Genomic DNA, 57671 nt, shown 5'->3' on the forward strand with positions numbered 1-57671 from the left:
TTCAAAATAATCAGGGCCGTTGTCGTAAATAAAGGGACGCAGAACTGCTTCGCCCCTTTCATTCACATAAACCCAGCCTTGTTCATCCTGTATCAGGCTTTGCCCTTGAGCGACGGGGACAAATACAGGCAGTAGCGCCAACATCAAAGCGAACAGGGTTGAAACAACCCGACGCCCGGATCCCAGTCCAGCAGCTTGCAACCCTGCAATTACCGTTGCTGTTGCTGTTGCTGTTGCTGTTGCTGTTGCTGTTGCTGTTGCTGTTGCTGTTGCTGTTGCCGCACCAGTATCCATGTACGAACCCATGCCATTGCTCATATCGCGTACAGTTTCCACCTTGGCCACCACACTAATACGATTACTGGCACCAAGCCCAGTCCCAGTCCCAGTCCCAGTCCCAGTCTTACAGCTTGCGCGCTTCAAACGAAATAATTCCGTCCGTGTCCTGCGGTGTCTTGCCGTACTGATACCCGCCGGAGATAACAATCTCGCCAAAACCCACTTGCTCCAGCGCCATGCGCAGTTCCTGAACACCCCACCAACGCAGCGAGAACTGTTCCAGCTGGGTTTCCAGCAAGACACCATGCTCCCACAACTCGTAGCGATGCATTTCACGGCTTACCTGAGCGCAATAGTCCTTGTCCAAGGCGGTAGCATTGAGAGTAATAAGCCCATGCGGAGCGGCCGACCAAGTCCGCATGCCTGGATGCACACTCAAAATCGCCGCCACCGGGTCCAGATCCAGCAACAGTCGCCCACCTGACTTCAGGCTGGCATGAAAACGGCTTAGCGTGGCCATGCCTTGCTCAAACGAATCCAGAAGCTGAAAAGAACCAGCTGGCACCACAATCGCCTCCAAAGGACGATGTGCCGTAAAGTCCGTAAAGCCCGCCAATTGAAGCTTCGTATTCAAAGACCGCAGTTCCAATTCACGGTGGCAATAATCCAGCATTTCCTGCGACAGATCGAAGCCGCTGATATCCAGCCCCGCCTGCAACAAGGGAATCAGAATGCGCCCTGTGCCTACTGCGGGTTCCAGAATGGGTCCGCTTGTGCCTTGCAAGCGCTCCAGGTAGTACTCCACATCCCCGAAAGAGCGTCCTACCGGCTTGTCCAGGTGATATACCAAAGAAGCCAGCTTGCCGTAGCGATTGTTCATCATTGTTCTACATCCTGCTATTTGTCTTACTCAACAGCCTGAACACGCATTTCGGCGCCTTCCACCGCCAAGACCACAACCGCAGCGCCCTGCTCCAGGTTTTGGGTCGCTGTGGCACTGTAATAACTATCGTTGAGCCGAATACGTCCACGGCCGTTCACAAAGCTTTCGCTGACCTGCGCGCGAGCCCCCACATAGGCGCTCAAGCCGGTATTCAAAATATCAGGCTGATTGGCCCGGCTGCGTCGTTGCCAACGTACACCAACGACCACCCACCCCAACATGGCCACGGCCAGAATCAGCCATTGCAACCAGGAGGGAGCATCCGGCCAGGCGGCGGCAAACAAGCCCACCGTCAAAGCCCCCAAACCCAGCCACAGCAGATAGACGCCAGAGATGACGACCTCGGCAGCGATCAGCACGACGCCAGACACCAGCCAGTACCAAAAGGAATCAAAAATGAATGACAAGATCAGCACCTCCAGCTATCCGCTTAGCCTTGTCCCAACTTGCTGCCGGTGGTCTTGAGCAGCTCAGTCACACCTGCCACCGCACCGGTAATGCCGCTGGCCTCCAAAGGCATCAGCACCAGCTTGCTATTGGGGCCCGTGCCCACCTCACGCAAGGCTTCCACATACTTCAGGCCCACAAAGTATTGCAGGGCTTGTACATCACCGCTCTTAATGGCTTCGGACACTTCGCGGGTTGCACGGGCTTCAGCCTCGGCTTCACGCTCACGCGCTTCGGCACGCAAGATAGCGGATTGCTTTTCACCCTCCGCACGCAACACAGCCGCTTGCTTCTCCCCTTCGGCTTGCAGCACTTCGGCTTCTTTCTGGCCGCTGGCCTTGGTCACGGCAGCACGACGATGACGCTCAGCCGTCATCTGCAGATTCATGGCTTCCTGCAACTCGGGAGCCATATTCAAATCACGGATTTCCACACGGGTAACTTTCACCCCCCAAGGTGTCGTCGCTGCATCCACCGCTGCCAGCAGGCGATCGTTAATCACTTCGCGATTGGACAGCATGTGATCCAGTTCCATCGAACCCAGGACCGAACGCAGGTTGGTGGTGGTCAGGTTCACAATCGCCATTTCCAGGTGATCAATCTCATAGGCAGCCTGGGCAGCATTGTCGATGCGATAAAACACGACACCGTCAGCCGTCACGGCCACGTTGTCGCGGGAAATCACATTTTGCGAGGGAACATCCAGCACGGATTCCATCATTTTGAGCTTGCGGCCCACGCGGTCCATAAAAGGGACCAGCAAGGACAAGCCGGGCGTCAGGGTGCGGGTGTAGCGACCAAAGCGCTCGACCGTCCATTGCTGGCCCTGAGGCACAACTTTGACCCCAGCCATCACCACGACCACAGCCAAGAACGCCAACATCACCACAAAAGTAAAGGAGCCACTCATGTCGTCACCATCTCCAAGAACACAACTAAAAAAGCGATTCTAGCCCAGCCTTAATGACAGATCTGCTAAAGCGGATGTTTGACCGCCCCATAGCCTATCCATGTCCCATTTGACCGGGCAGGAGCTAAAGAGAAATGCGGACAAGCTAGACGAAAGGGACGCAGCCAGAGAAAACCGTTGCGCCTTTAAGGACAGATAGAACCCGAAAAAACGAGCGGCTGACTCAATTCAAAATATCGTACAAACGGAAAATCCACAGCCCTTTATAGACTATCGTCAGCACCACCAAGGCCGCCTGATAGCGCTTGCTGGGCACCACCATAGCGATCAGGCCCATGACAATGAACACGGCTTGCTGCAAGGGGTATTCCATACCCAGCGACAAGAAATACTCTTTTCCTTTAATGGCTGTATCGACCAGGTCCATAAGCTGAATCAGCACGAAAAAGCCGTAAAGCGAGCGCCGCCGGGTCTGGAAATAATCCTCGAAACCGCGGTATTCCTCCATATTGGACGGAAACAGCAAGGACGCCATGATGGCAAACACACAGGTATACAAAATCAGGAAAAAATACAGCTGAAAGGACCAGACCTGCACTTTCACCAGACTGAACTCATACCACCAAAAATGGATAATCGTCAGGAACAGATACAGCACCCACCCCAAGTGAATGGGATAGACACGCTTGGCTTTGGGGTGTTGGATGAATTCAGAGACGCCTACGATCAGTCTGGAAATGCTGATACCCAGCACCATGCCAATGATGATGCGTACGTGGACAAAATGCTCTGGATGGATCAACTCTGGCGGCACGCGCTGTCCTTGCAAAGTGGCTAATCCTGGCACACCTTAACAGAGTCATTGCAGGGCTCCAAGCGCGTAATTTCCCGCTAAGAGCCCTGATATTTGCGTGATTATCTTGCGTCCCTTCGTCAAAATCCATCTACTCTTTTGCCAAAGAGAGCGGTCAAGCCTTAATAACGCGGCGCAGGCGCGTATTGCCCATTGCCTTTGTCAGCAGGAAAAGGATTGGGCGACGGCACGGCAGCTTGAGCCGGAGTCACCGGGCGCACTTCGTAAAGCACCGTACCGATCACACCGATATTGCGTTTGTCACCCGCCAGAGTGTTCGCCGCGTAAGCCCGGTCCTTGCCCGAGAAACGGAAAGCGGCCACTTCATCAGCACTTTTACGAAAGCCCTCGATACGCAAGACGGCCCCGGCCTGCAAGAGATAGCCGTTATAGCTGCGGCTGCCCGGCTTGCCCGACAAGACATCCAGACCATCTACCGTGGTGATGATTTCATAAGGCGTAGCGCTGCGATTGGTATAGACCAGGACGTAACGTTCCCCTGCTTTACCCGCCAGCTGATAGTTTTTCTGCCCGATGCTGCTGAAAATTGTCAAAGGTGCGTCGCGCCCATCATGCACAGACAATTCCACCTTGCCTTGATCCAGCAAAATGCTGCGCTGGGCATCCAGATTTTGGCCCAAAGCCTGGCGAATACTGCGTTCATCGGAATAGGCTAATTGCAGCTCATCACGCAGAGGCTCGACGCGCTGAGCCTGAACCGAATAGGCCCGTGACTCACGCCCTTCTCCCCATTGCGTACCCAAAGTCGAGGCCGTTTGTGGGGCTGCCGCTGAGACCGCCTCACGCTGTGCCGATTGTTGAGGCACACTGCTGCAAGCTGATAGCAACAAGGCAGCGGCCAGCACGCTCCACCGTCCACGGTGCCGTGCGAATAATGTTGATTGAGACAGACTCATGCGCTTCCCCTTTTTGTCAGTACAAGTGCCATGACAAGCCCCTGTTGAGCGCGAGTATTCCTGATCTCTCTGCGTTTGTGACGTCAGCAAATTTCTAAATTGAAATTGCCTGTATCAGGAAAAATCAGTAAGGCAACAAACCAAGCCTCACAAAGAGGCCTACTATAAACGTCATTCCTCCTCACGAGCCGCAAGCATGGATATTCAGAACCTACCCTTTTGCACCGTTAACTGGTCCGACATTACTCCTACAGAACACAAAGGCGAAACAGGCATGGCCCTGTGGCGCACCCAGCAATTTGGCCCCATTCGCGTACGCATGGTGGAATACAGCCCCGGTTATCTAGCCGACCACTGGTGTGTAAAAGGCCATATGTTGCTGTGTCTGGAAGGCCGGCTGGACACCGAACTGGAAGACGGACGCCGCTTCACCCTGGAGCCGGGACAGTCTTACCATGTGGCTGACAATGCCGAGCCGCACCGTTCCTCCACCCAGACGGGCGCCAAACTCTACATCGTGGATTAAAGCCTGTTACGTAAAAACACCCTTTAGATGGTCGGAACTGGCTATCTAAAGGGTAAACAATCCCTCTGTGCTGACGTTCATTTTTGTCGTCTACGCCGCATAATTTGCCCCTCCCGCCTTTTATACCAGCGACAGCCTTGCTCCCCGTGACGGTGGCCCTCGCCATGCTGCTTCCTGCATTTGCGTAAGATCGCCAGGCAGGCTGCCGGTTGCCCCGATCTGCCTCTGCCTCTGCCTCTGCCTCTGCCTCTGCCTCCAACAGGCTAGTTCAGCCTGCAGAAATAATCCTTATTTGATTTGCGCATCGACTTTTCAGCCAAGCATAAATACACTACCAAAACGTTTTGGTTGAGCATAAAATCAAAACCAAATCGTTTTACTCATAAATTCGATAAAAACCTAAAGGACTGCAGCAGGCTCTTTAGCACCTGACAATGCAGCACAGGAGACACTGATGAAAGACACCCCCACTGCGCAAGTGGATGAGCTGTATTCCCCTCAGCGCATGATTGCCTTCGGGCTGCAACACGTACTGGTCATGGCCGCCTCCCCTATCGCCGCCGTGTTCTTAATGAGCAAGGCCCTGGGCTTTGATGCTGCCCTGACCACTCAGCTGCTGAGCGCCACCTTTCTGGTCTGTGGCATAGGCACCTTGATCCAATCCTTCGGCCCAGCCGGTATAGGCGCCAAACTACCTTTTGTGATGCTGCCCGGTGGTGCGCCCATCATCCTGTTCATTCTGATCGCGCAACAAACCGATCTGCCCACCGCCTCCGGGGCGGTGATTCTGTCCGCCCTGCTGTACTTTCTGATCGTCCCCATCTTCAAACGCTTTTTGCGTTACTTCCCTTCGCTGGTCATCGGCATCATGCTCTTGCTGGTTGCCATCAACCTGGCGCAGATATCCGGCAAATTAATTGCCGGCACACCCGGCTCGGCCAATTTCGGTAACACCGACAATTTGCTGCTGGCCCTGATCACCATTGCATCTACGGTGCTGTTTGCCCGTTTGCTCAAAGGCATGTGCCGCCAGTTGGCTATCTTGCTGGGCTTGATTGTGGGTGCCTTGTCCGCTGCCTTGATGGGCGACATCAGCTTGAGCGGCGTGGGCAGTGGCCCACTGCTGGCCCTGCCATCGCCTTTCCCCTTTGGCCCGCCCAACTTTGATCTGATTGCCGCTTTGCCGCTGCTGCTGTTCACCTTGATTTCCATGGTGGAAGCCACTGGCCAGACCATTGCCTTGAATGAGGTCCTGGGCAAGGAAAACGAGGCCGAACAACAGGCACAAGTGCCCAATACGATCCGTGGCGACGGGCTGGCTTCTTTGCTGGGTGGTATTTTCGGGACCTCGCTGATCATTACCAGTGGTGAAAACATCGGCATCATTCGCGCGACCCAAGTGCGCTCCCGCTATGTCACGGCCGTCGGTGGACTGTTCCTGATTCTGTTTGGCGTGTTCTCGCCGCTCTCCGCGCTGATCAGCGTCATTCCTGCCTCTGTCATTGGCGCAACTGGGCTGGTGGTCTTTGCCATCGTCGGCACCATGGGCATAGACATGTTGCGCAAGGTAGACCTGCGCGGCCATGCCGCCATGTATGTGGTTGCCACGGCTCTGGCGGTCGGTTTGCTGCCCATCGTCGTTCCCGGCATTTACGACCAACTTCCCTCCCAAGTGCGATTGCTCTTGTCCAACGGCGTTGCTATGGGTGCGCTGACGGCGGCTGTTTTGAACTACCTGTTCATTCACCTCGGCCAGCGCTCGCCCAAAACCGCCCCCCTTCTACATTCTTGATGAGCTGTGCCATGAATCACGCTTCTTTATTCCAATCCCACGACCTGGCTCAGGCCCGCATTCTGGAACCCGAACACCTCTTGCTGCCCCAAGGACCTGTCAGCGGACACGCTGTCCTGATTGAAGAAGGTCGCTTCAGCGATATTGGCACGGTAGAAGAGATAGCCGCCCGTCACCCTGGACTGCCACGTCTGAGCTTGCCCGGCCATTTGCTGATGCCCGGTTTTGTCGATGCACATCATCACGTCACCCAGTCATATGGAAAGTCGTTGGTATATGGCGAACCTTCGGAAATTTTCCGCCGGGTCTGGGTGCCGCTGGAAAGCACCTTGAATGCACGCCATCTGTATGCCTCCAGCAAGCTTTCTGCACTGGAAGCCTTGCGGGGCGGTTTCACGACGGTTTGCGACGCTGGCACGCGATCGTCCGAGGATCTGGACGCGATTGTGCAGGCCACCACAGACGTAGGTATACGCTGTGTTTTGGGGCTGATCTGCAACGACAAGCACAGCGCGGTACTATTGGATGCAGAGCCTATTGTGGCTCGCGCCCAGGCCCACCTTCAGCAATGGGAGCACCATGCTTTGATCAGCCCTTCACTGGCTATCTCTATTCCCGAAGCCGCCAGTGATGCGATGTTGCATCGTATCTATTCCATGAGCGAAGAAGCTGGCCGTGTATTCCAGACCCATGCCAACGAGCATTTGGTAGCGGTAGAGCGCTCCTTGAATGCCCATGGCCGCCGCCCAATCGAGCACCTGGCTCATATTGGTGCGCTGGGTTCGGCCTCCTTGCTGGCCCATGCCACCTTGGTTACCCCCAGCGAAATCCGGCTGCTGGCTGATTTGAACGCTGCCGTTTCCTACAACCCGGTTGCCAGCGCCTGGAAAGGCAATGCCGTCGCTCCTGCCGAAGCCATGCGCGTTCAAGGCATACGTTTGGGCATGGGGACGGACGGCACTCGCAGCGATGCCTTTCGCATGATGGATTATGGCGAGGCGGCGCAACGCTTTGCCTTCGGCATGATAGTGGGCGACTCCTCTTGCGGTGCGGGTTGGACCTGGCTGGATATGGCGACCCGAGGGGGGGCCGAAGTCATAGGCCTGGGAGCTCAAACCGGGCAGATTCGGGTGGGCGCCCAAGCCGACTTCCTCGTGGTCGATCTGCAAGTGCCCGAGATGACACCCTCCTGGGATCTGCCCTGGGAACTGGTTCGGATTGCTGCTCGCGATCAGATTCGGGCTGTCGTTGTCCAAGGCAAGCTGCGTCTGTGGGAAGGCCAGCCTGTGGATTGGGATCCCCTGCCCTTGCTGGAAGAGGTCCGTGAGCTGGCTCGCCATGCGGTCGCGCAATCGGATATCCGCAAGCTGCACGCCCCATCCACCGAACACCTGGCGCGTCACGCCGAGCAGGAAAAGGCCTTGGCATGACAGTAGGTTTGCTGATTGCTTTTGCCGCCGTGCTGGCGGGTGCCTTTATTCAGGGTGCCAGCGGGATGGGTTTTGCCCTGATCGTAGTCCCGGTACTGGCTTTGGTTCATCCCGAGGCCATACCAGGAGCGCTCCTGTTTCTGATGCTGCCGCTGAACGCCTATGTTGCCTGGCGTGAACGTGGGGCGATCGACCGCAGCGGCGCGGGCTGGATCACCGTCGGACGTTTTGCAGGGACTTTTGCCGGTTTGGGGATTTTGCTGGTGCTGTCGACTTACTGGTTAAACCAGTTTGTCGGTATCAGTACCTTGCTGGCTGTACTGGCGTCGGTGCTGGCTCCCAGCTTCACGCCCGGCAAGAAGGCCTTTATTGCCACAGGTCTGGTCACCGGCATCACTGAAACCGCCACCGGCATTGGTGGCCCGCCTTTGGCTCTGGTGTACCAGCACGCCCCTGTCGCTACCCTGCGCTCGACAGTTGCCTTGTGCTTTCTGGTGGGGGAAGTGATTTCACTCGCCGTGCTGGGTATCTCCGGCGCGCTACAGTGGTCCCACCTGAGCTACGCCGTGTTGTGCCTGCCTGCATTGCTGCTGGGGATGGGCTTGAGCAGCCTGGTACATCACAAGCTGGATCAACGCCGTTTGCGCATTGGAGTTCTGGTGTTTGCGACCGTCTCCGGTCTGGCCGTCATGCTGACTTAATCGTCCAGCTGTGTAGAGGCACGGGCCCGAAGTTCCGGCTTTGGGCCCAAAGCCGACAGGCGGCTCTTATCACCCGACAGATGTTCGAACAGCAGTTCTACCGCCAGGGTGGCCACTTGTTCCAGATGAAGATCCACAGCTGTCAACGCCGGTTCTGCGGTACGGGCACGCAAGCCATCGTAACGGGTGGCGATCATTACATCCTGCGGGACACGCAAACCGGCCTGCTGCACAGCCGCCAAGGCGCCCACTGCAAAGGCATCCACAGGCACACATAAGGCATCCGTATCGGGATACTGTGTTAAAAGCCGGGCGCAGGCATCAAATCCACCGGCTTCACCCAAGCTTTCCTCTACCTGCATATAGCGCACTGGCATGGCGTGCGCTGCAGCGAAATTCTCGTAGGCTTTTTTATGGCTGGCGTAAGAGTCACGTGCCGCACTGCTTTGCACCAGGGCGATACGTCGCCGTCCTTGCTCCCACAAGTGATTCAATAACAAATGCGCGGTTGCGGTCGATTGCAGATCAATAAAGGGAATGCTATCTACGCTACCGCCTTGACGCCCAATCGACACCAAGGCCACGCCACGCTCTTGCAACAAGCGCACATTGGGATCATCCGTCATGGGCTCCAACAAAATCGCCCCATCAATATCCAGACCTTCCAGAAAGGCCTGGGCATTTTCCAAAGGCGGCACGAACACCAGAGCCAGGCCGCGCCGCATGGCCGCCTCGGCCGCAATGCCCGCCACTTCCATCATGAAGCCCAGACGCGAAACGCCACCCGACACGGCAAAAGGCATGGACGATACCAGGGCAATGCTGTTGGCCGCCCCCGAGCGCAAGCGCTGCGCTCGTACATTGGGCCTATAGCCCATATCAGCCGCGATCTGTTTGACCTTGGCACGCGTTAACGGGTCCACCACCCCTCTGTCATTCAAGGCGTGTGAAACCGTAGTCAAAGACACCCCTGCCGCCTTGGCGACATCGCGGATGGTGATACGACGAGGGGGGGTAGCAGAGGAACGTGGCAAGGCTGGATCAATCAGAAAAGGGAGAGAGAGGAAAATAGCATAGCGCTGGGAGCTTGTTTACGTAGAGCAAAACAGTGAATCAGCCAAGATCAGCCAAATTTAAAAACAAAGAATCTTAGCTAGAGTGTTTGGCCAAGCTCGTTCAGGAGCCATATTACAAGTTAATACCTACTCAAGGGGACACTAACATTTCGACGCCCCCTCCAGCAGACTGTTAATTGTCAGTGGCGTCTCGCCATAGACACTGCCATTGCAAACGGCAGTGGCTCCTTCGGGATCGCCAGGATAAGTGACGGCGATACAGGAACAAGCAGCAGGAAGCAGGGAAAAACACAAAGCAAACAAGGCCTTGATGTCATTCATTCTTTTCCTGCTCCGTATTTTTCCAAACCGCTCCATGCATTAAAATGCAATAAAACCTAATTTAAGGTAGCCCAGTGAAACTTTCCAATCCTGAGCAATTCAGAATTTGAATCTTATCAATAAACAGGCAGCTCAATCTCAAGACATATCGATCTAAAAATCATAACATTAAGGCGCCAATGAAAAAGCCGCCCATAGGGCGGCCTGGCTAGTTAACGGTCTCCGTTTTTTTTGAGGTTTTATATTGAATCGTGTTTGCTCGGAAAATCACTGGGCCAGTTCATGGGCGTGTCATTCATATCCAAACCTCCTGCTGTTTATTTAATCGAGAAAGCCTAGAACGAATTTTTATCCTAACAAAAAATTTACAAACTTCAAGCACTAAATAGCATATTCAGTGTTTACCCTGTACAAATAGAAACATCAAAAAGGCTCTCGCAAGGAGAGCCTTTTATTTTCCGACTTGTGCCCCCAGATCGGGGCTTACATCAGGAGCGTCGAGCCATGGCCAGGATCACGCCAAAACCTATCATCATGCTGCCGCTAATGCGGTTCACCCAACGCAGACCACGCGCATTTTGCATCACTCCGGACAAACGAGTGCCTACATAGGCATACGCCGCAATCGCGATCACTTCCAGCAGCAGGAAAATCACACCCTGTGTCATGAAGCTAACCCAATAGTTGTTCATATCTACAAACTGCGGGAAGAAGGCGGTGAAGATCAGAATGGCTTTAGGATTGCCGATAGCCACAAAGAACTCTTGGCGCACCAGGCCCCAGATATCTTTTTTGCTCACCTCGGTTTGCTCTGCTGATGTTTTGCTACTGGCACGCAGCACCTTGATACCCAGCCAGATCAGATACGCCGCTCCCGCAAGCTTAACCACGGTAAAGGCCGTCTCCGAAACCATCAACAAGGTTCCCATTCCCAAGGCCGCCACCACAATCATGATGGCAAAGGCGACCAGACGCCCCATGGCCGCTACCATGGCAGTCGACACCCCTTGCTTGGCCCCTACCGTCATGGACAGCAGATTATTAGGTCCGAAGGCCATATTCAGGGCAAAACAGGCGGGCAGAAACAGCAAAAGACTACTAGCGGTCATGATTCCGGCAGGCTCCATAGATAATGCCAGCCATTCAATTTGAAAGGCTGGCATTCGTCGATTGAAAACAGTGTGTATGAACTTTACTCCAGTCAGCTTTAAAATTCAGCCCTCTCAACCGGCCACGGCATTCAGCGCCACTTTGGGCGATGAACGCAAGGACACCATAAACATCAGGAAAGCCAGCATTGCCACGACACCCGGCACGGCAAAGGCCATGAAGTTCATCTGCAAGGGCAACTTGGCCGCCATCAGCGTGCCGCCCAGGAAAGGCCCGGCAATCGCACCGATCCGCCCCACTCCCGACGCCCAGCCCAAGCCCGAGGAACGCATGGACAAGGGATAGAACTGCGCCGTATTGGCGTACAGCAGGATCTGCGTGCCAATGGTGGTGGCACCGGCAATCACGATCAACACATACAGCACCAGAGTCGGGCTCTTGAAACCTAGCAAGGTAATGGACACCGCCGACACCAGAAAGAACCAGGCCACCACTTTAGGCAAGCTGAAACGATCCCCCAGCCAACCACCCAGAATCGCACCAAACATGCCGCCCAGGTTCAAGGCCACCAGGAAGGACAGGCTGGAACCCAGGCTATAGCCCGCGTTGGCCATCAATTTTGGCAACCAGGAACCCAGTGCATAGACCATCAAGAGGCAGCAGAAAAACGCCACCCAAATCATCAAGGTGCCAAGCAAGCGCCCTTCCTTGACCAGATCCAGCATGGGCACACCCGTCTTTTTCTGCTCATGCAAGGTCAAGACGGTATCTTGGGACACACCCATTTCAGGGGCCAAGGTGTGCACAATGCGGCGTGCTTTTTCCTCTTGCCCCTGGCGCATCAGAAACGCCAGTGACTCCGGCAGTTTCCAGACAATAAAAGGCAGCAGCAACAACGGAATGGCTGCACAGAAAAACATGGACTGCCAGCCAAAACGAGGCAGCATGTAGATGCCAATCGCTGCCGACAACAAGCCACCCAATGAATAGCCGCTGAACATGATGGCGACCAAGGTGCTACGCGAGCGCTTGGGCGAATACTCGTTCATCAAAGCCACAGCGTTGGGCATCAAGCCGCCACAGCCCAAGCCGGCCAGAAAGCGGTAGACACCAAACTCGGTCGGTGAGCTCGCAAAGCCATTCAGGAAGGTCGCCAGACTGAACAAGGCAAAGCAGATCGTCACGCCCTTTTTACGGCCAATCTTGTCTGCCAGCGGCCCAAATACAAACGCGCCAAACATCATGCCAAACAAGGCGTAGCTACCCAAGGCCCCCGCTTGCACCGGCGTCAAATTCCACTCGTCCATCAGCACCGGCAAAACCACACCATAAATAAACAAGTCATAGCCATCGAATATCAACAACAAGGCGCACAGGCTCATCACCATCCAGTGAAAGCGCCCGAAGCGCGCCTGCTCAATCACTTCATTAACGTCTAATGTTTTCATGATTTGTCTCCCCCAAATGGAGTTTTTTGTCTTGATGCCCTTCGCTCTACCAGCCGCGCGCATCGTTTGATCAGCCCTGGTCGCCGCCTCCTACTGGCAAGACAGTGCCGGTGATATACGAAGCCTCGTCGGAGGCCAAAAACAAAATGCTGGCGGCCTGTTCATCCAGACTGCCGTAACGCTTCATCAAACTACTAGCCACGGTCTGATCCACAATCTGCTGATACCAGATCGCTTCCTGGGGATCGTCCTGGTTCTGGGTATTGCGGGGAATACGCCGTGGCGGAGCCTCGGTCCCGCCAGGCGAGACAGCATTGACCCGAATGCCGCGCTGGGCATTCTCAAAAGCCAATGAGGCGGTCAAGGCATTGACGCCCCCTTTAGCCGCTGCATACGGCACGCGGTTAATGCTGCGAGTGGCAATCGAGGACACGTTCACAATGGCACCACTACCCTGCTCCTGCATGCTGGGTAAAACGGCATGACAGGACCACAGGGTTGGAAACAGGGAACGGCGTATCTCGGCCTCGATCTGTGCCGGTGTGTAGTGCTCGTAAGGGCGCGTCCAGATCGTTCCCCCGACGTTATTGATCAAAATATCAATACGTCCCCATTTATCCAGCGCCGCCTGGGCCGCAGCCTGAGCACCTTCAACGGTTTCCAGATCCACTTCCAGTGTCAGGACCGCCTCGCTGGCCAGTTCCCGCACCAGCTCGGATCGGTCTACGGCCAGTACCCAGGCTCCTTCAGCCTGCAAGCGCTCGGCAACACGACGGCCAATGCCTTGGGCCGCGCCCGTCACAATGGCCACTTTTTGATGAAAACGCACAGGCGCAGTCATGATCTTTCCTTGTAGGAGTCATCCAACACAGGGCGCCCCGCAAAGGGGCGCTGTCTGAATACATTTATTGGCTGGTAATGAATTTTTCGTAGTAGAAATTCGCAGGAGCATGGGCTTGCGCATCAATGAACTGGCTGACGGCATCCACCATGGGTGGCGGCCCGCACAGGTACACATCCACCTGCCCTTCATGCCAATGCGCCGGATCCAGATGCTGGGTGACGTAGCCTTTGCGCTCGTGGCTGGATTGCGGGTCCACCACGCAGGTGGTGTAGCTAAAGCCGGGCAAACGCTGGGTAAAGGACTCCAACTCTGCCAGCATCACCAGATCCTGATCACGGGTGACGCCATAGACCAGATGCACAGGCTGCTTACAGCCTTGCTTGACCAGGACTTCCAGCATGGACAAGAACGGAGCCAGACCTGTACCACCGGCCAGGAACAGCAAGGGGCGCGTCACCTGCCGCAGATAAAAGCTCCCCAAAGGCCCCGTCATTTCCACCTGCTGGCCTAGCGGCTGCGCTGCCAGCCAGGAGCTCATCAGACCGCCCGGAACCTGCTTGATCAAGAAGCTCAAGCGCGACTCGCCCGGCGCAGAGCTGAAGGAATAGGAGCGATGCGCCTGTCCGCCGGGCACCGTAATATTCACGTACTGCCCAGGCAGAAAAGGCAAAGCTTCATCGGCCGCATCAATCTTCAGCTCGTACGCCGCATCCTCATACTGACGGCATTCCGACACTTGCCCCTGCCACTTGGCCACGGCGGTCTTGCACACGCCCGATGAAATCGGCACAGCAATCACGCAGTCAGACTTGGGAATCATCTGGCAGGTCAGAACCAAACCCTTGTCCGCTTCCTCTTGCGTCAGGGCATCCTCGATGTAGTCATCGCCCTGCTCATACTGACCACTTTCAGCCTGACATTTACAGGTGCCGCACACCCCGTCCGAGCAATCCATAGGCAGATTGATCTGATGGCGATACGCGGCATCCAGCACTTTTTCGTGTTCCCCACAGTCCACGAAACGGGTGACACCGTCCTCAAAATTCAGCGCAATACGATAGCTGTTCACGACTAACCCCGGCTTTAAATGTGATACACATCAATCACTTGACGGATGTAGTCATTCTTGAGCACTACCTTTTTTTGCTCGATCAACCAGCCCTGCTCCTGAGGCGACAAGGTCAGGTAAATCGTGCCGAAGAACTGGTCCGTCACCCGGTAGCGATGGTTAAGCGTCAAAAAGTTGTAGCGGACGTCCACCTGCCCATCGCGCTCGGCCAGAATCTCGATATTGCTGAGCATGTGAGCGGTACGTGGCTCGGGTGTGGAGGCACCGGAGCGCTCGGTCTTGATGCGGAACACCCGATCCTCCAGACCGTTACGGTTGGGATAGAAGATCAAGGAAATCTCGCTATGCGGATCTTCGGTCAACTGATCATCATCATCCCAGCAAGGCATCCAGTACTGGGCGTTGGGGCTATAGCATTCCAGCCATTCATCCCACTGACGGTCATCCAGCAAGCGGGCTTCGCGATACAGGAAAGCGCAAATAGAGTGATACGTTGCGTTCATGGCTTAGGCCTCCCCGTTTTCTGCTTTTAACGCCTGGCTCATGGTCTTGGCCCAGTACTCGTGCTGGCAGACAAACAAGCCTTCATCTTCACTACGCCCGCCACTGATCAAGGGCTTCATGCCCATGGCTTTGGCATTCTCGTCCGGCCCCTGCACCCACAAAGGCGCACCTCGGCTCAAATCATTCCAGGGCGCCGCAATACCCGCATAGCCTTCCTGACAGGCACGGAACTCCTCCAGATCGTCTGCCGTTCCCATGCCGGACACATTGAAAAAGTCTTCGTATTGACGGATACGGATGGCACGTTGCTCGGCGCTTTCCCCTTTGGGACCAAAGCAGTAGATCGTGACTTCCGTCTTGTCCACACTGATAGGACGCGTTACCCGAATCTGGGTAGAGAACTGATCCATCAGATACACATTCGGGTACAGGCACAGATTGCGAGTCTGATTCACGATGAACTCGGCACGGTCCTCGCCCAAACGCTGCTTCAGCTCCTCGCGATGCTCGTAGACCGGACGCACGGTTGGATTCATGGTTTTGGTCCACAGCAAGATATGACCGTAATCAAAGCCATACACGCCACCCAGGCTCTTGCTCCAGCCGTTCGCATCCACCGCTTGCGTGCCGCCCTCTTTTCGGCGACCCATGGTGGCGGAGTAATTCCAGTGCACGCTGCTGACGTGGTAGCCATCCGCGCCGTTTTCCATCTGCAGTTTCCAGTTGCCATCGTAGATATAGGAAGAATTGCCACGCAGCACTTCCAGACCTTCAGGGGCTTGATCCACGATCTGATCGATGATGACTTTGGTTTCACCCAGATACTCGTCCAGAGACACCACATCCGGGTTCAGGCTGCCAAACAGGAAGCCGCGATAGTTCTCAAAGCGCGCGACACGCTTCAAGTCGTGCGAGCCTTCGGTATTGAACTGCTCGGGATACTGGGTGTTTTTCTCGTCCTTGACCTTGAGCAGCTTGCCCGCGTTATTGAAGGTCCAGCCATGGAAAGGACAGGTAAAGCTGCCTTTATTGCCATGCTTGCGGCGGCACAACATGGCGCCGCGGTGAGCACAGGCATTGATAAAGGCATTCAAGCCACCGTCTTTACCACGCGTCAAAAACACGGGTTGACGACCAATATAGGTAGTGAAGTAATCATTCACATTGGGCAGCTGGCTTTCATGCGCCAGGTAGACCCAATTGCCTTCAAAAATATGCTTCATCTCCAGCTCGAACAGATCCGGATTCGTGAAGATGTCACGACGGCAGCGATACACGCCTGTTTCTTGGTTTTCTTCCAGGGCGGTATCAAGCAAGTGCCTGATATCTTTGGTTTTATCCATAAGGACTGACATAATGTGGCCTTTATGAGAGTTGCAGCCGTCCCTGCCCATGCCCATGAAGGCATAGCAAGTACGCGTGATAGAAAAGAAAAATCGCTCCGGATTGAGACCGGACTGACTCGTGGCAGCGTATTGCTGGCTTAGCCTTGAGCCTGAATCAAACCCGATAGGGACACCGTCGGGCCGATATTGCCCAGCCCACTCTCGCAAGGAAATTCGGGGCTGTTCTGCATGACGTTCATTACAGTCTTTGCTCCAGCAGGCTTCCAATACAATATCGGTCCCGCTCTATAGCAAAATGCTATAGTTTGTTTTTTTTCCAATAAAATCAGCAACTTGTATGGCATGAAAAACAAAACCTATCGTTAACCCTAGAGCTTGTCAGGTATATGCTTGAAGCTTGGATGGTCGAGATAGGTGATATATTGGTCCGGATTTTCTGGACCTGGACCACGGGCAAAGCATATGGACTTGAAACAAATCCGCTACTTTGTTGCGGTCGCCAAAGCGCGCAATTTCACTCGCGCTGCCGAGCAGTTGCACATTGCCCAACCTGCACTCAGCAGACAGATTCAGTTGCTGGAACAAGAACTCAATGTTTTGCTGCTGTCACGGGAGAGCCGCCCCCTGCAGCTAACCGAAGCGGGCCGCATTTTTTACGAGCAATCCCTGCAATTGCTCAATCGTGTGGAGGTCATGAAAGCGGCGACCACTGAAGTCGGCCTGAACCAGCGCCCGCAATTGTCGATTGGCTTTGTAGCTTCCACCTTGTACGGCGGTCTGCCTATCCTGATTCAGAAGTTCCGCCACGCCTACCCGGATATCCGCTTTCACTTTCTGGAACTCACCAGCAGCCAGCAGATTGCCGCCTTGCGCGCCGGACGCATTGATATTGCCTTTGGACGTGTGCGTATTCATGACAGCGCGGTGTGCCGTACTGTCTTGCGTGAAGAGCGCCTGGTGCTGGCGATTCCGCCGAAAATTGACTTGGCCAGGGATCGGGGGCCGGTGTCCTTGCAGGTCATCGCCGATCACGCCTTTATTGTGTATCCCAAGTCCCCACGCCCCAGCTTTGCCGATCATGTATTGAATATCCTGCATGACAACGCCATCTTTCCCACCGAAGTGCATGAAGTACTGGAGTTGCAGACGGCCATGGGACTGGTCGCGGGCGGCGTGGGCTTGTGCCTGATTCCTTCAGCCGCACAAATACGCAGTGATCTGGTCTACCGGCTGATTGACGACGAGAAAGTGACTTCGCCCATTATTTTCAGCCACAGGAAAAACGACAACTCCTGGTACATCGCCCAGATGCATGCCTTTATTGAGGAAATGTATGCGGAGAACCCGCCCTGGCTGATTCCGGGACACAGCGCCTTGAGTAACGGGCCGCCACCCTGTTGATGGCTGCAAGCCTATGAGCAACTGGCCTGCTCAGGCTTGCAGCGAAACCTTCTGCCTCACCTGCTTGCGCTGATACGGTCAGACGGCAAAGCTGCCACCGTCTAATACAACAAGGCCCTGCAAAGCGTCGTTAACGCTTCTTGCAAGGCCAGATAGATGCGGCGTTCACGACCACCAGCCGCAGACCTTTTCACTGAAAAAAGGTCTGCTCGGCAGTCAGTTAAAACCGCTTAGATGCGCTTGAACAACGCCGAACGCACCTTGCCAGTAGCACCATCTGCGGCTGTCAGGAACTGTTCCATGTGAATATCGCGCTCGAAGAGGCGACTTTGCATCAAAGTGGAAATGGCCGCTTCAATCATAGGGGGCGGGCCACACAAGTAGGCCTTGTTACCCGAGCAACGCTGCTCAAAGAACTGCCCCACGGCTTCATGCACAAAGCCCACAAAGCCTTCCCAGGCATCATCCGGCAAAGGCGCATTCAAGGCCGGAATGTAGTGGAAATTGTCGTGCTTTTCGGCCAGTTGATAGAAATGATCCGCATGATACAGCTCGGCTTTATTGCGCGCACCCTGGAACAGATAAATAGGACGGGTATCGCCCTCTTCCAGCAAGTCCATAATCATGGATTCGGGGCTGGACAGGCCCGAGCCACCCGCGATAAAAATGGCGCCTTGCGGGTCGGACTTGCGCACAAAGAACTGACCATAAGGGCCAGACACATCCAGAGACTGCCCCACTTGCAGTTCATCATGAAGCCAGGTCGTGCCGGCGCCCCCTTCTACCTTACGTACATGCAAATCAATAATGCCGCTCATGGACGGCGGATTCGCAATGGAGAAAGCACGGGTGCTGTCGATGGACGGCACATGCAGGTTGATGTACTGCCCGGCCTGAAACGCCATCGGACGATCCAGCTCCAGACGGATGTGCTTGATCGTGGGCGACAAGTCTTCAATCAGGACGACCTTGCCCTGATAATCCTCGACAGGCAGGCCCTGGAAATCCGGGTCCACATCCACGTCGGCCTCGATGACCATATCGGATTCGGGCAGACAGCAGCAAGCCAGCAGCTTGCCTTCGTCCCGCTCCGAATCCATCAAGGCAAAGCTGGACGCATCGCCTGCGTCTGCATAGCCTTCCAGCACCTGCACCTTGCAGGTGCCACACGTGCCATGTCCACAGGCAAAAGGCAACCAAACCCCTTGTCGCAACGCAGCGTCCAACAAGGTTTGTCCATCTTCCACCTCTACCACATCACCTGTGGGTTCTACGGTTACCTGATACGTCATTGCTGCCTCCGCCTCTTATACGCCCGTACCCTTGTAGCCATTCAGGCCCGGGGTCTTGAAACGCAACAAGGATTTGTGATCAAAGCCCTTGGAACCCAGGGTGTCGTCAGGATTCAGTTCAACCGCCTCGCCATTCAAATTCCATTGCACCTTGCTCCATTCGATCTGCTCAAAGTCAGGATGCTGGGCAAAGCCGGCAGGCAACAGTTGCTGGATCATCTGGGACACGGTCATGTCGGGCTGAACCAGAAAGGCCTTGGCCGAGCAGAACAAAAGGTGCTCGTCCCAGCCGATATACAGCAACATGCTGTCGCCATAGTGCGACTGCTGGTCGCGCGCATAGCCTTGGTAGTCCGGGGTAATTGCAGTAACTGCCATATTGATCTCCAATTTTTATAGGTAGTGGCAGTGCCCACCAAGGCACTGCCCTTTTTCTAGCGTGACTAGGCCGTCACTCCTTTCCATTCGTTCCAGCGCGCTTCGTCCACCGAACCCTTGAAGTCCATATTGTCGACACCTACGTTCAGCTGGTAGTAGTCGCTCAGGATTTTCTCCAGCTCGGGACCACCGCAGCCACCTTGCAGGATCTGGTTCACTGGCAGCCAGGCCTGGATGTACTTTTCAGGCTCATGCTCGAAAATGTCGCGGCAACCGTCCGAGCAGGTGTGATAGCGCTCGCCCTTGTACTGGCTTTGGCGGTAGGTGATTTCGTCGGGTTTTTCCATGTCGGTAAAGGTCATGGGCACCTGACATACCTGACACAGCTGCGGCAGACCGCTGGAGTAGAAGCGCTTGCCTTCGGCTTCCATCTTCTTGGCCATTTCCCAGCGTGGGCGGTAGTACTTGTCGAAAGTATCGGGGTACTTGGCGCTCAACCAATCCAGTTCCTCGTCGCTGGGGATCCAGGTGTGGAAACCGGCAGCGTGACCGAAGTTGTAGAAGATCCACCAGGCCTGGTGCGAGATGTGCTCTTTCTCTTTCTCGATCACTTCGCTGTACTTGGGCATGCGAATGCCGTAGCGGGCCAGATCCTTGAACAGAGCACCGCCGGCCTGCTCGAAATAGACTTCCCAGGCTTCTTTCCAGGACATGACCTTGTTGGGCAGCATGTAGTCCATCATCATGCCAACCACGGACAGCAGACGGGTACCGCGCCAGAACCATTTGTCGATCCACTGCTGAACGATAGGCACGTTGTCTTCGTGCTGCTCCAGCAGGAACTTGATCACTTCCAGGCCCAGCGTCATGTGGCGTGCTTCGTCAGACTGCGAGCTGAAACCGAAAGTCACCGTGGCCATGTCGCCGTTGTAGGCTGCACCCGACATGAAGGGCACGAACAGCAGGTTGGTCAGCACGTACTCGAAGGAGAAGCTGATCGCCAGCAGGAACTCGAAGGGACCGGCAGCGCGGGCATCTTCAAAGAAAGACTTGGGCACGGACAGGTACCAGACCCGGTCGTGCATATGGCTCCAGTCCTGGAAGCCATTGAAAAACTTGTTGTAATGGCTCATGGCGTGAACCTGCGTCTGGACGTGACGCAGCTCGTCAATCGACTGCATCTGACACGCAATACGTGCGCCGATGCCGCTGAATTGACGTCCCACATGGGAGTAGCCCTGGTAAGCCTGGTATTCCAGCGGGGTCACCGCGGTCAGGAACACCTTGATCGCGTTCAAGTAACGCGGATCGGAAATATTCATCTGGCCATTGTTCTGCGCGAAGGCATCAAAAATGGCGTACAGCTTCTTTTCTTTTTCGGCCTGGTATTTCCAGTACGCGTCCATTGTCAGACGGAACGGATCTTCCCATTTGGACCAATCGGTAATCTTGATGCCCTCAAACTCCTCGTAGGGGAAGGCGTCCTTGCGATCCTGGTAGCTGAATTCCCAGTCCAGATCACGAGTCAGATAGCGATATTTGTCTTTGATATTTAGTTTTTTCGTGGCCATGTTGCCCCCTTTTCTGATTTAGCTGTTCCAGTGCAAAAACAAGCGGTCTTCATCTTCATCCACGTTGCCACCCAAGGTGATCAGATTCAGATGCAGCTCCTGCATGTCCCACTGCTGCCCATACTTTTCTTCCACGGTCTCGCGCTTGACGGTCAGCTGGCCCACGCACTCAATGCGAATCATGGCTGGCTGATAAATCACCGTGGCGTCCGGGTTGTCTTCTTCGATGGCCTCGACGATGTAGCGCGACATGTCGTTGTCTTGCAGACCGATATAAACCTTGGATGTCATCAGGCTTCTCCACCCAGGCTCAAGCCTGCTTTCGTGACGCGTTTGGCAATGGTTTCCTGCGCTTGCTCCCAGACCTGATCCGCCTGGTCGGCAAAGGCAGCCTGGATGTACGGCATGAAGGCGGCTTGCACTTGTGGCAGCCACTGATTCAGCCAGCTTTGCAGTTGCTGCTTGTTTTCCTCACCTTCAGCCGCCGCGATCTTGAAGACGCTATCGCTCCAGTTGGACAGGTCTTTATGGCACTCCAGCATGAACTCCAGCAGCATATCCAGATCGCGGCCGCCTTCCTTGGCCAGATCCGCGACCAGACCCTGATACACCACTTGATGCACCACGGTATTGATCAGCAAGGACTGCACCAACAGCAGTTCAAACCAGTCTTTCTGGACCAGCGTTTTTTCGCACAAGGCGCGCAGACCTTGCCAGGCCGCATCCTGCATCCAGGCCTCTTTGGCTTGGCTCAGGGAATCGGCGCTATTGCCATCAATCAGCAGCCCAATACGGGAGACGTATTGCGCCATACCCAGCGAGTCCATCCCGGCATAGAGACAGGCTTGGGTAATGGTGGTGCCATACCCGTAAGCCGAGCCGGACATGAAATTCAGGTTGGCGGTTTGCTCGATGTGACGCAAAGGCAGCAGCAAGCGGGTGACCTTGGCTTTGACGTCCTCGCTCAGATACTGGGCCAGTTCCCGCTTTTCAAAAAAGCCGTAATTGGTTTCAGCCGATTCCTGCATGCGGGCACGGTTTTGCACGTAAGCACCGTAGTAGAACTGACGAGGGTCACGGAACACATACCAGTCCTTCATTTGAATGGCGGTGTGTGTGGGGTCGTTCAGGGTCTTGTCCGGCATCCACAGGGGTCGGTAATGGAAGTTGGCCGTCGCCTGGGCGTCGTATGTGGCTTCCTGGTAGCGCGTGGCCGGTTTTTCGCCAAAGCGGCGGGCCACGTTGGCAAAGGTTTGCCGCACGGGCTGCAAACTGGCCGTTTTAATTTCTAATGTCATCCTCTTGTTCTCCTGAATAAAACCTACTGGGCTTCAGCCTGACGACTGTTGCCGACCAAAGTGTCATAACCAAAACGCCATTTCTCTTCGTTCTCGTCATTGACCCGCATTTGCTCATCGCTCATGGGCTGGACATTGTTTTGCAGACAAAACTGCTCAAACGCCGCCGGGGGCATGACCAGTTCCACAAACAGGTCCGGCTGGCCGATGGCAAAATCAAATTCCACAAAACGGGCGTTGGCCGGACTGCGTACGCGTACGTACTTTGTCAAAGTGGGCAAGCTCGTGTCTGACATCTGTTCTCCTCCTGATCAAGCTGTTGCATGAGTGTCCACAGCCTGTTCATAGCAAACCGCGTGCCAACTTTAAATTTGAAGGATTTAACCCTTTAGGATTAAAGAGATAGCTGAAACCCGGCCTAGAAGGAATGCGGCCTGCGAAGGGGTGGCGGCAGGAAAATTGATCATTTGATCAAGTGCTTAGCGCCTTTTTCATCAAATGCTGAGTTAGGGTAAAACCTTAGAAAAATCCGTTTTATCCGTCCTCTGGACACTATTATGTTTTCCTTGAGCCACTAGAAAGACAGGCGGCATACTGGTTTTAGAACACTCAAAACCACAATAAGAAATCACAGGATGGAGACAGCCATGGGGGCTACTGAACTCACACTGCCATTAAGTCAGGACCTGATCGACGCCATTCGTTTTGATGCGCGGGAAGGCAAAATATGGTTTGGCGAGCAGCGCATGCTCTTGCTGCACGCCAGCGGTTTTGGCCAGCTACGCAAGGAACTGATTGCCTCTTTGGGCAGCGAGCGCGCCAAATACTTTCTGATGCGCTTTGGCTACCACGCGGGCATGAAAGATGCCGAGGTCTCACAAAAAGTGCGCCCGGACCTGTCACTGAAAGAGACCTTTTTGGCCGGCCCGCAAATGCACACCATCCGCGGCATGGTCAAGGTCGTGCCCACCGCCCTGACCTTTGACCGCGACGCAGGCCAGTACTACGGCGAATTTGACTGGTTTGACTCCTATGAAGTCAGCAATCACCAGAAAGAACATGGCCAGTCCAGCGAGCCGGTCTGTTGGAGCTTGCTGGGCTATGCCAGCGGCTACACCAGCTTCTATATGGGCAAGAGCATCATTTACAAGGAAACCCAATGCGGCGCCATGGGCCATAGCCACTGCAAGATCGTGGGCAAGCCAGCCGAGGAATGGGAAGATGATGACCCCGAGATTGACCGTTTCATGCTGCCCGATCCAGTCCAGGACGAACTGTTTGCCTTGCGATGTGAGCTGGTGAAGTTGCGCGAACAGGAGTTCAAGCACTCCAGCGCCAACTTCACCTTGCCCAACTCCATTGGTCAGTCCGCCGCTTACCAGGCCGCCTGTCATCTGCTGGAAAAGGCGGCGCAGAGCAAAGTCTCCGTGCTGCTGCTGGGGGAAACCGGCGTAGGGAAAGAAGCTTTCGCACGCGGCCTGCACGCCGCCAGCGACCGGGCTGATCAACCCTTTGTTGCAGTGAACTGTGCATCCATTCCCCCGGAGCTGATTGAGTCAGAGCTGTTTGGTGTCGAGAAAGGCGCTTATACCGGCGCACATAAATCCCGCCCCGGACGCTTTGAGCGTGCCCAGAGCGGCACCATCTTTCTGGATGAAATCGTGGAGCTATCGCCACGGTCCCAAGCCGCCCTGCTGCGTGTATTGCAAGAACAGGAACTGGAACGCGTGGGTGATGAGAACACTCGCCATATCGACGTGCGCGTGGTGGCGGCCACTAACGAGGATTTGGCCGAAGCCGTACAGAAAGGCACCTTCCGTGCCGACCTGTACTACCGCCTGAATGTCTTTCCCATTCACATTCCGCCGCTGCGCGAGCGTAAAGAAGACATTCCGCTGCTGACCGAATACTTTCTGAACAAATACTCCAGCATGTACAAAAAACACGTGCTGGGAGTGAGCGACCGCAGCCGTGAATTACTGATGCAATACGACTGGCCAGGCAATATCCGCGAATTTGAAAACATGATCGAACGTGGGGTCATCCTGACCGAGCACAATCACGAAATCGAAACTCACCACCTGTTCCCGCAACAGAAAAGTGCCTTGCAGTATTTGAGCAGTTTGAATACGCAAGGCTTTATGGCGAAAGAGTCCTGTTTCAGCGCGAACCAGACGCAATATCTGGAGAACCTGCTGGAAACGCCCTTCAACCTGGACGACCTGGAAGAACAAATCATCCAGCTGACGCTGAAGAAAACGAACGGGAATATTTCAGAAGCAGCACGACGATTGGGGCTGACACGGCCGGCGTTGGCGTATCGCTTAAAAAAGGTGACGATGCCAGCCTGAACAAGGCATCCATAAGCCCGCTTTGGCGAGCAGTTGAAACCTTTAATTGAGTCCGCCTAATCAATCCGAAAACCCGGGCAGAAAATTATTCGCAAGACAAAATCATCAAAATCTTCTAGAAACCAACAAGCTTAAAAAACCACAACCCAGCACACAAAGACAATACAGACGGCCAAGTCGCTATAATCGCCAAGACAATTTTTAAAAACAACACCAGAAAAACTGATTTTTTAAAAATAATGCGGATTTCAGGAAAAATAAAAAACCCAAAAAATTCGTGGCAAAGCGAATAGCAAGCAGAGAAATCAAGGAGCCTTACGGCTCCTTATTTTTTATTAATCAAGTAATTGTACTTTTACCGTGAGGCCTGATATGTCTACAAATAACTCAACTGCTCAAGCCATGCTTTATGATGCCAACAAAAAAAGCCTGGGCGTGACCTACCTGCTCTGGTTTTTCCTGGGCACGCTAGGTGGCCATCGCTTTTACATGGGTAAAACGGGTAGCGCCATTGCCATTTTGGTGCTGACCATTCTGGGCGCACTGCTCAGCGTGATGGGGGTTGGGCTGATCATGTTGGGGGTTGCACTGGTATGGGTTCTGGTAGACGCCTTCCTGATCCCGGGCTGGGTACGCAACAAAAACACCTTGCTCGCCACTTCCTTGTCTAACAATGCAGGTCTGCCCGGCTAAACTTGATATGAGCCGTCCTGAAAAGGTTTCTTTTAAGGACGGCTCAGTGATACAGAAATGAAACGCACACTACTCATCGCATTTTTCCTTATCACCTGCACACTGAGTGCTTTATTCGCCTGGAATTATTTTTCCATCTGGCAGCCCGTTTCCCAGAGTCTTGATAAAGACCATAGAAACAAAACAATTGAAGTCAGAGCCCATTATCAGTACGCCCTCAACCCAAATGTCCTGGTGTTTGATCTACGGTCGTTCTCGGCAGAGACCAGTCAAATCGATATCATGCGCGTACTTTTTCAGACAGCAGACAGCTTGCGTGAAAAATCATTTGAACAAGTTATTCTGGCCTATCAAGGAACAGAGAAATTTGCGCTATCGGGAAAATACTTCAAGAAAATCGGCAAAGAATACGCCTGGCAAAATCCCATCGTCCTGACCCGTACCTTTGCCGAGAACGTCACGGATCTGCAAGGAAAGCCGGCTTTCGGCACCTGGACCGGGGGAATATTTGCGGTCATGAAAAACCAGCTGGACGACCTTGCTACCTTGCATCGTCGATGGTACTTGGACGACTGGATTGCAAACATACGCTGACAGACATTTCAGCCCCTTTAGCTGACTTGACTGCAGGCTCCTGCCCCTTGCGCTGGCCTGATTTCCCCCACCCATTACAATGGGGGCTTATCTAAGGAGTCGTATGTTGGAATTTCAGCCCCGTGAACGGGCGTATTTAGAGAGTATCCATGCCCTGTCGCAAGATCAGGACAGCAATGAAGTGTTTGTAGGACTGAGCCTGACCGAGTCCATCTGGTACGCAAACTATGTGAAGCAGTCTTACCAAGGGGACGTGGCACGCGGCGATGAGGCCGAAGCTCGTTACCTGAGCCTGCATGAGCAGCACGAGCAAGCACGTTGTGCCGTTCTTGCCGCTGAATCGCTACTGCAATCGTTTGACACAGCGGCACAGTAGGACCCCGTATAGCGACACGCCTCAAGCTGGCGCATCGCCCATAAAAAGCCCGCCCATGTTTCAACAGGCGGGCTTTTTTATTACATACGGATTCACGCATTTTTCAGGCTGCCCTCACGCCCCAGCAAGCTCGGCGACAACCGGGAAAGACGCTATAGACGCAGTTCTTTGGATAAAAAGGTTTGCACCCGCTGCGGCCTGCCGTCCAGATCCCCAAAGAATACATCCGTGGGCACGTCTTCCAGAATCTGGCCCTGATCCATGAAAACCATCCGATCCGCCACCTTGCGAGCAAAGCCCATCTCATGGGTCACGCACATCATGGTCATCCCCTCTTCCGCCAAACTAACCATTACGTCCAGCACCTCGTTGACCATTTCAGGATCCAGGGCCGAGGTAGGCTCGTCAAACAACATGCAGACCGGATCCATGCACAAGGCCCGCGCAATGGCGACACGTTGTTGCTGCCCGCCCGACAAACTGGCTGGATAACGATCCGCCAGCGCTTTCAGGCCCACCCTGTCCAGGTACAGCAAGGCCCGATCATTCGCTTCGTCCCGCTCCCTGCCCAGCACTTTACGCTGCGCCAAGGTCAGATTGGCCAAGACGTTCAGATGCGGAAACAGCTCGAAGTTCTGAAATACCATCCCGACCCGACTGCGCAAGTCGGGCAGATTCGTTGCCGGATCACCGACAGAAATCCCATCCACAACAATCGTGCCCTGCTGAAACGGTTCCAGACCATTGACGGTTTTCAACAAGGTGGACTTGCCCGAGCCCGAAGGCCCGCACACCACCACGACTTCCTGACGGTCCACCTGGGCCGTGCAGTTCTTGAGCACCTGAAACGTGCCATACCACTTGGAAACACTATCGATACGGATCATTTGCCATCCAGTCGCAGATGTTTGTCATAACGTCGAGCCACACGATTCGCAATCAACTCCAGCGTTGCGCAGATCACGTAGTACATCAGCCCGACAAACAAGAAGATTTCAGTGGGGTGCACCATAACCCGGTTGCTGACCTGGGTGGCCACAAAAGACAGTTCCGCCACGCCAATAACGTAGGCCAGCGACGTATCCTTGATCAAGGCAACCCACTGATTAATAAAAGAAGGCAGCATCACCGGCAAAGCTTGCGGCAGGATGATGGACTTCATGATTTGGGCAGTTTTCAGGCCCAGGGCCTTGCCCGCTTGCCATTGCCCCGCGGGCAAGCTGCTGATGCCCGCAAATACCGAGTGCGCCAGATACGCACCGCCAATCAAGGACAAGGCGCAGACCACGGTAAACAGGCCCGGCACATCCACCTTGAACAGAATGGGCAGCAGAAAATACACCCAGAAAATCAGCATGATCACAGGGATGGCGCGGAAAAAGCCCAGAAACAGCAGCAAAGCGGTATGCGCCACACCACACGTCAAGACCAGGGCCATACCAAAAGCCAGGCCCAGAACGGCCGACAAGCTTGCCGAGAGCACGCTTAGCAAGAGCGTTAACGCAGCACCGCCCAAAGGGCCATGTGGATACGCCCCCACCAGGAAGTACAGCAGGTTGTCATGGATTACATCGAAGTTCATTACAGCCCACCTCGCACTTGCAGACGGTGGCGTTGTAACCACTGCCCACCCACTTCAACCAGCATGACCAGCAAGACATACAACAGCGTTGCAATCCCAAAGGACTGGAAGGTCTTGAAAGTTTCAGTCTCCACCTGACGGGACGCATAAGACAGCTCTGCCAAGCCAATGGCCATGGTCAACGAGGTGTTCTTGATGACATTCATGTACTGCCCGATCAGCGAGGGAAAGGTATTGCGCAAGGCCTGCGGCATCACCACATAGCGCCAGACCTGCATGGAAGACATGCCCAAGGAGGCTGCTGCGGCCCACTGCCCTTTGCGCACTGCCCTAACACCAGAGCGAAATTCTTCTGCAACAAAAGCCGTGGTGTAGATCGTCAAACCTACAAAGGCGGCCAACATCTCGAAACTGGGCCAATGCACATCGAACAAGACCAGTTGCAAGACATGCTGGGTGTTCAACCATTGAACCAGCTCCGGCGGCATCAATGCCGAGGCGCCGAAATACCAGAAAAACAGTTGCACCAACAAGGGCGTATTACGGAACAGACTCAGGTAAGCACGCACCGGCCAGGCCAGCCAGGCAAACGGCGAGAGCCTGGCAATACACACCAGAAAACCCAAAACAGTTGCAGCGAAGGAGACAACTAAAGAGAGCTGGATCGTGACCCAGAACCCTTGAAGCAACCAACCCACATAGTGGGGTGCCAGCCAGAAATCAGAAGACGGCATAGCAAACACCAAAAAGCAGGATCAAGTGATCCCACTGTTAAAAACACAAACAGGAAAAGGCCAGCCTGAACACTCAAGGCTGGCCTGCAAGCAAGTGATGACTTACTGTTGCTGACCGATGCGGTACAAGCGCTCCAGCGGTGTTTTGGACTGAGGGCCAAACCAGACGTCATAAATGGCTTGAGCCTTGCCCTGGCTTTCCAGCTCCAGCAAAGTTTCATCCACAAAGGATTTCAGTGCTGTCTCGCCTTTGGGGATACCAATACCGATCAAGTCCTCGGAAATGCTGAAGGCCGGAATTTCATAGTTTTCCTTGTCCGGCACATTGGCCAGCAAACCAATCAGCTTGGGACCATCCTGAGTAATGGCCTGCACATTGCCGTTACGCAAAGCGGTAAAAGCAAAGGGGGTATCGTCATAGGCAACCAGCTTGGCCTGGGGGTATTTTTCACGCAGAACGATCTCATTGACCGTCCCTTTATCCACACCAATACGCAGCGAGTTCAACTGCTCGGGCGAGGACAAGACGCCTTTTTTAGCCAGAAACTGCTGGCCCGATGCAAAGTACGGAATGCTGAAATCTACCTGTTTGGCACGCTCTTCCGTGATGGTGAAGTTGGCCAAAACCAGATCTACTTTATTGGACGTCAACAGCGGCACACGATTGGCCGGGTTGGTTGGCAAGACTTCCAGCTTCACGCCCAGCTTGTCAGCCAGAGCCTGAGCAAAATCCACATCCAGACCGGTGATCTGGCGGGACTTCTGATCCACAAAACCAAAAGGAGGATTGCTGTCGAAAGACGCTACTTTCAAGACACCCGTTTTCTTGATGTCATCCAGACGATCAGCCTGGGCCACTCCAGCCACCAACGCCAGGGTAAGGGTCGCGGCAATGCTTAAAAACGACTTCATAGTAAAAACATTCCGATAAAAAATGGCACGTCCGATACATACCGTCGTGCCATTCGACCACAGCCGCAAGCTCTTCAAAACGATCAAATTTCCCCATGCTTATAACTAAAAACGCTAAGAGGATGTGCTGTTTTATGCAGGCGCAGAAGCATCGATCATCGAATGCACGCTACTGCTGCTTGGTGGAAATCACCTTTTGGACCGCAAAGCCCTGGGATGCCGCGTAATCCAGCAAGTCACTGACAAGCTGCGGATCAGCCTGTTTTTCTCGGGACAAGACCCAGAGATATTTCCGATCCGGCGTACCGACCAAAGAATACTGGTAATCCCCTTCCAGCTTCATGATCCAGTAGTCACCCCACACCATAGGGAACCAGGACAGCCATTTCGGAGCAAAACGCACTTCCAGTATCGCCGGATCAGCAGGCTCCACACTCGTCGACAAACGCCCCTGCCCGATGGCTTCCTTCACCTCACCGTCCGTACCCTGACAACGATTGGTAACAGTAATCGTCTTGTCCGCTTCCATCACGTAATTAGCTTGCACATCTCCAGCACATTCACGCTGAAAGTTATTGGGTAGACGCGCCTGCTCGTACCAGGTGCCCATGTACTTACTCAGGTCTACATCTTCCTGGGTCGCCAGATCGGCGTTGGAAGAAGCGCAGGCGACCAATAACGCAGACAGCGACAGGAAAAGAATTCTTTTCATCACGAAGTTCTCCTTGTAGGTGACCCAAGATCGAGTTTCTGGAATCGTCCTTTGATAGATCGACCGGTCCAGTTTGCAGCAAGCGCAGCCCTGGCCCTGCTTATGCATCTGGCCAGTCATAGCATCAGGAAAACAGCTTAACCACCTCTTCGCCTGTCATCTCTCGCGTTTTGTTAGCGAAAGCGTAGTTATCAGGCTTGTCATCAATAAAGACCTGCAGCTCGAACGGCCAGCTCCCGCTATCCTTGAACAAGCCAGCAGAAACAGCATGGAAACCACCGGCCTTGAGCTTGTAAAACAAGTGCGTACCGCATACATCACAAAAACTGCGCTCCGCCCACTCCGAAGAGGCATAGGAGCGCACATGCTCCGCGCCTTCGATCACTGGGGCTTCATGGGACTCCAGCGACAAGAAGGGGCCACCTGACCAGCTGCGGCAGATGCCGCAATGGCAAGCGCTGATTGAAGGCTTTTGCTGCTGAAAACTGATCGAGACGGCACCGCACAGACAGTTGCCGTGAATCGTGGATTTATTTTTTGCCATACGAGCCTCTGTAGATAGATGGATAAGCAATTCTAACGGCTGAATCGTCCCGTAATGGAAATTCGATATGAGGCTTTCCCAAGGCCAGGTGCAACAAAACCTGGGCCCCAGAAGCAACACCGCCCGCTACAAAGCGGGCTTATTCGTGCAGTCCGCTATAACGGACCCTTACACATTTACTGCTGCTTGATGCTCATGTTTTCTTCAAGGCTAATGGTGCAAGACTTCCCTTTGCCAATCGTCCTGATACGGCCTTTAATTGTCACCGTGTCACCCATATTGAACACATTCAGTTGCTCAGTGCGGCGGTTGATCAAGGAAGAAAAGACGATAGGCCCGCTGCTGACTCGAACGTCAAACTGCTTGGCACTGCCCCATACTTTTGAGTTCATGCCACTCATGGCCTCGGCCAGTGTATTTTGCTCCATGGTCACCAATTTGCCAGTCACCTCAACGGTTTTCCCACTGTACTTGTTCACAGCACGCGCATGATTGGAACGCATCTCTAAACAAATCTGTGCCGGAGTGTCAGCAATCGGGCCCGCCCCCATCGCTTCATTGACACTGGCAAACGCATCATCAATGCCTTTAGTCATGGAGTTCATCGTTTCACATCCCGCCAAGCCCACTGACAGAGCAGCTATAAATACGATCTTCTTCATTTCCCGCTTCCTTTATTACCAAAAAAAATAAGCGGCGAGTATAGCAGGCAGGGTCAGCCTATTCCGGACAAAAAAGCATAAAGCCAGACGATGGACACTTTAAATAAAACTTAATTAATTTTGAGGAATTTTTCCTACCTATTGCCGTTGGAGACTGGGCTCCGCCCCCCTCAAAAAGCCTCCTCAAAGACAAGCTCTTGCTTTCCGACGTAACGCCCCAAGGTAGGAGCATGATGTGTAAATACACCCACTCAACTTTTCATGTATTTATCAAGATGACAAAAAGCGCTATTAATCCCTCCACCGTATTCAATTCCTTGCAATACGGTTTCAGCCAGGGCCTGGTGGTCACAGGCAACCGCCGTGTCATGCTCTCTGGCCAAGTAGGTGTAGATGCTCAGGAACAAACCGTAGCTGGTGGAATGCGCGAGCAAACAGAAGCCGCCTTGGACAATATTGAACTAGTCCTGGCCGAGGTTGGCGGCAAGATGGATCAGGTAATCATGCTGCGGATTTTCATCCAGGAAGATGCAAGCTCACCACAAGAGCAGGACGACATAGCTGCTGCGCTACTGAAGCGATTTCCCGTCAATCCACCACCCTCTTCCTGGATCTTGATCAGTGGCTTGGCCAAGCCTGAGTGGCTGATCGAGATTGAGGCTGAAGCGATGCTGGATTGATCGCTGCTGTTAAGTCGCCTCCCGTACGGAGTCGACATAAAAAAAGACCTCGGATCTTGACGAGGTCTTTAGGCTCCCTTTTCGCTGGGGAGCTTTTTTTGATTCATAACTCTACAAGCTGTGCATAAAGACTTAAAGAAAGCCTCTGCTTACTCCTCGACAACCGGAGCATCAGCCATCCCTTTTTTCACAGACTCAATACTGTGTTGTGCGCTCTGCTTACTGCTGTAGCCTTCGGAGCTAACGCAAATAATGTTCCCATTCGCGGCCTTGAATCGCCACCGCCATTCACCACTTTTGTCCTTGTAAAGCACAAATTTCATGATGACCCTCTTTAGGTATGAGCGCACGTCGCGCAAACCGTATCCTAAAACTGGAGTTGATCAGCAGGTATTGGGGTTTACGTGGCAGGCCAACAAGTGACTGAATTGCCATCAAACCACACCTCTTTTACTGACAACGCAAGAGATATGCCATCAAGTCAGGCAAGAACCCAAGCAAGGAAAAAAGTGCAACTCATCAGGTTTTGTGTAGTGGACACTTCGACCTGCATTCCTCATCCAAAGCGGCGAACGAATGTCCCGCATTGACCTAACAGAGATCAATACGAGAGCTTGATTTATGCGCTAAGCTTTTCCGACCACGTCGACGGTCTTGCAATCGGCGTGCCGAATGTTCGGAGAGAAAAAAGCATCATGTATTACGGTGAACGTTTCAATGCCTGGTCACATCTGATCGGTGCAGTTCTGGCTGTAGGCGGCGTATCCTGGCTAATTGTCATGGCGAGCTTTACCGGAGACCCCTGGCGCATCACCAGCACGGCCATTTACGGCGCCACACTTATCCTGCTGTACCTGATTTCCACCTTGTACCACTGCTTCAAGGGACGGGCCAAAAACGTCTTCCGCAAGCTGGATCACTTTTCCATCTACCTGTTGATTGCTGGCAGCTACACGCCCTTCTGCCTGGTAACGCTGCGAGGCCCTTGGGGATGGAGCCTGTTCGGTGTGGTCTGGGGTTTGGCACTGATTGGTATTCTCCAAGATATCCGCCCACGTTCGCCGGCACGCATACTATCGCTGGTGATCTATGCCGTGATGGGGTGGATTGTGTTGCTGGCACTGGGTCCGCTGGCAGACAATCTGGGCTCGGAAGGCTTTTCCTGGCTGGCGGCAGGGGGAGCAATTTATACTGCCGGGATCGTGTTCTTTGTGTTTGATGAACGCTTCCGACATTGGCACGGCATTTGGCATTTGTTTGTGCTGGCCGGCAGCGCAGCGCATTTTCTGGCCATCTCCCAGTATGTTGTCATGTAAGACAAAGCACCCCGGGCGCGAACACACAAAAAAGCCTCTACCGAGGCTTTTTTGTCGACTAACATAAGCTCTGTTATATCTGATGAAATCTGATTACATCTAAAGGTAGGGACCTGTGGCGAAGATCTTTTCCTGCTCCTAGAATAAAGCAACGCAACTAGAAGCGAGGCTTGCATGATCACACTAGAGACGGGACTATATCTTCGTGTTCAAGAGCTGAAGGATGGGCCCAAGCCCTCCCCGCTTCAAAGCGGATTCAATATGCAGACCGCTTACCGTGCCCTGGGGATGTTCAACCCGTCAGAGACATCGGACGCCTTCTTTATTTTGGCTAACGACAGGGACGAAATCTGGTTTATCTGTAATCGCCATTTACGAGCCGTTGGGGTCAGCCCTGAACCTAGAGAGCTTAGACGCGCGCTGGATTCAATATAAGCATTAACAGTGCAGGCTATGGCCGTAGAAAACAAAAAATCCCCAAAGCATTGATCTTTGGGGATTTTCTTGGCACAGCTTGGAGCTGTGTGCATGTATTCTGGTAGGCAGTACTGGATTCGAACCAGCGACCTCTACGATGTCAACGTAGCGCTCTAACCAACTGAGCTAACCGCCTGCGGTGAAGAAATGAAATAATAGATCTTCCCTATGGGGCTGTCAACACTATTTTGCGTTTTTCTATAAAAAAGATGATCTTTTTTATATGTCTTAGCTGGAAAAATTGCTCCCCAAGTCCGATAAATCTTGTAATCCATTGTTTTATAAGAATTAAACAAAAAACTGACGAATTTCCATAAATTTATATGCTTCCTGGCAAGGCAGAGCCATGAAACATACAGATACACACAATCTGTCTCCAGCCAGCATCAAGCCACCCCACTGTCGCACGATTTTTCTATTCAAGTTCTTCGCGCAAAAATAAAATGATCGCTTTACGCCTGCAGATCATCGATCTCGTCCGAAACAGATCTGCGGCTGCTACGGGACACCTACGCACATGACTTGCTCTTCTCTCCCGCCTACCCCGACTCAACTACTGGATTTACCCGGCGTTCAGGAAACTACGCTGGAAGCGGTGCTTTATACGCCGCCCAATGACGAGATTTTTGATGAAAACCCTTGCTTAAGCTGCGGCGTGTGCTGTTCGCACTTTCGGGTGTCTTTCTATAGCGGTGAGTTAAGTGGCGAGACTGGCGGTACGGTGCCGGTCGAGTTGACCACCAAGGTTGGGCCGCTGCGCGCCTGTATGAAAGGAACCGAGCAAGGTGAAGGTCGCTGTATTGCCTTGCGTGGCACCTTGGGCCAGCCTGGGATTCATTGCGCTATTTATCCGGATCGCCCTACCCCCTGTCGTGACTACCAAATCTGGGAACTGGATGGCAGCCCAAATGTGGATTGCCAGCGTTTGCGCAGCAAACACGGTTTGCCTTTACTGCCTAACCGCCCACTGCCTGCTCCACCCGCCCTGCCGGAGCATGATGAGGCGGCCTGACACCCGTAGCTGAGCCTCTCTTGGAAAGCCTTCACTGCTGATGCGTGAAGGCTTTTTTGTTGGCTACCAATTGACACATAAAGCTTCTTTCACACGTTCAGAGATATTTTATTGCTTGAATAACTTTGGGCATATCCGTAGATCTCTCATTGTGTTTTTACCTATAGAAACCCCTGCTCCAGAGCTGTAGCCTTGAGGTGTTGGCCATCGCTTTTTTGAACTCTCAAAAACACACGCAAGCTTTATCCAACACCTTAAACATCGTCATAACAATACTGGAGCAAAGAGACATGCGTTTTAGTCGTTCACGTTTAGCAGTTGCCTCATTGGCATGCCTGGCTGGGATCAGTACCATCAGCCCAATAACATTGGCGGCCTCACCTGCCGCCGACCTGCTAGTCGTGAATGGGCGTATTTATACGCAGAACCCGGAACAGGCTTGGGTTGAAGCCATTGCGATACGTGATGGAAAAATTGAAGCCGTGGGCAGTACAGAGCAACTGCAATCCAGACGTGGAGACAAGACTCAGCTGATTGATCTGGGCGGGAAAATGGCTATGCCCGGTATCAATGAAGCACACTCCCATCCTGTATGGGGTGGCCTGAAGCATCTGTTCCAGTGCAACTTCCCTTTCACGGTAACGCCGGATGTATTGGAAGACACCTTGAAAATCTGCGTGGCGCGTAGCGAAACGCTGTGGATTCAGGGAGGCCAATGGGACAGTGATTTCTTCAAGACTCACAAAATTGCTTCGCCGCGCGCATGGCTGGATGCCGTCTCTGGCGACAAGGCTATTGTGTTGACCGACGACACGGGTCACAACGCCTGGGTCAACTCCAAGGCGTTGGGCCTCTTGCAGATTGATGCCAACTTTACGCCTCCTAGCGGCATGACCGTCAAGCACGAGCTTGATAGCCGCGAACCCAACGGGGTTTTAGTCGAGGCCAATAGCTATATCCGTTCTTTTGTACCGGATTGGACGGATGATCAATATCTGAAAGCAGCGCGGTATGCCATCCAGGAGTCCAACCAATTCGGGATTACGGGTTTAAAAGATGCCGATGCCAGCGAGGCTGTTGTGCGCTCGTATTACAACCTGGCCAAACAAGAAGGTTTGAATGCCCATATCGCCACCGCCATCCGTATCTCTGGCAAGGACAGCAAGCATATTTTTGATTTTGCTGAAATTGACCGTATCAGCAAGCAGTATGCCCTCCCTGATCTGAAGACCAACTACGTCAAGATCTATACCGACGGGGTTCCTACCGCGGCACATACAGCCGCCATGTTGGAGCCCTACACGGATACTCACCAGGATGATCCTTTGTCCTTGGGGGCCTTGGTCGTTCCTGAAAATGAACTGGATCGCGTCGTCTCTCACCTGGATGCAGCCGGTTATGGTTTGAAGATGCATACCGCAGGTGATCGGGCTATTCGCGTGGCGTTGAACGCTATTGAAAAAGCGCGCAACGCCGATGGTCCTCAAGGTTTGATGCACGAGCTTGCACACTCGGAGTTTGTGGACGATCAAGACAAACCGCGCTTCAAGGCTCTGAATGTAGCCGCCGACTTTTCTCCCTATATCTGGTACCCCTCCGGTTTGACTGACGCCATCAGCTCGGTAGTGGGTGAGCGCAGCAGGAACATGTTCCAGGCCCGTATGTTGTTGGATCATGACGCCACCATTATTGCCGGCTCGGACTGGCCCTCTGGTGTGAAGGACAACAACCCTTGGCCCGCGATTGAGTCTCTGATGACGCGCGCCAATCCCTTCGGGCAGCGGCAGGGTGAGCAACTGGGCGCTGAACAAGCTTTGAATCTGACCGAAGTACTACAGATTTTTACGCAAAACGGTGCCAAGGCTTTGGGCCGCGAAACAGAAACAGGGTCCTTGGAAGCTGGGAAATCTGCTGATCTGATTGTGCTGGATCGGGACTTATTCAAGATTAAGCCTAGCGAAATCAGCGACACCAAGGTGTTGATGACTATTTTCCAAGGTCGTCTGGTGTACACAGCTGCACAATAAGCTGCCCGGCAGGCTGGCTAAATACGCTACCATGCACGGTTTGTAGGGCCGCCCGGCCCTGCGCTTTCGGGAGTCGAAGCAAATGAAATACCGCAAGCTGGGCAATACGGACCTGGATGTCAGCCTGATTGGCTTGGGCACCATGACATACGGGGAACAGAACAGCGAGGCCGATGCGCACGCTCAACTGGACCTTGCTTTGGAACTGGGTGTGAATCTGGTGGATACCGCCGAGATGTACCCTGTTCCCCCTATGGCGGCTACGCAAGGTTTGACCGAGCAATATATCGGCACCTGGCTGACTAAAACCGGCCGCCGCAAGGACATTGTTCTGGCCAGCAAAATTGCTGGCCCCCAACGTGACCCCAAACGCCCTGGTCATATCCGCAATGGCGGTACCAGCCTGGATCGCAAGAATCTGGAGCAAGCCCTGCATGACAGCCTGCGTCGACTGCAAACGGACTATCTGGACCTGTATCAGCTGCACTGGCCAGATCGCAGCACGGTGACATTTGGGCAGCGCAGCTACCCGTGGAAAGAAGAAGACACTATCCCCATCGAGGAAACCTTGTCGGTACTGGATGACTTTGTGCGTCAAGGCAAGATACGTCACATAGGTGTTTCCAATGAAACGCCTTGGGGTGTTTCGCGATTTCTGGAGCTGTCGCGCTCCCGCTCTCTGCCTTTGATTGCCACGATCCAGAACCCCTACAACCTGCTGAACCGCGTGTTTGAAGAAGGGCTGTCCGAATTCTGCCGTTATGAAGGCCTGGGTCTGCTGGCTTATTCACCTTTGGCGATGGGTGTGTTGACGGGCAAGTATGACAACGGAGCTCGTCCCGAGAAAGGACGGTTGACGCTGTACGACCGTTTCACGCGCTACGATGCTCCCCGCGCTCGTGAGGCCGCGTTAGCCTACAACGAACTGGCTCGCGAATACGGTTTGACGCCTACCCAATTGGCCTTGGCCTGGGTGAACCAGCAAGCCTTTACCAGCAGCAACCTGATCGGTGCGACTACGCTGGAACAACTGCGCGAGAACATCGCCAGTGCAGATGTTCAATTAAGTGATGAGTTAATCGCCAAGATCAACGCTATTCATCACCACACCCCGAACCCAGCGCCTTAACTGGCTTTCACCCCGCCTTGGGCCCAGGCGTCCAAGGCGAGGCACCCCTCTTTTTTCTTTCCCTACCCTGTTCTTGTGCTTGCAGTGTGCTATTTTTTTATTTATGCTCAAAAAAAGCATAACAATAGAGACACGCTTCTTTCGAATCAGAAATTCATATTCCCCATTTTTTTATTCTATTTATGCTCAAAATGAGCATCAAGGATGAACATGATTCAGCATTTCCCTGTGGATGTCTGTCAGCCCGACGCCAAAGACACTTTGAGCCGTCAGATTACCTGGCATGAAGTTCCTTCCAAACTCAATCTGCAAAGCGATAAGGCCGCTTTGAAGCAAGCTCTGGCCAAGCAGTTGAAAGAGCAAGACGCCGTACTGGTGGCCCACTATTACACAGACCCGGATATTCAAGACCTGGCCTTGGAAACCGGTGGCTGCGTGGGCGACTCTTTAGAAATGGCACGCTTTGGGCAGGAACATGAAGCCAGCACGGTCTTGGTAGCCGGCGTGGGCTTTATGGCTGAATCCGCCAAAATTCTGAGCCCTGAAAAGCGCGTACTGGCCGTGCATGACGAGGCGACATGTTCTCTGGATCTAGGTTGTGCCCCCGAGGACTTCAAGCAATTCTGTGCTGCGCATCCGGATCGGGAAGTGGTGGTGTATGCCAATACCAGCGCGGCTGTCAAAGCCCAGGCGGATTGGGTGGTGACGTCCTCCATCGCCCTGGACATCGTGCGGCATTTACATGCCCAAGGGAAAAAAATTCTGTGGGCACCGGATCGTCATTTGGGCTCTTATATCCAAAAACAAACCGGCGCAGACATGCTGCTTTGGCAAGGCTCCTGTCTGGTCCATGACGAATTCAAGGCCGATGGTTTGAAAGCCTTGATGAGCGAACACCCCGATGCCCAGGTGCTGGTGCATCCTGAATCACCCGCTTCTGTTGTTGCGCTGGCAGATGTGGTTGGTTCGACAACGCAGCTACTGCGCGCTGCCATCAATGGTTCTGCCGACACCTTTATCGTCGCTACCGATCAAGGAATCTTGCATGCCATGCGCCAGCAAGCGCCGGGCAAAACCTTTTTGGCCGCCCCTACCGCGGGCGAAAGTGCTACCTGCAAAAGCTGCGCCTTTTGCCCCTGGATGGCCTTGAACAGTCTGGAAGCACTGCATCAACGCTTAAGTCAACCAGGCCCTGGCATTCAAGTAGATCCTGACCTGCGTGAAGGCGCCCGACGTTCCTTGCAACGCATGATGGATTTTGCTGCCGCTCAGCAGAACAATTTGCGCGTTAGTGCTGACCTGGCCGAGCACAGTCAGCAGTTCCAGCATGTAGGAGCTGCTTGATGCAATCAGGCTCGACACAGACGGAGGTGTTAATCATCGGTGCGGGGCTGGCTGGCACCAGTCTGGCTCTATCCTTGCCCTCCACCATGAAAGTGACTCTGCTCAGCAGCGCCCCCGCTCCCTGTGGGGCCAGCCCGATGGCCTTGGGAGGTCTGGCCGCCGTACTCAGTGCCCAGGACAGTCTGGAACAACACATTGAAGACACGCTGGAAGCGGGTGCTCGGCACTCGGATAAAGAAGCGGTGCGCGGGATTTTGCAAGCCGCGCCAGAAGCGGTGCATTGGCTACTGAAAAAGCAGGTTCCTCTGGACAGAACGGAAGATGGCCAATTGCACCTGACTCGCGAGGGTGGGCACAGCCAGCGACGCATCGTACACGCGGCCGATGCCAGTGGTTACGCCATCATGCAGGCTCTGCTGCCCCAAGTGACTCAAGCCTCTCATATCCAGCAGCGTACAGACTGCCTGGCATTAGCCCTGCGCCGCAATGAACAAGGCGCGGTGGCTGGCGTGGATATCTACGACAAGCACACTCGTCGCTACGAAACTATGTTGGCGGATCATGTCGTGTTGGCAACTGGTGGGCTAGGTAGCCTGTACGCGCACAGCACCAATCCCGACAGCGCCTTGGGAGAGGGCATTGCCCTGGCCTGGCGCGCTGATGCGGCGATACGCGATCTGGAGTTTGTGCAGTTTCATCCGACCTGCTTGCATGCGGAGGGTCCCACCTTCTTGCTAACCGAAGCCTTGCGTGGTGAGGGTGGACATCTGTTGGACAAGCAAGGTCGCCGCTTCATGCCGGATTACGACGCCAGAGCGGAGCTGGCTCCACGCGATATTGTGTCGCGTGCTATTGCCGCACAGATGCGGCAAGAAGGTAGCAGCCATGTCTGGCTGGATGTACGCCATCTTGGTGCGGACACTTTGCAGCAGCATTTCCCGAAAGCATTGGAAGAAGGTTTGCGGCGAGGATTGGATTTACGTCAGGATTGGGTGCCGGTAGCACCTGCCGCGCACTACAGCTGCGGAGGGATTGAAACAGACTTGTCAGGCCGCACGACGGTAGCTGGTTTGTACGCCGTGGGTGAAGTGGCCTGCACAGGTTTGCATGGGGCAAATCGATTGGCCAGCAACTCCTTGCTGGAGTGTGTCGTCATGGGGCGGGCGGCTGCCGAGGCGATTGCTGGAAGCAAGAGAAACCAGCGTTCAGCTTTGGCCCCTGAGACAGATGTTGCAAATACAAGTTCGATGTCACGTTCATGTTCATACAAGAACTCCAATCCAAACTCCAGTTCCAGTTCCAGTTCCAGTTCCAGTTCCAGTTCCAGTTCCAGTTCCAGTTCCCAGGCTAGTGTCGGCCCGAATTGGGGTTTGAGTTTGAACGCTAGTTCGCGCTCGACCCCAAACCCAAGACACTCCCTTATGACTGCGGCGGCAGCCAATGCAGTGGAAAACATAATCAACGACAAAGGACGTCACTATGGCAAAAACAATAGCTATAGCAACGGCAACGGCAACGGCAACGGCAACGGCAACGGCAACAGTAAAAACCGCAGCTCATCCACAAACAATCCCCCCTCCCTGCCCGCCTTGCGCAACTTGATGCAAGAGCATGTCGGCCTGTTGCGCAATCGCCAGGGCCTGACCTTCGCCCTGCGCACCCTTGATGATTGGCGCGAACAGATCCGCCAACTCCCCAGCACCCAAGAACAAGCCAGTCTAAGCCTGCATCTGGACACCGCCTGGCTGCTGACTCAGGCTGCCCTGGCTCGTCCACACAGCTTGGGGGCGCATTTCAGGGCCGATTAGGTGCCTACCCTCCATGGGATAGAATAAAAAAATCAAATCAAGAGGCACCTCAACATGCAGGAGCCCATCCGATGGAGGCAATATGCGATTACTCATGGTCGAGGACAATGAGGATTTGGGAGAGGCCATCGCCAGCCGGCTCAGCGCAGGCGGTCATAGCGTGGAGTGGGTCATGAATGGCGAGCAGGCCCTGCGCTATCTTGAAATGGATAATTGGGACGTCCTGCTCTTGGACATCATGCTGCCCGATCAGGACGGCTTCAGTATTTTGCGGCATCTACGTCGGCAAACGCCCAGCTTGCCCGTACTGGTCATGACGGCTCGATCAGAAATCGAGGACCGTGTTTCCATGCTGGACCTGGGGGCGGACGATTATCTGGTCAAACCCTTTGATCTGCGCGAACTGGAAGCACGGCTGCGCGCCCTGATGCGTCGCCCCGCTACCACGCAAGCGGAAATCTGGCAGTTGGGACACGTCAGTATTGATATCGCGGCGCGGCGCATCAATAGCCGGGATCAAACCGTGGAGTTTGGTCAGCGCGAATTCTGCCTGCTGGAATTGCTCCTGAGTCGTGCCGGGCAAGTCGTCACCAAAGAACGGCTGATGATGCAGCTATTCAACTTTGATGAAGACTCCAGTCCCAATGCCGTAGAGCTGCATGTCTCCCGTCTGCGGCGCAAGCTTAGCGATATTGCCATTCGCATCGACACGGTGCGTGGCACCGGCTACATGGCTAGCCTGGGCGATGTCAGCTAATGCGCCGCGCCCTATCCATCCAGCAGCGTGTGCTGGCGCTGGCGGTGTGTCTATTGGCCGCCGCCCTTTTGGCCCTGGGTCTGGCGTCACGCCAATACGCCCAGCGCGCTGCCGATTCCGCTTATGACCGGCTTCTGAAAGCCGCCGCCCTGACCATTGCCAACGCCATTCAAATTGATGAGGGCGAGCTCTCCCTGGAACTGCCCTACTCGGCCATGGCCATGCTGCCCGAACAGGAACACATTTTTTACAGTGTGCGCTCCACCAGTGGGCTGATTTCCGGCTACCCGGACTTGGGAGAGACTCTCCCACCCGCCAACAGTTCTGAACCCCGTTATGACACGATCAGCTATCACGACACGCCCGTGCGGGTCGCCACGATCGGGCGCTTGCTGACGGGCGAGCACTCGCTAGGCCGGGGCTGGATCACCATACGCGTGGCCGAAACCTTGGGAACCCGGCAGGCGCTGGCCGACGAGCTACTGGGCCGCAGTACCTTATCGCTAACGGGCTTGATTTTGCTGGCACTGATGATTACCAGTCTGGGAATACGCCGTGCCTTCGCCCCCTTGGCGGAATTGGAGACCGCGCTTAGGGAGCGCTCTCACGACAACCTGCAGCCCATAGATACGCCAGTACCCAAGGAAATTCGCCGCCTGGTCGACACTCTGAATGCCTTCATGCAGCGTCTGCAAACCGCGGTAGGCACCCTGAACAATCTGGTCGCCGATGCGGCCCATCAGATTCGCACGCCTTTGGCGGCCGTGCACCTGCAAACCCAGCTAGCCATGGATCAGCCCGGCTCGGAGGCCGTACGTCCGCGTCTGCAACGGATTCTGAACAACACCACCCATGCTACCCATTTGCTGAACCAATTGCTGATGGATGCCACGGTCAGCCATCGTCTGGATCGCAGCACCATGCGCCCCTTGGACGTGCCCCCACTGATTCAGGAAATCCAAGGGCGTGTAGACCCGGATCGCGCTCATCGACTGCAAGTCCACATTACTCCTTCGGCGCGGCGTGCCCAGGTCTTGGGCGACCACGTTTCACTGCGAGAAATGCTGCGCAACGTGATCGACAACGCCATGCTCTACAGCGAGGAGCACATTTCGGTACGCATCTATACCCGGCCCAGTGGCTTGGTGGTATTTGATGTTTCTGACCTGGGCCCCGGCATCAGCGACGAGGACAAAACTCGCTTGCTGGAGCGCTTTCAGCGCGGCCCCAGCAGTCAAGGTAGACCAGGCTCGGGCTTGGGGCTGTCGATCGTGCGCACAGTAGTGCAAGCGCATCAGGGAACCCTGCTCTTGCGTGATCACTCGCCGCAAGGGCTGACGGTCCGCATCGAAATCCCGGCGCTGATCCAAGGTCCCAAACCTGCAAACACCCTGCCACAGACGCTGGCGATTCTGGCCTTGGCATTGACGGGCCTGCTTGCAAACCCCGATACCACTCATGCCCAGGACAAAATCGCACGGCCTGATATGGGTATACGCAGTCATGAGTACCCGGCGCTTGCTCCCAAGCAAAAAACAGACGATCAGCCTTTGTTGGTGATCGCGGGTCCTACCGATACGGAGCTGTTTGAAGTGCTGGTCCACGACTTCCAGCAAATCCAGCCTCAGGTCAGCATTCTCTACCACGAAATGGACTCCACGGCCCTGTATCGGCATACCACTGAAGGCAGCCTGCCTGACACGGATTTGCTGATCAGCTCGGCCTCGGACTTGCAGGTCAAGCTGGCTAACGATGGCTACGCTCGCCCCTACTCGTCCAGCCTGACCAACGCCATGCCCAACTGGGCACGCTGGCGCAATGAGGTGTTCGGCTTCACACTGGAACCGGCTGTCATCGCCTACGCCCCGTCCCGTTTACCGCCCGATTTACCCGCCTCCCGCGAGGCCCTGCTCCGACTGCTGGAGCGCAATAGCGGCAGCTTGATGGGACGCGTCGGCACCTACGACATCCAGATCAGTGGCGTGGGCTATCTGTTTGCGCTCTACGACGAGCGCACCTCCTCCACCTTCTGGGGGATGGCCAATGCCCTGGGGCGTGTCGGCACCCGCTTGTATGCCAATACCGGCGCCATTCTGGACGATCTGGACAATGGCACTCTGGATGTGGCCTACAACGTGCTGGGCTCTTATGCCCGAGCCCGTCAAAAAGCCGGTTCGGACATTGCCATTGTCGTTCCCAGCGATTACGTCTCGGTGTTTACCCGCAGCGCCCTGATCCACAAACAGGCTCGTCGACCGGATTTGGCCGCCACTTTTATCGATTATTTGCTCTCGCCCCGTGGACAGCAAACCATTGCGGGTCCGGCTGGATTAGGCCCGCTCAATGCCATCGAAACCGGCAGCTGGTTTACAAAACCCGTTTCAAATCAATCAATTGGAATCGTTCAACCACTTATCCTGAACCCTTCCTTGCTGGTGGGTCTGGACCCCACTCGACGCCAGCGCTTTCTACAAAACTGGCGGCGTCTGGTTACGGACACGCCCACCGGACTAGGGGATGTTCCCTATCAGCAGTGACAGGATGCTGACAGCTAGTGTCAACACAATGGAATGACATTGATCCTAAAAAAGTCCCGCACCATGACGGGACTCCAAACCAAGGAGACTCGAATGTCAGCATTCACCATCCCTAGCCGCCTTAGCCTGCTAGCCCTGTCACTCAGTGCCAGCATGCTTGCCGGTCAAGCGGCCTGGGCACAAGGCGATCAAGCGCAAGCCGCCGAAAAAGAAGGCAAGGTCATCGTCTACTCAACGACCGATACCAAGGCAGCCGCTCCGCTGATTTCCGCCTTTGAAGCGGCCAACCCCAAGATCAAAGTCGAATACCACGACATGAACAGCACCGAGCTGTACAACCGCTACATCAGCGAACAAGCCTCGGGCAGCAATAGTGGTGACGTGGTCTGGAGTTCGTCCATGGATTCGGCCATGCGCCTGGCCACGGACTACGCCGCCAGCTACGCCTCCCCTGAAATTCCCTCCCTGCCCAGCTGGGCCGTTTGGGAAAACAAGGCGTTTGGCACCACCTACGAGCCTACGGTGTTCATCTACAACAACCGTTTGATCAAGCCCGAGGAAGTGCCCAAGACCCACGCCGAACTGGCTAAATTGGTCGAAAGCGACAAGGACCGTTTCCGAAACAAGGTCACCACCTACGACATCGAGAAATCCGCTGTGGGCTATATGCTGGCCGCTCAGGACAGCAAGAAAGGCGACAGCTACTGGGATTTCATCAAGGGCGTAGGCTCGGCCAATCTGGTTCTGCAATCGTCCACCGGCACCATGATGGAGCGCGTCAGCTCGGGTGAAAACCTGATTGGCTACAACTTGCTCGGTTCGTATGCGGAAACCCGCGCCGCCAAGGATAAAGCCATCGGCATTGTGTACCCCTCGGACTACACCCTGGTTCTGTCGCGCGTGGCCTTCATCAGCAACAAAGCACAAAACCCCAATGCCGCCCGTGTCTTTTTGGACTACATGCTATCCAAAGACGGTCAGGACATCCTGGCCAACAAATCGGAACTGGCTTCGATTCGCTCTGACGTGGAAGGCGATAACGACGTGGACGGCCTGACCAAGAAACTGGCGGGTGTGGAACTGACCCCCATCCCGGTGGATTCGTCCCTGCTGGACTTCCTGAAACAAAAGGAACGTCTGGACTTCATCAAGCAATGGCGCGCTGCCGCCAATAAGTAAGACGCTTCGTCTTTGAATCGGGTGGCGGCCCCTGCCGCCACCCCGCCTCTTTTCCGCCTGGAATCCTTATCATGCAAGCCTTACGCCTTCGGTGGCAGGCCTGGCCGCGCCATGTCGTTGTTCTGATAACGGCATTGGCCATTTATGTGCCGCTTAGCCTGATCATCATCCAAAGCCTGCTATCCGCCCCTTTCTTCGCGGCTGACAAGTCTCTGGGGCTGGATGCCTTCCGTTTTATTTTCGACGACCCGGACTTTTACAAAGCCCTGGGTAGCGGTTTCATCATGGCCTTTGGCCTGGCCGGTATCTCGATTCCTTTAGGTGGCATTCTTGCTTTCCTGATGGTGCGTACCGATTTGCCGGGTCGTACCTGGATTGAACCGCTGATTCTGGTCCCCATTTTTGTCTCTCCCATGGTGCTGGGCTTTGGCTACATTGTTGCCGCCGGGCCTGTCGGATTTTTCTCCACCTGGACGCTGGACCTGATCGGTTTTGTGCCCTGGAACATTTATTCCTTCACCAGCATTGTCATCATTGCCGGTCTGACCCACGTTCCACACGCCTACCTGTACATTTCCTCCGCCCTGCGCAGCATGGGTTCGGACGTGGAAGAAGCCGCCCGTAGTGCCGGTGCCAGCCCTTGGCAAGTAATGCGCTCGGTCAGCCTGCCCATGGTTCGCCCGGCCATTCTCTATGCCTGCGTGCTGCTGTTTTTCCTGGGCCTGGAAGTGTTTGGTCTGGTTCTGGTGCTGGGTGATCCCGAGGGCCACCTGGTCCTGGCCACCTACTTGTACAAGCTGACCAACAAGCTGGGCATCCCGTCCTATCACCTGATGGCCGCGGTTGCCGTAATTCTGATCGCCATGACCATTCCTCTGGTGATGCTGCAACGCCGTCTGATGCGTACCGCCAACCGCTTTGTAACCGTCAAGGGCAAGGCTTCCCAAGCTCGCTCGCTGCCACTGGGCCGCTGGCGCTGGGCTGCCGCCACACTGGTCGCACTGTGGCTGTTCTTTACCGTGATCGTGCCGGTTGTCGGCGTGGTGCTGCGTGCCTTTGTGTCCAACTGGGGCATTGGGGTGTCGCTGATGGACGTGCTTTCTCTGGATGCATTCAGACAAGTCTTTGGGCAAGCCAACCTGCTGCGCGCCATTCTGAACTCGATCGCGATTGGTGTGTTTGGGGGTGCCTTGGCAGTGATCTGCTACACCTTTATCGGTTTGGCCATGCACCGCAAGCCAGACGGTATCACCCGCTTCCTGGACTACAGCGTGCTGGTGCCACGTGCGGTGCCCGGTCTGCTGGCCGGTCTGGCCTTCTTGTGGATGTTCCTGTTCGTGCCCATGTGGCTGGACCAGTTTCTGGAAAACGGCTGGCTGTCGGTATTGCCCATGGCGGAATGGCTGCGAGGCTCGGTCGTCGGTCCCATGCGTGCCCTGCGCAGCACCATCTTCAGTGTGTGGCTGGCCTATAGCGTGGTTTGGATGGCGTATGGCTTGCGCCTGATCTCCTCTACTCTGCTGCAAGTAGGTCCTGAACTGGAAGAAGCGGCCCGCAGTACAGGCGCCCGTCCCGGTCAGGTCACACGCCAGATCACCCTGCCTTTGGCAAAATTCGGCCTGATTGGCTCCTGGTTGCTGATGTTCCTGATTTTCGAGCGGGAATACTCCACCGGCGTGTACCTGCTGACACCCGGTACGGAAACCATCGGTTCCATGCTGGTTTCCCTGTGGGCCACCGGTGCCATCGACATTGTGGCTGCCCTGTCCTTTATCAATATCGTTCTGGTGGTCATTGGCCTGACCATCGCATTGCGCTTCGGAGTGAAACTACGATGACCGAGCTGACTGTAGACAATATCCACCTGGCCTACGACCGCAACCCCGTTTTGAAAGGGGTCTCCATGAGCCTGAACAAAGGCGAAGTGGTTTCCCTGCTGGGTGCCTCGGGCAGCGGCAAAACCACCTTGCTGCGCGCCGTTGCCGGGCTGGAACAACCATCCCAGGGCCGCATCGCCATCAATAATGACGTGCTGTACGACTCGCAGGCCCGTATCGACCTGCCCGCCGAAGCCCGCAATCTGGGCCTGGTGTTCCAGTCCTACGCCTTGTGGCCACACATGACGGTGCAGGAGAACGTCGCTTACCCTTTGACGCTGCGCAAGACACCCAAAGCGGAAAGCCGCCAGAAAGTGGACGCCATTCTGGATCAGCTGGGCTTGAAAGGTCTGGGCGAACGCTACCCCAGCCAGCTGTCTGGCGGGCAACAACAACGTGTCGCCATTGCGCGTGCTCTGGTCTATAACCCGCCTGTGATCTTGCTGGACGAGCCGCTGTCCAACCTGGATGCCAAGCTGCGCGAAGAAGCCCGCGTCTTCCTGCGCGAGCTGATTGTGCAGATGGGTTTGTCAGCTTTGATGGTGACCCATGACCAGGCGGAAGCCATGGCGATTTCGGACCGAATCTTGCTGCTGAACGGTGGTGAAATCGAGCAGCAAGGTAGCCCGCAAGAGGTCTACAGCAATCCAAAGACGCTGTACACCGCCGAGTTCATGGGCTCGAACAACCGTCTGCAAGGCAAGGTGACGGAACAACGTGACCAGCAAATTCGCCTAAGTGGGCCCGGCTGGGAATTGTGGGGCCATGCCGCCGCTCCCCTGAACGCTGGCCAGCAAGCCACCGCCGTGATTCGTGTCGAACAAGTGCAGTTGAATGCACAACCCGGCCCCGATACGCTGCAACTACAACTGTCCACCAGCATGTACCTGGGCGACAAGTGGGAGCACGTTTTCCGCATGGCCGACCCGTCTGCCGGCACCTTGCGTGCTTTCGGGCCCGAGCCCCTGCCCAGTGGTGTGCATCACCTGCAATTGCCACCCTCCAAACTGTGGATTTACCCCTCCTGATCCCCAGCCCAAACCGGGAGTTGCCCCCAGCGGCTCCCGGTTTACCCTGATTGCAAACTTTTGTAAGCACAGCTACTGTAGTCGCGTCACTACAGGCGGTATGAAAGAGACCTGTTCAGTCAGGCGCCGACGGAGCAACCACCCCGGAATCTCTCAGGCAAAAGGATCGTACCAGCCCGACACTCTGGAGAGCGGCGTTTGACGCCCACCGAAGGAGCCCAGCCAGACACACAGGTTGGATAAACTCTCAGGTCACAGGACAGATGGGGTATTGCCACTACTCGGTGGTAATTCACCTGTCAGGAGCCTGTTATGTCGCATATTGCCGTCATTGGCGCCGGTATTTCCGGAATCACCACCGCCTACGCCCTTAGCCTGAAAGGCTATCAAGTTACCGTTATCGACCGTCTGCGCTACCCCGCGATGGAAACCTCCTTCGCCAACGGTGGACAGCTATCTGCGTGCAACGCCGAAGTCTGGAACAGCCGCAGCACCATTCTCAAGGGCTTGAAGTGGATGATGCGCAAAGACGCCCCACTGCTGTTCAACCCCAAACCAAGCTGGCATAAATACAGCTGGATGGCGCAATTTGTGGGCGCGATTTCCGGTTACGAGCGCAACACCGTGGACACCGTCAAGCTGGCCATCAGCGCCCGCGAGAATCTGTACCAGTGGGCCAAGGACGAAAACATTGATTTCGACCTGGAACAGCGCGGCATTCTGCACATCTACCACACCCCCGGCGGCTTTGAGTCCGGCAAAAAAGTCAGCCAGCTGCTGCACAAAGGCGGCTTGGAACGCCGCACGGTCACCAACGAAGAAATCCACCAGATCGAACCTGCTCTGCAAGGCACCTACTACGGCGGTTTCTTTACGCCTTCGGACGCCACAGGGGATATTCATAAATACACACGCGGCTTGGCCGATGCCTGCGCCAAGCGCGGCGTGAAATTTCTGCAAGATACAGAAGTCCTGGGTATTGATTGCGGCCCACCACATCGCATCCAGTTGCGTACCGGTGAAGGCGCTGAAGCCCACACCCATACACTGTCTGTGGACTCCTTGGTAGTTTGCGCTGGCGTAGGTAGCCGTCACTTGGCCCATATGCTGGGCGACTACATCAACATCTACCCGGTCAAAGGCTATTCGATCTCCGTGTACCTGGATACGCCGGAAGCCCAACATGCCGCCCCTTGGGTCAGTTTGCTGGACGAAGAAGCCAAGATTGTGACCAGCCGTCTGGGCAAGGACCGCCTGCGTGTGGCCGGTACGGCGGAATACAACGGCGCCAACAAGGACATTCGCGCCGACCGTATCGCCCCGCTGACCAACTGGACCCGTCGCAACTTCCACGACGCGGCGACCGACCGTGTTGTACCGTGGGCTGGCTTGCGCCCCATGATGCCGGACATGATGCCGCGCGTAAAAGCAGGCAGCCGCCCTGGCGTGTACTACAACACCGGCCACGGTCACCTGGGCTGGACACTGTCAGCCGCCACCGCCCAAATCATTACCGAAGTGATTGCCCAGAACGAGCGTCAGTCCGCACCTGCTCAATTTGCCACCAGTCCGGCAGCAACTGCTGCACCCGCCGCTGCCCATAGCGCTCGTCCAGCAGATACACAAAGCCTTGATCCTGTTCATCGCGAATCACACGACCCGCGGCCTGTGTAATCTTACGTAGTCCCGGATACAGATAGGTATAGTCATAGGCCCGCCGCTCCCCAAAGAGCCGGGCCATGACTTGTTTGACGGACTCATTGGCCGGATTGAACTGCGGCAAACCCAGGGTGGCAATAAAAGCACCGATCAAGCGTTTACCGGGTAAATCCACCCCTTCTGAAAACGCCCCACCCAGCACCGCTAAACCCACTCCCTTCCCATCCAGCGTAAAGCGGTCCAGAAACTGCGTTCTTTGCAGATCGCTCATGCCCGGTTGCTGATGCCAAAGCGGCATATCCGGCCAGCGCTCCTGCAAGGCCTGACTGACCTGCTGCAGATAATCAAAGCTGCTCAAAAACAAGAGATAGTTGCCCGGCTGCTCCTGATACGCCTGCCCAACAATATCGCAAACGCCGCTCAGGCTCTGGGCCCGGTCGGCATAGCGCGTGGACAGACCGGCATATTGACGTACCCGCAACTGCTCAGCCCGATAAGGAGATGCCACGTTCAACTCTGCTGTGCTGGGCGGCAGACCCAAAACATCACGATAAAACTGCGAGGGGTTCATGGTGCCGGAGAACAGCACTACTCCGTGCGCATCGCCATAGCGTTCGGCCAGAAACGGAGCAGGCACGATATTGCGCAAGTTCAGGAGCACGCCATCGCGCTGCGCCAAAATATCGAATAAGGAATGCGAGCCGAACTGTCCGGCCAGGTCCACAAAGTACAGCAGCTCGAAATAGAACTGCAGCAAGGGGCTGTCTTGCGGCATGGGATTCTCGGCCACATAAGCCCCTAAACGGGCCGCCAGATAGTCGCACTGCTCCAGCAAATCCTCCGGGATCTTTTCCAGCCCCCATTGGTCGCTGCCTTCCTCAGGTATCAAGTCCTCCATCAAGCGAGTCAAAGGGGCGAAATGACGCTTCAAGGCCGAAGGCGAGGCTTTACGCGCCATGCGCAACTGCACTTGCGAGAAAGACGCGGAATACATGGAACGGGCTCGTTCAACCAGATTGTGAGCCTCATCCACCAGAACAGCGCTGCGCCATTGCTGGGCCAGGGTCTGGCTATACAGCACCGCATGCGTGTCGAAAAAGTAGTTGTAGTCGCCCACAATAGCGTCTGCCCAACGCAGCATCTCCTGGCTCAAATAATAGGGGCAGACCTGATGCTCGCTAGCCACTTGTTGCAAGCGCTGGCTAGTCAACATGGGTTGCTCCAGAGCTTGCTGACGGGCAGCCGGAAGACGGTCGTAAAAACCTTCGGCCAAAGGACAGGACTGACCATGACAGGCCTTATCCGGATGGGGGCACTGCTTGTCACGGGCCACCATTTCCAGCACCCGCCACGCACCCTCGCCTTCCGGGCTTAAGCGCTGCAAGGCGTCCAGCGCCATTTGCCGACCGGAGTTCTTGGCCGTCAAATAAAACAGCTTATCCAAACCCGCCTCGGGCATGGCCTTCAGGCCTGGAAATACGACGGCCAAGGTTTTGCCAATACCGGTGGGCGCTTGGGCTAAGAGGCACTGTGCGTCACGTTGGGCCCGGAACGCGGCCACGGCTAGCTGTCGCTGACCGGCACGAAATTGTTCATAGGGAAACTGCAACGCTGTACAAGCTTGATCGCGCGCCAGCCTGTGTTTTTGCTCCTGCCGCCCCCACTCTACATAAGCGCGGCATTGCTCCTCGAAAAAGGCCCACAGCGCTGCGCGCTCCAGATACTCGGAGATGCTGGTCTCTTTATGCTTGTCCACGTGGTAATACACCACGCTAACCGTCATCCCCGGCAAATCACGCTCCTGGCACAAGATGGCGGCATAGACCTTGGCTTGTGCCTGATGCAGACGTCTATGGTGCTCGGGGATAGCATCAAAGGCCCCACGATAGGTTTTCAGTTCCTCCAAGCAGTTGCTGACAGGATCAAACCCATCGGCTCGACCACGCACCAGCAGTCCTTCCATCTCGTACGACAGGGGCACTTCGGCTTCATAGTGCTCGGGGCGACGCAGCTTTAGCTGCTGGTGGCCAAGGATACCTTCCTGTGCTGTGGTCGCAGGCGTAAAGCGCAGGTCCAGATCCCCGCTACGTGCAGTAAATTCGCATAAGGCTCGTACACCTACCGTCCAGGCTTTCATGGTGATTCAGGCCGGGTCACATAGCAGACACGCGCAGGGATGGCATGTTGCTCGAAATAACTTAACCAACGCCGCTGGTTGTCTTGCAAGCGGTCTCCGGGGCCTTTTACCTCAATCAATTCATAGCTTTGCTGAGCCGGCATGAAGCGCACCAAATCCGGCAAACCGGAACGGTTGTCCCGCCAATCCTGCAAGATACGCTTGAACACCAGCTGCAAATGCTGGGCGGGGATGCAATGCAAGGCCTGATCGATCAAGGATTCGTTCAAGGCTGGCCAGATCAGCAAGGGGCACTGCACGCCGCGCTTTTGCTGCCAGCGTTGCCTGATCACGGTTTTATAGTCTGCGCCATCCAGCACACTTAAAGATTGATCAAACAAGTTTTGCCTGCGCGACACAAAGTCCGGGTTACCCCAATCGGCCGGACAGGCTTGATAAGGGTGGAAAAATGCACCGGGCAAGGGAGCGAAAATGGCATCCCAGCTCAACAATCCCAATAAGGCCGGAAACAAGGCGTTTTCTACGTAAAAAACCGGAGCCAAGGGACTATCCCAGTGGGCCAGCACCTGGGACTCGACCCTATTGCCGTCATCAAACAAAACCAGATCACTACGTTGCGTGCGGCTTGTGGGCTTAGTGGATGGCGAGCTGGGCGGAGCTTCTACCGCCAGTTTGCGACGCAGCCGGGGCAGCATACGCAGCAGCTTCTGGGTTTCACTCTCATTTTCGGGCTGCTCCCACGCCTGACAAAACAAGGGCCAGGCCCCTTGATGCTTGTCCTGACGCTCCAGCACCCGCAATTGACGGTAACGGGCGCCCGGCCAGTTGGTCTGCACATAGGCTTGCTCGGCCAACGGCCACCAATGTTGGCGCTCGGCTTGCTGGCCTAGCTGAAACAGGGTTTTCGCCTTGCGTCGTTGAAGCCAATCACTGTCGGTCTCAACAGCCTGAACAGCGGCAAAACGTTGGGCCCACAGATCTGGATCGGCCTCGTCTTGCGCATCACGCAGCTCGGACAAGGCTTCATACAGGCGCACGTCCTCATTATGTCGAAACGCCCGACTAGACTGATCCAGAATCACAGTTTCGTATCTATACAAGCCAAGATCGCTGAGCACGAACTCGGACCAGTCCTGGTAATGATTGCCAAAGAACAGCAGTTGCAAACGCTGCGCCCAATGCATGACTTGTGGTGAGAGACGAAGCGTCGGGGCTTGCAGGCCAGGATCTGTGCACCACTGCGTAAAAGGCCGGGCCTGTTCACCCTGCGTCTGGCCAATCCATTCCAGATAGTCTGACTTGCGCCCGGTGGCTGGCAGCTCACTGAACAAGCGGCGCAGCTCGGGAACGGTATGGACAGCAAACAACGTTTCCAGATCAAGCTCAGGATCGGTTTCTATCAGCTCGCAGGCCGCCAGCTCTTGCACGGCCTCTTCCAGATTTTCGATCTCGGCATAACGCAGCTTGTCGATACGGAACACCGGGCCTTTACGCATCAGCAAGCGTACCAGCAAGGCTTGCGCAGGCTGGGAAGCATGTCCAAAACGATGGCCACATTGGACGTGTTCAGGCTCCAGCAGGTCGGAACTGGCGTGCTGTACCCACTGCAAAACCTGGTGGAAATTGTGCAGATAATAAAAAGGAGGAAGCTCGGGCGGAATCATAAGCAGGCTGTGTATATATCCAGCTACTTTAGCACTCCTTCAAGCCGGGCGCGACTCCAACAAGCGCATCCAGTCCCGTAACAAGGTATTCAGGTTCTGGCGCTGCGTGGCATCCAGCCCTTCCAACAAATTTTCTTCATTGGCCAAATGATCCACCACGACCGCATCCACACAGGCCAGACCCGCAGGGCTCAAGCGCACCAGAATACGGCGGGCATCTTCCGGGTCAGCTATGCGTTCGATCAAGCCCTGCTTTTCCAGGCCCTGCAAGCGATGCGTCATGGTGCCGGAGCTGACCATCAAGGTGGAAAACAAGGCGGTAGGCGCCAAGGTATACGGCGGGCCGGAGCGGCGCAGACTGGCCAGCACATCAAATTCGCCCAGCTGCAGGCCGTGACGCCTGAAGTTCTCGCTCATTTGTTTTTGGACCAGTTGAAAGCAGCGTGTCATGCGGCCCAGCAAGGCCATGGCGTCCAGGTTCTGCAAGTCTGGCCGCTGCTCGCGCCATTGATTAATGATCAGGTCTACCGCGTCGTGTTCTTCGCTCATGATTTCTCGATTTCGATATTTATCTTGATATTAAGATAAATCATCCCTACACTGGCATTTATCTCGACATCAAGATACTTTCATCATGAACCGACTTTCTCTTTGGCTGGTGACGGCCTTGACCGCACTAGGCCCCGCCATCTGGGGTTCCACTTACATTGTGACCACAGAAATTCTGCCCCCCGACCGCCCTTTTATCGCGGCCTTTTTGCGCTGCTTTCCCGCTGGCGTGATGCTGCTCTTGTGGAGCCGACGCATGCCCGCCCCAGGCGACTGGGGCAAGACCCTGATTCTGGCAGCCTTGAACATCGGGGCATTTCAAGCCTTGCTATTCGTTGCGGCCTACCGCCTGCCGGGTGGATTGGCTGCCGTTGTGGGTGCGGCTCAACCCTTGGTGGTGATTGGCCTGGCCTGGGCTTTGGAAGGCAAACGTCCGGTGACCATGGCACTGGTCGCCTGCGTGATCGGTATTATCGGCATGGGTATTTTGCTGCTATCGCCAGAGAGCCAATGGGATACCTGGGGCATGGTCGCGGCCATTGTCGGGGCCCTATGCATGGCCTTGGGCACGTACCTGTCGCATCGCTGGCGCAGTGGCATGCCCATTCTGGCCTTCACGGCCTGGCAGTTGATGCTGGGTGGACTGATGCTGGCCCCTCTGGCCTTGTGGCTGGACCCACCGCTGGACAGTTCCTTGAGCGGCGTGCAAATCGGTGGCTATCTCTACCTGTGTCTGGTCGGTGCACTCCTGGCCTATACCCTGTGGTTCCGCGGGATTGCCGTTTTACCCTCTGTGGCCGTGTCTTCGCTGGGTCTGCTTAGCCCTTTGACCGCTGTAATTCTGGGGTGGCTGATTTTGGGTCAGGCCATGACAGGCTCCAGCCTGCTGGGCATTATTCTGGTGATGGGCAGTGTGCTGGCGGTGCAGTGGATCAGCAATCGGCCCGCCAAATAAGCATCTTGCGCCCATAAAAATAGCGCCCCTATTAACTATCTGGATGGGCGCGTAAGAGAGTTCACTATCTTGCTACTCCGCTAGAAGCAGCAAGATAGTGACTAATAGCGTTCTTGCAGAACTTGAGCTAAATCGGTTGCAAAGCGTTGAGCGTCTTTGGCATTCAGATTCGCAAAACTGACACGCAAGCCTTGAGCGGGGTTGCTCACCCCAAAGACTTGGCCGGATCGAACCAGCCAGCCACGTGCGGCTAAGCCTGCCAGTACCGGCTCGGCTTCCCGATCCAGCGGAATCCACAGATTAAAGCCTTCCTCGCTATCCCAAAAAGGAATGCCCTGCTTTTTCAGGGCTTGCATCAGATCGATGCGAGCCTGTACGTAAGCGGCTTGTGCAACACGAGTCTGCGCCTTGATGTCGGCATCGGTCAGCCCATGAACCACCATTTGCTGCAACAGATGGCTGACCCACTGAGCCCCCGAAGCCAGACGTTGCGACAAGCGCTCGCTGGTTTGCAGGTCTGACGCGACCAGAGCCACGCGCAAATCCGGGCCCAGGCCCTTGGACACGGAACGGATCAAGGCCCAGCGCAAATGATCGGCAGGAATCACATTTCGATAAGGGCTGCTGGCCAGCATCCAGAAGTGGTCATCAATCATCAGCAACAATTCGGGATACTGCTTCAGAATTTGCTCGATCTGCTTGGCACGGGCACGGCTTAGCGAACATCCCGTAGGGTTGTGCGCACGCGGGGTCAGAATCAAGGCGCGCAGGCCATCTTCCAAAGCCGCCTCCAGCGAGGCCGGCACAATCCCTTCGCTATCAACAGCAATACCCACTGGCTTGTAGCCCAGCGTATGCACGGAGTTGATGCTGTTCAGGTAGCCGGGATCTTCGATCCCGACCTTATCGCCCGCCAGCAAAAAGGCTTGCAGCAAGCGCTCGATCGCGTCGACTGCGCCGTAACTGACGTGGTAATCGGTATCGGGGGGGGTGTCTTTATGGAACACCTGCTGACATACGGCGCGCAATTCGGGCACCAACGGGTCGGCGCCGTACAAAGCCTGGGTTTGACCGCGCACCCCAGCTATCAATTGGGTAGGTGCAGGCAAATAGCCCGGCGCCGGATTGCCACTGGCCAGATCCTGCAAGGCCGAGCTGGCCCCATGCCCTTCCCGCGCCAGCTCCCGGATCGCTTCACGAATCCGTGTACCGCGACGGCCTTGTGCATCGGCCACCCCGGCGGAGACCAGGCGCTTGTATGCCAGGGCAACCGTATTGCGGTTCAAGCCCAGTGTTTGAGCCAGTTCGCGTACCGGCGGCAAAATCTGGCCCGGAGCGATTCGCCCCAGTGCCACTTGCTGTCGGATATCATCGAAAAGTTCCTTCGCATTGCTTCCCTGGATATTCATTTTGACCTATGACATAATAGTTTATGCGCGACCCGCAGGGTCGAGTTTATCTTTTTTTTCTTCCTTACTGGTGCGCCATGTCCGAATCCGCCCCTGATCTACTTCACACCGAGCATTATCCCACCTCCACCAGTGTAGAGGCATTTCGGGAACGCATTGCCCTGGTACAACAAAGAATTGATGCCGCCTGCGTGCGCTACGGGCGTGCCGCTGGCGATGTACGTTTGCTCACCGTCAGCAAAACCTTCGGAATTGACCGCATCCGCCTGGCTTACCAGGCCGGTTGTCGCCTGCTGGGCGAGAACAAGGTGCAAGAGGCCGAAGGCAAGTACGAAGCCCTGCGCGAAGAACTACCGGATTTGGAATGGGCTGTTATTGGACACCTGCAAAGCAATAAAGCCAAGTCCGTTGCACGCTTTGCTTCTGAATTTCATGCACTGGACAAGCTCAAGACCGCAGAAGCCCTGGACCGCCGCTTGCAAATTGAAGGCCGCAGTCTGGACGTTTTCGT

Annotated in this window: 54 protein-coding genes, 1 tRNA gene, 1 pseudogene and 2 riboswitches (2 of these 58 cut by a window edge); of the genes and pseudogenes, 24 read left to right on the forward strand and 32 right to left on the reverse strand. The window is 55.1% G+C overall.

Annotated elements, in window-relative coordinates:
- The 6 genes from OSH04_RS11760 to OSH04_RS11785 all read right to left on the reverse strand — a co-directional run.
- Positions 1-336, reverse strand: the 5' portion of a protein-coding gene (locus OSH04_RS11760) for a WG repeat-containing protein (protein WP_266108523.1). It extends 231 nt beyond the left edge of the window; 336 of the gene's 567 nt are visible here — the first part of the coding sequence; it begins with the start codon at positions 334-336; its stop codon lies beyond the left edge, outside the window.
- A gap of 67 nt (positions 337-403) precedes the next feature.
- Positions 404-1162, reverse strand: a complete 759-nt coding sequence (locus OSH04_RS11765; RefSeq protein WP_266108524.1) for a class I SAM-dependent methyltransferase — start codon at positions 1160-1162, stop codon at positions 404-406.
- Between the two features lie 23 nt (positions 1163-1185).
- Positions 1186-1638, reverse strand: coding sequence for an NfeD family protein (locus OSH04_RS11770; protein ID WP_026482689.1), 453 nt, complete (start codon positions 1636-1638; stop codon positions 1186-1188).
- 14 nt (positions 1639-1652) lie between these two features.
- Positions 1653-2579 (reverse strand): SPFH domain-containing protein, encoded by a 927-nt coding sequence (locus tag OSH04_RS11775; RefSeq protein ID WP_035267708.1) that lies wholly within the window; start codon positions 2577-2579, stop codon positions 1653-1655.
- Between the two features lie 223 nt (positions 2580-2802).
- Positions 2803-3408, reverse strand: a complete 606-nt coding sequence (locus OSH04_RS11780; RefSeq protein WP_052159134.1) for a hypothetical protein — start codon at positions 3406-3408, stop codon at positions 2803-2805.
- Between the two features lie 146 nt (positions 3409-3554).
- Entirely contained in the window at positions 3555-4349 is a 795-nt protein-coding gene (locus OSH04_RS11785) for a hypothetical protein (RefSeq protein WP_254003126.1), read from the reverse strand.
- Positions 4350-4545: 196 nt separating this feature from the next.
- Between OSH04_RS11785 and OSH04_RS11790 the strand changes: the two genes are divergently transcribed.
- The 4 genes from OSH04_RS11790 to OSH04_RS11805 all read left to right on the forward strand — a co-directional run bounded on the left by OSH04_RS11790 (position 4546) and on the right by OSH04_RS11805 (position 8798).
- Positions 4546-4875 carry a DHCW motif cupin fold protein gene (locus tag OSH04_RS11790; RefSeq protein ID WP_026482692.1) on the forward strand — a complete coding sequence of 110 codons (330 nt, stop codon included), beginning with the start codon at positions 4546-4548 and terminating at the stop codon, positions 4873-4875.
- Between the two features lie 454 nt (positions 4876-5329).
- Positions 5330-6667 (forward strand): uracil-xanthine permease family protein, encoded by a 1338-nt coding sequence (locus OSH04_RS11795; protein WP_266108526.1) that lies wholly within the window; start codon positions 5330-5332, stop codon positions 6665-6667.
- A gap of 11 nt (positions 6668-6678) precedes the next feature.
- Entirely contained in the window at positions 6679-8097 is a 1419-nt protein-coding gene (locus tag OSH04_RS11800; RefSeq protein WP_266108527.1) for an amidohydrolase family protein, read from the forward strand.
- On the forward strand, positions 8094-8798 hold the full coding sequence (locus OSH04_RS11805; protein ID WP_035267713.1) for a sulfite exporter TauE/SafE family protein: 705 nt from the start codon (positions 8094-8096) through the stop codon (positions 8796-8798). The genes OSH04_RS11800 and OSH04_RS11805 overlap by 4 nt, the downstream gene beginning before the upstream one ends.
- Here the strand turns inward: OSH04_RS11805 and OSH04_RS11810 are convergent.
- The 7 genes from OSH04_RS11810 to OSH04_RS11840 form a co-directional block, all read right to left on the reverse strand.
- Positions 8795-9832 carry a LacI family DNA-binding transcriptional regulator gene (locus OSH04_RS11810; protein ID WP_031232111.1) on the reverse strand — a complete coding sequence of 346 codons (1038 nt, stop codon included), beginning with the start codon at positions 9830-9832 and terminating at the stop codon, positions 8795-8797. The genes OSH04_RS11805 and OSH04_RS11810 overlap by 4 nt on opposite strands.
- An 851-nt stretch (positions 9833-10683) precedes the next feature.
- Complete coding sequence (locus OSH04_RS11815) at positions 10684-11304, reverse strand: LysE family translocator (RefSeq protein WP_031232112.1); 621 nt, start codon at positions 11302-11304, stop codon at positions 10684-10686.
- A gap of 114 nt (positions 11305-11418) precedes the next feature.
- A complete protein-coding gene (locus OSH04_RS11820; protein WP_266108528.1) occupies positions 11419-12753 on the reverse strand; it encodes an MFS transporter in 1335 nt (444 codons plus the stop codon).
- Between the two features lie 70 nt (positions 12754-12823).
- Positions 12824-13594, reverse strand: coding sequence for a 1,6-dihydroxycyclohexa-2,4-diene-1-carboxylate dehydrogenase (locus tag OSH04_RS11825; RefSeq protein WP_035267721.1), 771 nt, complete (start codon positions 13592-13594; stop codon positions 12824-12826).
- A gap of 64 nt (positions 13595-13658) precedes the next feature.
- A complete protein-coding gene (gene benC, locus OSH04_RS11830) occupies positions 13659-14666 on the reverse strand; it encodes a benzoate 1,2-dioxygenase electron transfer component BenC (protein ID WP_088452762.1) in 1008 nt (335 codons plus the stop codon).
- Positions 14667-14680: 14 nt separating this feature from the next.
- Positions 14681-15169, reverse strand: coding sequence for a benzoate 1,2-dioxygenase small subunit (gene benB / locus OSH04_RS11835; protein ID WP_009454444.1), 489 nt, complete (start codon positions 15167-15169; stop codon positions 14681-14683).
- Positions 15170-15172: 3 nt separating this feature from the next.
- Positions 15173-16525, reverse strand: a complete 1353-nt coding sequence (locus OSH04_RS11840; protein WP_083053605.1) for a Rieske 2Fe-2S domain-containing protein — start codon at positions 16523-16525, stop codon at positions 15173-15175.
- A 453-nt stretch (positions 16526-16978) separates the two neighbouring features.
- On the opposite strand from OSH04_RS11840, the gene OSH04_RS11845 reads away from it, so the two are divergent.
- Positions 16979-17917, forward strand: a complete 939-nt coding sequence (locus tag OSH04_RS11845) for a LysR family transcriptional regulator (protein ID WP_266108529.1) — start codon at positions 16979-16981, stop codon at positions 17915-17917.
- A gap of 230 nt (positions 17918-18147) precedes the next feature.
- Here the strand turns inward: OSH04_RS11845 and OSH04_RS11850 are convergent, their stop codons facing one another.
- The 6 genes from OSH04_RS11850 to OSH04_RS11875 form a co-directional block, all read right to left on the reverse strand.
- The gene (locus OSH04_RS11850; protein ID WP_035267734.1) at positions 18148-19209 is read right to left on the reverse strand and encodes an NADH:ubiquinone reductase (Na(+)-transporting) subunit F; all 1062 of its coding nucleotides are present in this window, start codon (positions 19207-19209) and stop codon (positions 18148-18150) included.
- Positions 19210-19224: 15 nt separating this feature from the next.
- Positions 19225-19587 carry a phenol hydroxylase subunit P4 gene (locus OSH04_RS11855; RefSeq protein WP_035267737.1) on the reverse strand — a complete coding sequence of 121 codons (363 nt, stop codon included), beginning with the start codon at positions 19585-19587 and terminating at the stop codon, positions 19225-19227.
- A 65-nt stretch (positions 19588-19652) separates the two neighbouring features.
- Entirely contained in the window at positions 19653-21158 is a 1506-nt protein-coding gene (locus tag OSH04_RS11860) for an aromatic/alkene/methane monooxygenase hydroxylase/oxygenase subunit alpha (protein WP_021446663.1), read from the reverse strand.
- Between the two features lie 18 nt (positions 21159-21176).
- A complete protein-coding gene (locus tag OSH04_RS11865; protein WP_003800437.1) occupies positions 21177-21449 on the reverse strand; it encodes an MmoB/DmpM family protein in 273 nt (90 codons plus the stop codon).
- The gene (locus OSH04_RS11870; RefSeq protein WP_266108531.1) at positions 21449-22456 is read right to left on the reverse strand and encodes an aromatic/alkene monooxygenase hydroxylase subunit beta; all 1008 of its coding nucleotides are present in this window, start codon (positions 22454-22456) and stop codon (positions 21449-21451) included. Before OSH04_RS11870 ends, OSH04_RS11865 begins: the two co-directional genes overlap by 1 nt.
- A 23-nt stretch (positions 22457-22479) precedes the next feature.
- Positions 22480-22752 (reverse strand): phenol hydroxylase subunit, encoded by a 273-nt coding sequence (locus OSH04_RS11875; RefSeq protein WP_009454452.1) that lies wholly within the window; start codon positions 22750-22752, stop codon positions 22480-22482.
- Between the two features lie 351 nt (positions 22753-23103).
- On the opposite strand from OSH04_RS11875, the gene OSH04_RS11880 reads away from it, so the two are divergent.
- The 4 genes from OSH04_RS11880 (at position 23104) to OSH04_RS11895 (ending at position 26470) form a co-directional block, all read left to right on the forward strand.
- Positions 23104-24807 (forward strand): sigma-54-dependent Fis family transcriptional regulator, encoded by a 1704-nt coding sequence (locus OSH04_RS11880; protein ID WP_035267740.1) that lies wholly within the window; start codon positions 23104-23106, stop codon positions 24805-24807.
- 372 nt (positions 24808-25179) lie between these two features.
- Complete coding sequence (locus tag OSH04_RS11885; protein WP_026482708.1) at positions 25180-25500, forward strand: TM2 domain-containing protein; 321 nt, start codon at positions 25180-25182, stop codon at positions 25498-25500.
- A 57-nt stretch (positions 25501-25557) separates the two neighbouring features.
- Complete coding sequence (locus OSH04_RS11890) at positions 25558-26094, forward strand: hypothetical protein (RefSeq protein WP_035267742.1); 537 nt, start codon at positions 25558-25560, stop codon at positions 26092-26094.
- 103 nt (positions 26095-26197) lie between these two features.
- Positions 26198-26470, forward strand: a complete 273-nt coding sequence (locus tag OSH04_RS11895; RefSeq protein ID WP_035267745.1) for a hypothetical protein — start codon at positions 26198-26200, stop codon at positions 26468-26470.
- Between the two features lie 152 nt (positions 26471-26622).
- On the opposite strand, the gene OSH04_RS11900 is transcribed toward OSH04_RS11895, so the two are convergent.
- From OSH04_RS11900 to OSH04_RS11930, 7 genes are all read right to left on the reverse strand, one after another.
- The gene (locus tag OSH04_RS11900) at positions 26623-27357 is read right to left on the reverse strand and encodes an amino acid ABC transporter ATP-binding protein (RefSeq protein WP_035267747.1); all 735 of its coding nucleotides are present in this window, start codon (positions 27355-27357) and stop codon (positions 26623-26625) included.
- Positions 27354-28052, reverse strand: coding sequence for an amino acid ABC transporter permease (locus tag OSH04_RS11905; RefSeq protein WP_266108532.1), 699 nt, complete (start codon positions 28050-28052; stop codon positions 27354-27356). The genes OSH04_RS11900 and OSH04_RS11905 overlap by 4 nt, the downstream gene beginning before the upstream one ends.
- Complete coding sequence (locus OSH04_RS11910) at positions 28052-28786, reverse strand: amino acid ABC transporter permease (RefSeq protein ID WP_035268691.1); 735 nt, start codon at positions 28784-28786, stop codon at positions 28052-28054. The genes OSH04_RS11905 and OSH04_RS11910 overlap by 1 nt, the downstream gene beginning before the upstream one ends.
- A 102-nt stretch (positions 28787-28888) precedes the next feature.
- Positions 28889-29698, reverse strand: a complete 810-nt coding sequence (locus tag OSH04_RS11915; protein ID WP_026482714.1) for an ABC transporter substrate-binding protein — start codon at positions 29696-29698, stop codon at positions 28889-28891.
- Positions 29699-29867: 169 nt separating this feature from the next.
- Positions 29868-30410, reverse strand: a complete 543-nt coding sequence (locus OSH04_RS11920) for a lipocalin family protein (RefSeq protein ID WP_035267754.1) — start codon at positions 30408-30410, stop codon at positions 29868-29870.
- Between the two features lie 124 nt (positions 30411-30534).
- Positions 30535-30954, reverse strand: coding sequence for a GFA family protein (locus tag OSH04_RS11925; protein WP_035267756.1), 420 nt, complete (start codon positions 30952-30954; stop codon positions 30535-30537).
- A 176-nt stretch (positions 30955-31130) separates the two neighbouring features.
- Positions 31131-31616, reverse strand: a complete 486-nt coding sequence (locus OSH04_RS11930) for a hypothetical protein (protein ID WP_239055611.1) — start codon at positions 31614-31616, stop codon at positions 31131-31133.
- Between the two features lie 275 nt (positions 31617-31891).
- Here OSH04_RS11930 and OSH04_RS11935 point away from each other — a divergent pair, with 275 nt between their 5' ends.
- Positions 31892-32296 (forward strand): RidA family protein, encoded by a 405-nt coding sequence (locus OSH04_RS11935; RefSeq protein ID WP_266108533.1) that lies wholly within the window; start codon positions 31892-31894, stop codon positions 32294-32296.
- 149 nt (positions 32297-32445) lie between these two features.
- Here OSH04_RS11935 and OSH04_RS11940 read toward each other — a convergent pair whose 3' ends face one another.
- On the reverse strand, positions 32446-32619 hold the full coding sequence (locus tag OSH04_RS11940) for a YegP family protein (protein WP_021446666.1): 174 nt from the start codon (positions 32617-32619) through the stop codon (positions 32446-32448).
- 372 nt (positions 32620-32991) lie between these two features.
- Here OSH04_RS11940 and trhA point away from each other — a divergent pair, with 372 nt between their 5' ends.
- The gene (gene trhA, locus OSH04_RS11945) at positions 32992-33612 is read left to right on the forward strand and encodes a PAQR family membrane homeostasis protein TrhA (protein ID WP_009454498.1); all 621 of its coding nucleotides are present in this window, start codon (positions 32992-32994) and stop codon (positions 33610-33612) included.
- A gap of 536 nt (positions 33613-34148) precedes the next feature.
- On the opposite strand, the gene OSH04_RS11950 is transcribed toward trhA, so the two are convergent.
- Positions 34149-34225: transfer RNA gene (locus tag OSH04_RS11950), tRNA-Val, on the reverse strand.
- Positions 34226-34684: 459 nt separating this feature from the next.
- Between OSH04_RS11950 and OSH04_RS11955 the strand changes: the two genes are divergently transcribed.
- The 11 genes from OSH04_RS11955 to OSH04_RS12005 all read left to right on the forward strand — a co-directional run bounded on the left by OSH04_RS11955 (position 34685) and on the right by OSH04_RS12005 (position 50461).
- Positions 34685-35101, forward strand: a complete 417-nt coding sequence (locus OSH04_RS11955) for a YkgJ family cysteine cluster protein (RefSeq protein WP_035267876.1) — start codon at positions 34685-34687, stop codon at positions 35099-35101.
- A gap of 290 nt (positions 35102-35391) precedes the next feature.
- Positions 35392-37128, forward strand: coding sequence for an amidohydrolase (locus OSH04_RS11960; protein WP_266108534.1), 1737 nt, complete (start codon positions 35392-35394; stop codon positions 37126-37128).
- Between the two features lie 82 nt (positions 37129-37210).
- Complete coding sequence (locus tag OSH04_RS11965) at positions 37211-38257, forward strand: NADP(H)-dependent aldo-keto reductase (protein ID WP_266108535.1); 1047 nt, start codon at positions 37211-37213, stop codon at positions 38255-38257.
- Between the two features lie 204 nt (positions 38258-38461).
- On the forward strand, positions 38462-39601 hold the full coding sequence (nadA, locus tag OSH04_RS11970; protein ID WP_266108536.1) for a quinolinate synthase NadA: 1140 nt from the start codon (positions 38462-38464) through the stop codon (positions 39599-39601).
- Positions 39601-41409, forward strand: a complete 1809-nt coding sequence (gene nadB, locus OSH04_RS11975) for an L-aspartate oxidase (protein WP_266108537.1) — start codon at positions 39601-39603, stop codon at positions 41407-41409. The genes nadA and nadB overlap by 1 nt, the downstream gene beginning before the upstream one ends.
- Before the next feature lie 82 nt (positions 41410-41491).
- Positions 41492-42166 carry a response regulator transcription factor gene (locus OSH04_RS11980; RefSeq protein ID WP_035267896.1) on the forward strand — a complete coding sequence of 225 codons (675 nt, stop codon included), beginning with the start codon at positions 41492-41494 and terminating at the stop codon, positions 42164-42166.
- On the forward strand, positions 42166-44703 hold the full coding sequence (locus OSH04_RS11985; RefSeq protein ID WP_035267898.1) for a sensor histidine kinase: 2538 nt from the start codon (positions 42166-42168) through the stop codon (positions 44701-44703). Before OSH04_RS11980 ends, OSH04_RS11985 begins: the two co-directional genes overlap by 1 nt.
- A 93-nt stretch (positions 44704-44796) precedes the next feature.
- Positions 44797-45882 carry an ABC transporter substrate-binding protein gene (locus OSH04_RS11990; RefSeq protein WP_080747931.1) on the forward strand — a complete coding sequence of 362 codons (1086 nt, stop codon included), beginning with the start codon at positions 44797-44799 and terminating at the stop codon, positions 45880-45882.
- A gap of 71 nt (positions 45883-45953) precedes the next feature.
- Positions 45954-47720, forward strand: a complete 1767-nt coding sequence (locus OSH04_RS11995; protein WP_266108538.1) for an ABC transporter permease — start codon at positions 45954-45956, stop codon at positions 47718-47720.
- Complete coding sequence (locus OSH04_RS12000; protein WP_083053668.1) at positions 47717-48787, forward strand: ABC transporter ATP-binding protein; 1071 nt, start codon at positions 47717-47719, stop codon at positions 48785-48787. Before OSH04_RS11995 ends, OSH04_RS12000 begins: the two co-directional genes overlap by 4 nt.
- A gap of 91 nt (positions 48788-48878) precedes the next feature.
- A riboswitch (glycine riboswitch) is annotated at positions 48879-48966 on the forward strand.
- Positions 48967-48970: 4 nt separating this feature from the next.
- Positions 48971-49051: riboswitch (glycine riboswitch) on the forward strand.
- A 48-nt stretch (positions 49052-49099) separates the two neighbouring features.
- The gene (locus OSH04_RS12005) at positions 49100-50461 is read left to right on the forward strand and encodes a D-amino acid dehydrogenase (protein WP_031232121.1); all 1362 of its coding nucleotides are present in this window, start codon (positions 49100-49102) and stop codon (positions 50459-50461) included.
- On the opposite strand, the pseudogene OSH04_RS19705 reads toward OSH04_RS12005, so the two are convergent.
- From OSH04_RS19705 to OSH04_RS12020, 3 genes and pseudogenes are all read right to left on the reverse strand, one after another.
- A pseudogene (locus OSH04_RS19705) lies at positions 50406-52583 on the reverse strand (helicase C-terminal domain-containing protein); the annotation flags it as partial. The gene OSH04_RS12005 and the pseudogene OSH04_RS19705 sit on opposite strands and share 56 nt — an antisense overlap.
- Positions 52580-54247, reverse strand: a complete 1668-nt coding sequence (locus tag OSH04_RS12015) for a VRR-NUC domain-containing protein (RefSeq protein ID WP_266108539.1) — start codon at positions 54245-54247, stop codon at positions 52580-52582. The gene OSH04_RS12015 and the pseudogene OSH04_RS19705, both read right to left, overlap by 4 nt.
- Before the next feature lie 39 nt (positions 54248-54286).
- Positions 54287-54796, reverse strand: coding sequence for a MarR family winged helix-turn-helix transcriptional regulator (locus tag OSH04_RS12020; RefSeq protein WP_026482726.1), 510 nt, complete (start codon positions 54794-54796; stop codon positions 54287-54289).
- A gap of 85 nt (positions 54797-54881) precedes the next feature.
- Here OSH04_RS12020 and OSH04_RS12025 point away from each other — a divergent pair, with 85 nt between their 5' ends.
- Positions 54882-55751, forward strand: coding sequence for a DMT family transporter (locus tag OSH04_RS12025; protein ID WP_083053673.1), 870 nt, complete (start codon positions 54882-54884; stop codon positions 55749-55751).
- Between the two features lie 101 nt (positions 55752-55852).
- On the opposite strand, the gene OSH04_RS12030 is transcribed toward OSH04_RS12025, so the two are convergent.
- Complete coding sequence (locus tag OSH04_RS12030; RefSeq protein ID WP_035267913.1) at positions 55853-57160, reverse strand: aminotransferase class I/II-fold pyridoxal phosphate-dependent enzyme; 1308 nt, start codon at positions 57158-57160, stop codon at positions 55853-55855.
- Positions 57161-57237: 77 nt separating this feature from the next.
- On the opposite strand from OSH04_RS12030, the gene OSH04_RS12035 reads away from it, so the two are divergent.
- Positions 57238-57671, forward strand: partial view of a YggS family pyridoxal phosphate-dependent enzyme gene (locus OSH04_RS12035; RefSeq protein WP_009454526.1) — the 5' portion only. 370 nt of this gene lie beyond the right edge of the window; only the first 434 of its 804 coding nucleotides appear in the window; it begins with the start codon at positions 57238-57240; its stop codon lies off the right edge, out of view.

This window comes from Alcaligenes nematophilus (assembly GCF_026344155.1).
Lineage (GTDB): Bacteria > Pseudomonadota > Gammaproteobacteria > Burkholderiales > Burkholderiaceae_B > Alcaligenes > Alcaligenes phenolicus.

Coding starts and splice junctions, on each gene's coding strand:
- OSH04_RS11765 (WP_266108524.1), bottom strand. CDS start 1,162: ATGATGAACAATCGCTACGGCAAGCTGGCTTCTTTGGTATATCACCTG.
- OSH04_RS11775 (WP_035267708.1), bottom strand. CDS start 2,579: ATGAGTGGCTCCTTTACTTTTGTGGTGATGTTGGCGTTCTTGGCTGTG.
- OSH04_RS11785 (WP_254003126.1), bottom strand. CDS start 4,349: ATGAGTCTGTCTCAATCAACATTATTCGCACGGCACCGTGGACGGTGG.
- OSH04_RS11790 (WP_026482692.1), top strand. CDS start 4,546: ATGGATATTCAGAACCTACCCTTTTGCACCGTTAACTGGTCCGACATT.
- OSH04_RS11795 (WP_266108526.1), top strand. CDS start 5,330: ATGAAAGACACCCCCACTGCGCAAGTGGATGAGCTGTATTCCCCTCAG.
- OSH04_RS11800 (WP_266108527.1), top strand. CDS start 6,679: ATGAATCACGCTTCTTTATTCCAATCCCACGACCTGGCTCAGGCCCGC.
- OSH04_RS11805 (WP_035267713.1), top strand. CDS start 8,094: ATGACAGTAGGTTTGCTGATTGCTTTTGCCGCCGTGCTGGCGGGTGCC.
- OSH04_RS11815 (WP_031232112.1), bottom strand. CDS start 11,304: ATGACCGCTAGTAGTCTTTTGCTGTTTCTGCCCGCCTGTTTTGCCCTG.
- OSH04_RS11820 (WP_266108528.1), bottom strand. CDS start 12,753: ATGAAAACATTAGACGTTAATGAAGTGATTGAGCAGGCGCGCTTCGGG.
- OSH04_RS11825 (WP_035267721.1), bottom strand. CDS start 13,594: ATGACTGCGCCTGTGCGTTTTCATCAAAAAGTGGCCATTGTGACGGGC.
- benB (WP_009454444.1), bottom strand. CDS start 15,169: ATGAACGCAACGTATCACTCTATTTGCGCTTTCCTGTATCGCGAAGCC.
- OSH04_RS11840 (WP_083053605.1), bottom strand. CDS start 16,525: ATGTCAGTCCTTATGGATAAAACCAAAGATATCAGGCACTTGCTTGAT.
- OSH04_RS11845 (WP_266108529.1), top strand. CDS start 16,979: ATGGACTTGAAACAAATCCGCTACTTTGTTGCGGTCGCCAAAGCGCGC.
- OSH04_RS11850 (WP_035267734.1), bottom strand. CDS start 19,209: ATGACGTATCAGGTAACCGTAGAACCCACAGGTGATGTGGTAGAGGTG.
- OSH04_RS11855 (WP_035267737.1), bottom strand. CDS start 19,587: ATGGCAGTTACTGCAATTACCCCGGACTACCAAGGCTATGCGCGCGAC.
- OSH04_RS11860 (WP_021446663.1), bottom strand. CDS start 21,158: ATGGCCACGAAAAAACTAAATATCAAAGACAAATATCGCTATCTGACT.
- OSH04_RS11865 (WP_003800437.1), bottom strand. CDS start 21,449: ATGACATCCAAGGTTTATATCGGTCTGCAAGACAACGACATGTCGCGC.
- OSH04_RS11870 (WP_266108531.1), bottom strand. CDS start 22,456: ATGACATTAGAAATTAAAACGGCCAGTTTGCAGCCCGTGCGGCAAACC.
- OSH04_RS11875 (WP_009454452.1), bottom strand. CDS start 22,752: ATGTCAGACACGAGCTTGCCCACTTTGACAAAGTACGTACGCGTACGC.
- OSH04_RS11880 (WP_035267740.1), top strand. CDS start 23,104: ATGGGGGCTACTGAACTCACACTGCCATTAAGTCAGGACCTGATCGAC.
- OSH04_RS11885 (WP_026482708.1), top strand. CDS start 25,180: ATGTCTACAAATAACTCAACTGCTCAAGCCATGCTTTATGATGCCAAC.
- OSH04_RS11890 (WP_035267742.1), top strand. CDS start 25,558: ATGAAACGCACACTACTCATCGCATTTTTCCTTATCACCTGCACACTG.
- OSH04_RS11895 (WP_035267745.1), top strand. CDS start 26,198: ATGTTGGAATTTCAGCCCCGTGAACGGGCGTATTTAGAGAGTATCCAT.
- OSH04_RS11900 (WP_035267747.1), bottom strand. CDS start 27,357: ATGATCCGTATCGATAGTGTTTCCAAGTGGTATGGCACGTTTCAGGTG.
- OSH04_RS11905 (WP_266108532.1), bottom strand. CDS start 28,052: ATGAACTTCGATGTAATCCATGACAACCTGCTGTACTTCCTGGTGGGG.
- OSH04_RS11910 (WP_035268691.1), bottom strand. CDS start 28,786: ATGCCGTCTTCTGATTTCTGGCTGGCACCCCACTATGTGGGTTGGTTG.
- OSH04_RS11915 (WP_026482714.1), bottom strand. CDS start 29,698: ATGAAGTCGTTTTTAAGCATTGCCGCGACCCTTACCCTGGCGTTGGTG.
- OSH04_RS11920 (WP_035267754.1), bottom strand. CDS start 30,410: ATGAAAAGAATTCTTTTCCTGTCGCTGTCTGCGTTATTGGTCGCCTGC.
- OSH04_RS11925 (WP_035267756.1), bottom strand. CDS start 30,954: ATGGCAAAAAATAAATCCACGATTCACGGCAACTGTCTGTGCGGTGCC.
- OSH04_RS11930 (WP_239055611.1), bottom strand. CDS start 31,616: ATGAAGAAGATCGTATTTATAGCTGCTCTGTCAGTGGGCTTGGCGGGA.
- OSH04_RS11935 (WP_266108533.1), top strand. CDS start 31,892: ATGACAAAAAGCGCTATTAATCCCTCCACCGTATTCAATTCCTTGCAA.
- OSH04_RS11940 (WP_021446666.1), bottom strand. CDS start 32,619: ATGAAATTTGTGCTTTACAAGGACAAAAGTGGTGAATGGCGGTGGCGA.
- trhA (WP_009454498.1), top strand. CDS start 32,992: ATGTATTACGGTGAACGTTTCAATGCCTGGTCACATCTGATCGGTGCA.
- OSH04_RS11960 (WP_266108534.1), top strand. CDS start 35,392: ATGCGTTTTAGTCGTTCACGTTTAGCAGTTGCCTCATTGGCATGCCTG.
- OSH04_RS11965 (WP_266108535.1), top strand. CDS start 37,211: ATGAAATACCGCAAGCTGGGCAATACGGACCTGGATGTCAGCCTGATT.
- nadA (WP_266108536.1), top strand. CDS start 38,462: ATGAACATGATTCAGCATTTCCCTGTGGATGTCTGTCAGCCCGACGCC.
- nadB (WP_266108537.1), top strand. CDS start 39,601: ATGCAATCAGGCTCGACACAGACGGAGGTGTTAATCATCGGTGCGGGG.
- OSH04_RS11980 (WP_035267896.1), top strand. CDS start 41,492: ATGCGATTACTCATGGTCGAGGACAATGAGGATTTGGGAGAGGCCATC.
- OSH04_RS11985 (WP_035267898.1), top strand. CDS start 42,166: ATGCGCCGCGCCCTATCCATCCAGCAGCGTGTGCTGGCGCTGGCGGTG.
- OSH04_RS11990 (WP_080747931.1), top strand. CDS start 44,797: ATGTCAGCATTCACCATCCCTAGCCGCCTTAGCCTGCTAGCCCTGTCA.
- OSH04_RS11995 (WP_266108538.1), top strand. CDS start 45,954: ATGCAAGCCTTACGCCTTCGGTGGCAGGCCTGGCCGCGCCATGTCGTT.
- OSH04_RS12000 (WP_083053668.1), top strand. CDS start 47,717: ATGACCGAGCTGACTGTAGACAATATCCACCTGGCCTACGACCGCAAC.
- OSH04_RS12005 (WP_031232121.1), top strand. CDS start 49,100: ATGTCGCATATTGCCGTCATTGGCGCCGGTATTTCCGGAATCACCACC.
- OSH04_RS12015 (WP_266108539.1), bottom strand. CDS start 54,247: ATGATTCCGCCCGAGCTTCCTCCTTTTTATTATCTGCACAATTTCCAC.
- OSH04_RS12020 (WP_026482726.1), bottom strand. CDS start 54,796: ATGAGCGAAGAACACGACGCGGTAGACCTGATCATTAATCAATGGCGC.
- OSH04_RS12025 (WP_083053673.1), top strand. CDS start 54,882: ATGAACCGACTTTCTCTTTGGCTGGTGACGGCCTTGACCGCACTAGGC.
- OSH04_RS12030 (WP_035267913.1), bottom strand. CDS start 57,160: ATGAATATCCAGGGAAGCAATGCGAAGGAACTTTTCGATGATATCCGA.